40 protein-coding genes and 1 pseudogene are annotated in these 52,030 nt (G+C 74.5%); 18 read left to right on the top strand and 23 right to left on the bottom strand.

Translation table 11 applies throughout. The annotated features are described in order from the left end of the window. Positions 1–84 precede the first annotated feature (84 nt). Complete coding sequence (locus ACI8AX_RS18240; RefSeq protein ID WP_456551265.1) at positions 85–1,494, bottom strand: xylulokinase; 1,410 nt, start codon at positions 1,492–1,494, stop codon at positions 85–87. Positions 1,495–1,501: 7 nt separating this feature from the next. Continuing rightward, on the bottom strand, positions 1,502–2,692 hold the full coding sequence (xylA, locus tag ACI8AX_RS18235; RefSeq protein WP_456551264.1) for a xylose isomerase: 1,191 nt from the start codon (positions 2,690–2,692) through the stop codon (positions 1,502–1,504). Positions 2,693–2,764: 72 nt separating this feature from the next. Here xylA and ACI8AX_RS18230 point away from each other — a divergent pair, with 72 nt between their 5' ends. Further along, entirely contained in the window at positions 2,765–3,988 is a 1,224-nt protein-coding gene (locus ACI8AX_RS18230) for an ROK family protein (RefSeq protein WP_456551263.1), read from the top strand. Between the two features lie 64 nt (positions 3,989–4,052). Then, on the top strand, positions 4,053–5,099 hold the full coding sequence (locus ACI8AX_RS18225; RefSeq protein WP_456551262.1) for a LacI family DNA-binding transcriptional regulator: 1,047 nt from the start codon (positions 4,053–4,055) through the stop codon (positions 5,097–5,099). A 4-nt stretch (positions 5,100–5,103) separates the two neighbouring features. Here the strand turns inward: ACI8AX_RS18225 and ACI8AX_RS18220 are convergent, their stop codons facing one another. The 5 genes from ACI8AX_RS18220 to ACI8AX_RS18200 are packed head-to-tail and all read right to left on the bottom strand — an operon-like array spanning position 5,104 to position 11,293. After that, positions 5,104–7,287, bottom strand: a complete 2,184-nt coding sequence (locus ACI8AX_RS18220; RefSeq protein WP_456551261.1) for a glycoside hydrolase family 3 C-terminal domain-containing protein — start codon at positions 7,285–7,287, stop codon at positions 5,104–5,106. Continuing rightward, positions 7,274–8,485, bottom strand: a complete 1,212-nt coding sequence (gene larC, locus ACI8AX_RS18215; protein ID WP_456551260.1) for a nickel pincer cofactor biosynthesis protein LarC — start codon at positions 8,483–8,485, stop codon at positions 7,274–7,276. The genes ACI8AX_RS18220 and larC overlap by 14 nt, the downstream gene beginning before the upstream one ends. Further along, on the bottom strand, positions 8,482–9,186 hold the full coding sequence (larB, locus tag ACI8AX_RS18210; protein ID WP_456551259.1) for a nickel pincer cofactor biosynthesis protein LarB: 705 nt from the start codon (positions 9,184–9,186) through the stop codon (positions 8,482–8,484). The genes larC and larB overlap by 4 nt, the downstream gene beginning before the upstream one ends. Further along, complete coding sequence (locus tag ACI8AX_RS18205; RefSeq protein WP_456551258.1) at positions 9,183–10,004, bottom strand: ATPase; 822 nt, start codon at positions 10,002–10,004, stop codon at positions 9,183–9,185. The genes larB and ACI8AX_RS18205 overlap by 4 nt, the downstream gene beginning before the upstream one ends. Continuing rightward, positions 10,001–11,293, bottom strand: a complete 1,293-nt coding sequence (locus ACI8AX_RS18200) for a lactate racemase domain-containing protein (protein ID WP_456551257.1) — start codon at positions 11,291–11,293, stop codon at positions 10,001–10,003. Before ACI8AX_RS18200 ends, ACI8AX_RS18205 begins: the two co-directional genes overlap by 4 nt. A gap of 132 nt (positions 11,294–11,425) precedes the next feature. Between ACI8AX_RS18200 and uxaC the strand changes: the two genes are divergently transcribed. From uxaC to ACI8AX_RS18185, 3 genes are read left to right on the top strand one after another with little or no spacing between them, the layout of a single operon-like run. Next, positions 11,426–12,844 (top strand): glucuronate isomerase, encoded by a 1,419-nt coding sequence (uxaC, locus tag ACI8AX_RS18195; RefSeq protein WP_456551256.1) that lies wholly within the window; start codon positions 11,426–11,428, stop codon positions 12,842–12,844. Further along, positions 12,841–14,214 (top strand): mannitol dehydrogenase family protein, encoded by a 1,374-nt coding sequence (locus tag ACI8AX_RS18190; RefSeq protein ID WP_456551255.1) that lies wholly within the window; start codon positions 12,841–12,843, stop codon positions 14,212–14,214. The genes uxaC and ACI8AX_RS18190 overlap by 4 nt, the downstream gene beginning before the upstream one ends. Beyond that, complete coding sequence (locus ACI8AX_RS18185; protein WP_456551254.1) at positions 14,211–15,740, top strand: gluconokinase; 1,530 nt, start codon at positions 14,211–14,213, stop codon at positions 15,738–15,740. The genes ACI8AX_RS18190 and ACI8AX_RS18185 overlap by 4 nt, the downstream gene beginning before the upstream one ends. A gap of 46 nt (positions 15,741–15,786) precedes the next feature. Here ACI8AX_RS18185 and uidA (ACI8AX_RS18180) read toward each other — a convergent pair whose 3' ends face one another. Next, positions 15,787–17,580, bottom strand: a complete 1,794-nt coding sequence (gene uidA, locus ACI8AX_RS18180) for a beta-glucuronidase (protein WP_456551253.1) — start codon at positions 17,578–17,580, stop codon at positions 15,787–15,789. Between the two features lie 34 nt (positions 17,581–17,614). Beyond that, positions 17,615–18,850 carry a glycoside hydrolase family 1 protein gene (locus ACI8AX_RS18175; RefSeq protein ID WP_456551252.1) on the bottom strand — a complete coding sequence of 412 codons (1,236 nt, stop codon included), beginning with the start codon at positions 18,848–18,850 and terminating at the stop codon, positions 17,615–17,617. Positions 18,851–18,980: 130 nt separating this feature from the next. On the opposite strand from ACI8AX_RS18175, the gene ACI8AX_RS18170 reads away from it, so the two are divergent. The 4 genes and pseudogenes from ACI8AX_RS18170 to ACI8AX_RS18155 all read left to right on the top strand — a co-directional run bounded on the left by ACI8AX_RS18170 (position 18,981) and on the right by ACI8AX_RS18155 (position 22,095). After that, positions 18,981–19,595 (top strand): TetR/AcrR family transcriptional regulator, encoded by a 615-nt coding sequence (locus tag ACI8AX_RS18170; protein WP_456551251.1) that lies wholly within the window; start codon positions 18,981–18,983, stop codon positions 19,593–19,595. Continuing rightward, complete coding sequence (locus tag ACI8AX_RS18165; protein ID WP_456551250.1) at positions 19,592–20,581, top strand: Gfo/Idh/MocA family protein; 990 nt, start codon at positions 19,592–19,594, stop codon at positions 20,579–20,581. The genes ACI8AX_RS18170 and ACI8AX_RS18165 overlap by 4 nt, the downstream gene beginning before the upstream one ends. Beyond that, positions 20,578–21,389 (top strand): annotated as a pseudogene (locus ACI8AX_RS18160) (family 43 glycosylhydrolase); the annotation flags it as partial. The gene ACI8AX_RS18165 and the pseudogene ACI8AX_RS18160, both read left to right, overlap by 4 nt. Further along, positions 21,313–22,095 carry a beta-xylosidase family glycoside hydrolase gene (locus tag ACI8AX_RS18155; RefSeq protein WP_456551249.1) on the top strand — a complete coding sequence of 261 codons (783 nt, stop codon included), beginning with the start codon at positions 21,313–21,315 and terminating at the stop codon, positions 22,093–22,095. The pseudogene ACI8AX_RS18160 and the gene ACI8AX_RS18155, both read left to right, overlap by 77 nt. Positions 22,096–22,376: 281 nt before the next feature. Here the strand turns inward: ACI8AX_RS18155 and ACI8AX_RS18150 are convergent, their stop codons facing one another. The 6 genes from ACI8AX_RS18150 to uidA (ACI8AX_RS18125) form a co-directional block, all read right to left on the bottom strand. Further along, positions 22,377–23,852 carry a family 43 glycosylhydrolase gene (locus ACI8AX_RS18150; protein ID WP_456551248.1) on the bottom strand — a complete coding sequence of 492 codons (1,476 nt, stop codon included), beginning with the start codon at positions 23,850–23,852 and terminating at the stop codon, positions 22,377–22,379. Positions 23,853–23,856: 4 nt separating this feature from the next. Further along, positions 23,857–24,720: an ATP-binding cassette domain-containing protein gene (locus ACI8AX_RS18145; protein ID WP_456551247.1), complete on the bottom strand. Its 864-nt coding sequence runs from the start codon at positions 24,718–24,720 to the stop codon at positions 23,857–23,859. Then, positions 24,717–26,531, bottom strand: a complete 1,815-nt coding sequence (locus tag ACI8AX_RS18140) for a dipeptide/oligopeptide/nickel ABC transporter permease/ATP-binding protein (RefSeq protein WP_456551246.1) — start codon at positions 26,529–26,531, stop codon at positions 24,717–24,719. The genes ACI8AX_RS18145 and ACI8AX_RS18140 overlap by 4 nt, the downstream gene beginning before the upstream one ends. Beyond that, entirely contained in the window at positions 26,528–27,472 is a 945-nt protein-coding gene (locus ACI8AX_RS18135; protein WP_456551245.1) for an ABC transporter permease, read from the bottom strand. The genes ACI8AX_RS18140 and ACI8AX_RS18135 overlap by 4 nt, the downstream gene beginning before the upstream one ends. A 77-nt stretch (positions 27,473–27,549) precedes the next feature. Continuing rightward, on the bottom strand, positions 27,550–29,115 hold the full coding sequence (locus tag ACI8AX_RS18130) for an ABC transporter substrate-binding protein (protein ID WP_456551244.1): 1,566 nt from the start codon (positions 29,113–29,115) through the stop codon (positions 27,550–27,552). Positions 29,116–29,400: 285 nt separating this feature from the next. After that, positions 29,401–31,191: a beta-glucuronidase gene (gene uidA / locus ACI8AX_RS18125; protein ID WP_456551243.1), complete on the bottom strand. Its 1,791-nt coding sequence runs from the start codon at positions 31,189–31,191 to the stop codon at positions 29,401–29,403. Positions 31,192–31,387: 196 nt separating this feature from the next. Here uidA (ACI8AX_RS18125) and ACI8AX_RS18120 point away from each other — a divergent pair, with 196 nt between their 5' ends. Beyond that, a complete protein-coding gene (locus ACI8AX_RS18120) occupies positions 31,388–32,158 on the top strand; it encodes an SDR family NAD(P)-dependent oxidoreductase (protein WP_456551242.1) in 771 nt (256 codons plus the stop codon). Positions 32,159–32,180: 22 nt separating this feature from the next. Then, positions 32,181–35,483 (top strand): glycosyl hydrolase, encoded by a 3,303-nt coding sequence (locus ACI8AX_RS18115; protein WP_456551241.1) that lies wholly within the window; start codon positions 32,181–32,183, stop codon positions 35,481–35,483. A gap of 31 nt (positions 35,484–35,514) precedes the next feature. Here ACI8AX_RS18115 and ACI8AX_RS18110 read toward each other — a convergent pair whose 3' ends face one another. Continuing rightward, on the bottom strand, positions 35,515–36,522 hold the full coding sequence (locus ACI8AX_RS18110) for an SDR family NAD(P)-dependent oxidoreductase (protein WP_456551240.1): 1,008 nt from the start codon (positions 36,520–36,522) through the stop codon (positions 35,515–35,517). Positions 36,523–36,726: 204 nt separating this feature from the next. Continuing rightward, entirely contained in the window at positions 36,727–38,097 is a 1,371-nt protein-coding gene (locus ACI8AX_RS18105) for a cytochrome P450 (protein WP_456551239.1), read from the bottom strand. Between the two features lie 116 nt (positions 38,098–38,213). Here ACI8AX_RS18105 and ACI8AX_RS18100 point away from each other — a divergent pair, with 116 nt between their 5' ends. Next, complete coding sequence (locus ACI8AX_RS18100) at positions 38,214–39,686, top strand: aldehyde dehydrogenase family protein (RefSeq protein ID WP_456551238.1); 1,473 nt, start codon at positions 38,214–38,216, stop codon at positions 39,684–39,686. A gap of 66 nt (positions 39,687–39,752) precedes the next feature. Here the strand turns inward: ACI8AX_RS18100 and ACI8AX_RS18095 are convergent, their stop codons facing one another. After that, entirely contained in the window at positions 39,753–40,424 is a 672-nt protein-coding gene (locus ACI8AX_RS18095) for a TetR/AcrR family transcriptional regulator (protein WP_456551237.1), read from the bottom strand. 90 nt (positions 40,425–40,514) lie between these two features. Here ACI8AX_RS18095 and ACI8AX_RS18090 point away from each other — a divergent pair, with 90 nt between their 5' ends. The 3 genes from ACI8AX_RS18090 to ACI8AX_RS18080 all read left to right on the top strand — a co-directional run bounded on the left by ACI8AX_RS18090 (position 40,515) and on the right by ACI8AX_RS18080 (position 43,013). After that, positions 40,515–41,291, top strand: a complete 777-nt coding sequence (locus ACI8AX_RS18090; RefSeq protein WP_456551236.1) for a carboxymuconolactone decarboxylase family protein — start codon at positions 40,515–40,517, stop codon at positions 41,289–41,291. Positions 41,292–41,361: 70 nt separating this feature from the next. Beyond that, positions 41,362–42,189: a mycofactocin-coupled SDR family oxidoreductase gene (locus ACI8AX_RS18085; RefSeq protein ID WP_456551235.1), complete on the top strand. Its 828-nt coding sequence runs from the start codon at positions 41,362–41,364 to the stop codon at positions 42,187–42,189. A 2-nt stretch (positions 42,190–42,191) separates the two neighbouring features. After that, a complete protein-coding gene (locus ACI8AX_RS18080; protein WP_456551234.1) occupies positions 42,192–43,013 on the top strand; it encodes a mycofactocin-coupled SDR family oxidoreductase in 822 nt (273 codons plus the stop codon). A gap of 70 nt (positions 43,014–43,083) precedes the next feature. Here the strand turns inward: ACI8AX_RS18080 and ACI8AX_RS18075 are convergent, their stop codons facing one another. From ACI8AX_RS18075 to ACI8AX_RS18055, 5 genes are all read right to left on the bottom strand, one after another. Continuing rightward, on the bottom strand, positions 43,084–43,398 hold the full coding sequence (locus tag ACI8AX_RS18075; RefSeq protein WP_456551233.1) for an ArsR/SmtB family transcription factor: 315 nt from the start codon (positions 43,396–43,398) through the stop codon (positions 43,084–43,086). After that, positions 43,398–44,216: a mycofactocin-coupled SDR family oxidoreductase gene (locus ACI8AX_RS18070; protein WP_456551232.1), complete on the bottom strand. Its 819-nt coding sequence runs from the start codon at positions 44,214–44,216 to the stop codon at positions 43,398–43,400. The genes ACI8AX_RS18075 and ACI8AX_RS18070 overlap by 1 nt, the downstream gene beginning before the upstream one ends. A 138-nt stretch (positions 44,217–44,354) precedes the next feature. Next, a complete protein-coding gene (locus tag ACI8AX_RS18065) occupies positions 44,355–45,590 on the bottom strand; it encodes an ABC transporter substrate-binding protein (protein WP_456551231.1) in 1,236 nt (411 codons plus the stop codon). A gap of 245 nt (positions 45,591–45,835) precedes the next feature. Further along, complete coding sequence (locus tag ACI8AX_RS18060; RefSeq protein ID WP_456551230.1) at positions 45,836–47,215, bottom strand: cytochrome P450; 1,380 nt, start codon at positions 47,213–47,215, stop codon at positions 45,836–45,838. Next, positions 47,212–47,430 carry a ferredoxin gene (locus ACI8AX_RS18055; protein WP_456551229.1) on the bottom strand — a complete coding sequence of 73 codons (219 nt, stop codon included), beginning with the start codon at positions 47,428–47,430 and terminating at the stop codon, positions 47,212–47,214. The genes ACI8AX_RS18060 and ACI8AX_RS18055 overlap by 4 nt, the downstream gene beginning before the upstream one ends. 166 nt (positions 47,431–47,596) lie before the next feature. Here ACI8AX_RS18055 and ACI8AX_RS18050 point away from each other — a divergent pair, with 166 nt between their 5' ends. From ACI8AX_RS18050 to ACI8AX_RS18040, 3 genes are read left to right on the top strand one after another with little or no spacing between them, the layout of a single operon-like run. After that, positions 47,597–48,199 (top strand): TetR/AcrR family transcriptional regulator, encoded by a 603-nt coding sequence (locus ACI8AX_RS18050; protein ID WP_456551228.1) that lies wholly within the window; start codon positions 47,597–47,599, stop codon positions 48,197–48,199. A gap of 1 nt (position 48,200) precedes the next feature. Next, on the top strand, positions 48,201–49,937 hold the full coding sequence (locus tag ACI8AX_RS18045) for an ABC transporter ATP-binding protein (RefSeq protein ID WP_456551227.1): 1,737 nt from the start codon (positions 48,201–48,203) through the stop codon (positions 49,935–49,937). Then, positions 49,934–51,934 carry an ABC transporter ATP-binding protein gene (locus ACI8AX_RS18040; RefSeq protein WP_456551226.1) on the top strand — a complete coding sequence of 667 codons (2,001 nt, stop codon included), beginning with the start codon at positions 49,934–49,936 and terminating at the stop codon, positions 51,932–51,934. Before ACI8AX_RS18045 ends, ACI8AX_RS18040 begins: the two co-directional genes overlap by 4 nt. Positions 51,935–52,030 lie beyond the last annotated feature (96 nt).

Here is a 52,030-nt window from a genome sequence, read left to right as displayed (position 1 = left end):
CCGCCGCCCCCCCCCCCCCCCCCCCCCCCCCCCCCCCCCCCCCCCCCCCCCCCCCCCCCCCCCCCCCCCCCCCCCCCCCTCCGCTCAGGCCCGGTCGAGGGTGAGGTCGCGGGCCTCGGCGTAGCGGGCGCGGACGCCGGGCAGCGGGTCGGCCTCGTGCACCTCGGTGCCCGGCCGCGGCCAGTCCGGCGGCGCCTCCGCACCGGAGAGCACCCAGGCCGCCTGCCGCGCGGCCCCGTCGGCCACGTACTCCCCGGGCGGCGGCACGAGCACCGGCACGCCCAGGACGGCGGGGGCCAGCGCGCGCACCGCCGCCGACCGGGCGCCCCCGCCGACCAGCAGCACCCGGCGGACCGGCGTGCCCCCGGCGGCGACGGCGTCCAGCCCGTCGGCCAGCCCGCACAGCAGCCCCTCGACCGCGGCGCGGGCCAGGTGCGCCGGCTCCGCGGTGGTGAGGGTCAGCCCGTGCAGGGCGCCGGTGGAGGTGGGCCGGTCCGGCGTCCGCTCGCCCTCGAGGTAGGGCACGAGCACCAGCCCGCCCGAGCCGGCCGGGGCCGACAGCGCCAGCCGGGAGAGCTCCTCGTGGTCGACCCCGAGCAGCCGCGCGGTGGCGTCGAGGACGCGGGCGGCGTTGAGGGTGGCGATCAGCGGCAGGTAGTGGCCGGTGGCGTCGGCGAACCCGGCCACGGTGCCGGTCGGGTCGGCGACCGGGGTCGAGGACACCATCGACACGACCCCGGAGGTGCCGATCGAGACGACGACGTCGCCGGGCTCGGCGGCCAGCGCCAGCGCGGCGGCGGCGTTGTCCCCCGTGCCCGGGCCGAGCACCGCACCGGACGGCGTCGTGCCCGCGGCCTCGGCCGGGCCGAGCACCCGCGGCAGCACCGGCGTCCGCCAGAAGGCGCGCACCAGCAGGTCGGGGCGGTACTCGCCCGTCGCCGCCGACCAGTAGCCGGTGCCGGAGGCGTCGCCGCGGTCGGTCACGAGCGCCCCGAGCCCCGGAGAGCCCGCCAGCCGCCAGGTCAGCCAGTCGTGCGGCAGGCACACGGCCGCCGTCCGGTCGGCGTTGTCCGGCTCGTGCTCGGCCAGCCAGCGCAGCTTGGTCACCGTGAACGACGCCACCGGCACCAGGCCGACCGCCTCGGCCCACGCGCGACGGCCGATCTCCCCGCCGCCGAGCTCGGCGATCAGGTCGGTGGCGGCACGGGCGGAGCGGGTGTCGTTCCACAGCAGCGCCGGGCGCACCACCTCGCCGTCCTCGCCGAGGCAGACCATCCCGTGCTGCTGCCCGCCGACGGAGACGGCGGCGACGTCGTCCAGCCCGCCGGCGTCGGCGACGGCGACGTCGAGCGCCGCCGCCCACGCCGCGGGGTCGACCTCGGTGCCGTCGGGGTGCGGCGCGCGGCCCTCGCGGACCAGCCGGCCGGTGTCGGCGTCCCGGACGACGACCTTGCACGCCTGGGTCGAGGTGTCGACCCCCGCGACGAGCACCATCGGCGGGTCAGCGGGCGCCGAGGGCGTGCTCGACGGCCAGCTGCGACAGCCGCACCGCGCCGGCACCGCGGGCCGCGGCGGCGTCGACGTCGAAGTCCTCGAACGCCGACCGGTCGGCCAGCAGGTCCTCGTACGTCTCGCCCGCGGCCAGCGTCGGCTGCGCGAGCTCCGGCACCCGCGCCGCGGCCAGCGCCTCGGCGACCTCCGGGTCGGCGCGGAACGCCTGCGCGCGCTCCTTGAGCAGCAGGTAGGTGCGCATGTTGGCCGCGGCCGAGCGCCACACGCCGTCCATGTCCTCGGTGCGCAGCGGCTTGTAGTCGAAGTGCCGCGGGCCCTCGTAGCGCGGGCCGCCGGAGGGGAAGCCGTTCTCCAGCAGGTCCACCGTGGCGAACGCCGAGAGCAGGTCGCCGTGGCCGAACACCAGGTCCTGGTCGAACTTCGGGCCGTGCTGGCCGTTCAGGTCGAGGTGGAACAGCTTGCCCTGCCACAGCGCCTGGGCGATGCCGTGCGTGTAGTTGAGGTTGGCCATCTGCTCGTGCCCGACCTCGGGGTTGAGCCCCACCAGGTCGGCGTGCTGCAGCGTGGAGATGAAGCCCAGCGCGTGGCCGATGGTGGGCAGGAAGATGTCGCCGCGCGGCTCGTTGGGCTTGGGCTCGAGCGCGAACCGCAGCCCGTAGCCGCGGTCGATCGAGTACTGGGCGAGGGTGTCGATGCCCTCGCGGTAGCGGTCCAGCGCCGCGCCCAGGTCCTTGGCCACGTCGACCTCGGCGCCCTCGCGGCCGCCCCACAGCACGTAGGTCTGCGCCCCCAGCTCGGCGGCCAGGTCCATGTTCCGCATGACCTTGCGCATGGCGTACCGGCGGACGTCGCGGTCGTTGGCGGTGAGCGCGCCCTCCTTGAACACCGGGTGGGTGAACAGGTTGGTGGTCACCATCGGCACGACGAGGCCGGTCTCCTCCAGCGCCGCCCGGAACCGCTTGACGTGCTGCTCCCGCTCGCCGGCGTCGCTGCCGAACGGGATCAGGTCGTCGTCGTGGAAGGTCACGCCGTAGGCGCCCATGTCGGCCAGCCGGTGCACGGTCTCGACCGGGTCGACGGCCGCGCGGGTCGCGTCGCCGAACGGGTCGCGGGCCTGCCACCCGACCGTCCAGAGGCCGAAGGTGAACTTGTCCTCGCGGGTGGGCTGCGTCGCGCTCATGTGTGGTCCCCTCGGGTGGCACGGATTTGTCCGACCATAGAACAAAAGGGCGCCGGGCACTAGCCTGTCGGCGTGGTCGATCCGGGGACGGCTCAGGGCGCGGCGCAGGGCGCGCGGCAGGGTGCGCGGCAGTCGACCCTGCGCACCGGCAACCTCGGGCTGGTGCTGCGCACGGTCTGCGCCGCCGACGAGCCGCCGTCGCGCGCCGACGTCGCCGGTCTCACCGGGATGACCCGGGCGACCGCCGCCCGGCTGGCCGACGAGCTGGTCGCCGGCGGGCTGCTGGCCGAGGCCGAGCGCGGGGCCACCGGGCGGCGCGGCCGCCCGGCCACCCCGCTGCGTCCCGGCGGGCGGCTGGCCGCGCTCGGCCTGCAGGTGGACGCCGGCCAGCTCGCCGTCCGCGTCGTCGACCTGGCCGGCCGGGTCCTCGCCGAGCGGCTGGTGCCCGGCGACTGGGTCGACAGCGACCCGCGGACGACGCTCGAGCAGGTGGGCCGGCTGGCCGCCGGGGTCCTGCGCACGGTGCCGGAGGGCGTGCGGCTGGTCGGCGCGGGGCTGGCGCTGCCGGGCATCGTCGACGTCGACCGCGGCGTGCTGCTGCGCGCCCCCAACCTCGGCTGGCGCGACGTCCGGCCGGCCGACGTCCTCGCCGCGCACCTGCCCGCCGAGCTGGACCCCGTCCTCGGCAACGAGGCCGACCTCGCCGCCCGCACCGTCGCCGAGTCGGCTCCCGGCCGGGCCGGGGCGCACCGCGACCTCCTGTACGTGTCCGGGCAGATCGGCGTCGGCGGCGCGGTCGTGCTGGACGGGCGGGTGATGGGCGGCAGCGCCGGCTGGGCGGGCGAGGTCGGGCACGTGTGCGTCGACCCCGACGGCCCCGCCTGCCCGTGCGGCTCGACCGGCTGCCTGGAGCGCTTCGCCGGACGCTCCGCCGTCCTGGCCGCCGCCGGGCTGCCCGCCGACGGAGACCCCGGCGAGCTCCTGGCCCGCGCGGCCGACGGCGACGCGGCGGCAGCCGGCGCGCTGGCCGGCGCGCGCCGCGGTCTCGCGGTCGCGCTGGCAGGGGTGCTCAACGTGCTCGACGTCCCCACGGTCGTCCTGGGCGGGTTCCTCGGCGGCCTCGGCGAGGGGTTCCGCCGCGAGCTGGAGGACGAGCTGGCCGCCCGGGTGCTGTCCGCCCGGTGGCGCCGTCCGCGGGTGGAGGCGGCCGGCGGCGACGCCGCGCCCGCCGCCACCGGGGCCGCGCTGCGGGCGCTCTCCGGGGTGCTGGCCGACCCGGCGCGCTGGCTGGCCTGACCAGGGCCCCCCGTCCGGGCGAGGTGCGGCCGGGAGGGGCCGCCCAGCGGCCTAGCATCGCGCCATGACCGACGGCGAGCGCGACCGGCCGTCGGTCACCATCTACGACGTCGCCCGCGTCGCCGAGGTGGCCCCCTCGACCGTCTCCCGCGCCTTCTCGCGGCCCGGGCGGGTCAACTCAGAGACGGCCGCCCGGATCCGCCGGGTGGCCGACGAGCTCGGCTACCGCACCGCGCCCCCGGCCCGGGCCGTGGCGTCGTCCCGGACCCGCCTGCTGGCGCTGGTCGTGTCCGACGTCGCCAACCCCTTCTACGCCGAGGTCATCCACGGCGCGCAGGCCGCGGCGACCGCGGCCGGCTACACGCTGCTGCTCATCGACGCGCAGGAGTCCGAGCGGCTGGAGCGGGCGACCCTCGAGCGGGCGCTGCCCTCCGTCGACGGGGTCCTGCTCGCCGGCACCCGGATGTCGGACTCGGCCATCCGGATGCTGTCCAAGCAGAAGCCGGTGATCGTGCTCAACCGGACCATCGTCGACGTCCCCTCCGTCGTGCCCGACAACGCGCGCGGGATCCGGCTGGCCGTCGAGCACCTGGCCGAGCTGGGCCACCGGTCGGTGACCTACGTGTCGGGTCCGGAGGCGTCGTGGGCCGACGGCGCCCGCTGGCGGGCGGTGCTGGAGGCGACGGCCGGGCTGTCGATGCGGGCCCGCCGCTCCGGCCCCTTCGCCCCCGACCTGGCCGGCGGCGTCCGCGCCGCGGAGGAGTTCGGCGAGCGCTACCCGTCGGCGGTCATCGCCTACAACGACCAGGTGGCGATCGGCCTGATCCGCGGGCTCACCGCGCGCGGGCTGCGGGTGCCGCGGGACGTCAGCGTCGTGGGCTTCGACAACATCCCGGTCGCCGACCTGATCACGCCCGGGCTCACCACCGTGGCCGCGCCGCTCTACACCGAGGGGGCGACGGCGACCCGCCACCTGCTCACGCTCGTGGCCAGCGGCCAGCGCGGCACCAGCCTGTCGGCGGTGCTGCCGGTGAAGCTCGTCGTCCGCGGGTCCACCGGCCGGCGCGGCCGCCGCCGCAACGTCCCGGCGGCCGCGCCGGCCGAGGCCTGACCCGCTAGGCGTCCTCCGCCGTCCGCGCGCCGCCGAAGGCGCGCAGCCGGCCCAGCGGGATCGACCCGAGCATCCGCGCCATGTCCATGCCGAGCACCTCCCCGTCCCCCGCCTGGCCGAACGCCCCGAGCATCGGGGCGATCGAGGCCGCGGCCTCCGGGTCGGCCATCAGCTCACCGAGCGTCGTCTCGTCGGTGACCGGCAGCCGGACCTCCTCCCCGGCGACCGCCACGGTCGCGGTGGCGCGCAGGTCCCGGCTGGAGACGCCGGCCCAGACCGCGTACTCCCCCGGCTCGAGCACCCACCGCTGCGCCTTCGGGTGCCAGTGCTCCAGGTCCGCGCGGCGCAGCAGCACCGTCACCTCGCGGCTCTCCCCGGGCTCCAGCGTCACGCCGGCGAAGCCCTTGAGCTCGCGGACCGGGCGCTGCACGGCGGAGCCGGGGACCCCGACGTAGAATTGCACGACCTCCCGGCCGGCCCGGTCGCCGGTGTTGGTCACGGTGACGGTGGCGGTGACCCCCTCGTCGGCGGCGGTGAGCCGGAGACCGCCCACCTCGAACGTCGTGTACGAGAGCCCGTGGCCGAACGGGAAGGTCACGTCGATCCCGCGGGCGTCGTACCAGCGGTGACCGACGAACAGGCCCTCGCTGTAGCGGTGCCGGGAGAAGCCGCCGGGGAAGTCGAGGTAGGCCGGCACGTCCTGCAGCCGCTGCGGCACGGTCTCGGCGAGCTTGCCGGAGGGGTTGACGGCGCCGGTGAGGACGTCGGCCAGCGCCGCGCCGCCCCCCTGCCCGAGCAGGCCGCCGTCGACGACCGCCGGCACCAGGTCCACGACGGGCGCGAGCCGGACCACGCCGCCGTGGGACAGCACCAGGACGGTCCGCGGCTGCGCCGCGGCCACCTCCCGGACGAGCTGCAGCTGGTCGGCGGGCAGCTCGACGTCCTCGCGGTCGAAGCCCTCGGACTCCTGCTTCGCGGCGAGCCCGACGAAGAGGACGGCGACGTCGGAGGCGCGGGCGGTCTCCACGGCCTCGGCGCGCAGCGCGTCGGCGTCGCCGGAGCCGTCGGTGGTGAAGCCCCGGGCGTACGCGACCTCGCCCAGCCGCGCGCGCAGCTCCTCCAGCGGGACGTCGACCCGGGTCGGGTTCACGTGGGAGCTGCCGCCGCCCTGGTAGCGCGGCTGCTCGGCGAACTCGCCGACCACGGCCACGGACCGCTGCGGGCCCAGCGGGAGGACCGCGTCCTCGTTCCTCAGCAGCACCACGCAGCGGGCGGCGGCCCGGCGGGCCAACTCGTGGTGGGCGTCGGCGTCGAACGTCGCCTCCGGACGGCGCCCGGCGGCCACCCGCGCGGCGAGGTCGGCCACGGCCCGCCCGGCCCGCTGCAGCGCGGCATGGTCCAGCCGGCCGTCGGCGACGGCGGCCACCAGGGCGGCGTCGCCGTCGTGGTCCGGGCCGGGCATGGTCAGGTCCAGCCCCGCCGCCACGGCCGCGACGCGGTCGGACACCGCGCCCCAGTCGCTGACCACCACCCCGTCGAAGCCCCACTCGCTGCGCAGCACGTCGGTGAGCAGCCACCGGTCCTCGGTGGCGTACACGCCGTTGACCTTGTTGTAGGCGGCCATGACCGTCCACGGCCGCGCCTGCTCGACGACCCGCTGGAAGGCGCGCAGGTACACCTCGCGCAGCGGCCGCTCGTCGACGTCGGAGCTGGCCCGCATGCGGTCGTGCTCGGCCTCGTTGCCGGCGAAGTGCTTGAGGGAGGTGCCCACGCCCTCGCCCTGGACGCCGCGCACCCACGCGGCCGCCAGGGTGCCGGTGAGCACCGGGTCCTCCGACAGGTACTCGAAGTTCCGGCCGCCGCGCGGATCCCGCTTGATGTTGACCCCGGGCCCGAGCAGCACGCCGACGCCCTGCGCCTGGCACTCGCGCCCGAGCGCCGCGCCGACCTCCCCGGCGAGCTCCGGGTCCCACGACTGGGCCAGCCCGACGGCGGGCGGGAAGCAGGTCGCCGGCTCGCTGGCGGCCAGCCCGAGGTGGTCGGGCGACCCGGCCTGGCGGCGGACGCCGTGCGGGCCGTCGGTCAGCCAGAACGATGCGGTGTCGCCGACGGCCGTCGTCGTCCAGAACGAGGCGCCGCTGCTCAGCGCGGCGGCGTCGGCCGGGGCGATCGGGTCAGGCGTGGTCATCGTCGTCCTCCGGGGGATCGGCGGTGGTCAGGTGCTCGGCGAGGCCGAGTGCCCGGGCGAGCACCTGCTTGGCGGGGCGGCCGAGGGCGGCCGCGGCGCGGGCGACGTCGTCCCACTCGGGCATGGCGTTGAGCACGCGGCCCTCCGGCGTCAGGCCCAGCTTGACGGCCACCGGTTGGCCGTCGACGTCGACGGTCCGGAACGCCCGGGCCAGCGCGTGCCGCCGGGTGGGGGTCTCGCGCACGCCGAGGGTGGTGGTCTCGGCGAACAGGACGGCGCGGACAGCGTCGGCGGCGGCGGGCCCGGTGAGCGCGGTGACGACGTGGCCGGGGCGGCCCTTCTTCACCAGGACCGGCGTGAGCCAGGCGTCGCGCGCGCCCGCGGCCAGGAGGGCGGCGATCACCGCCGGCCACACTCGCGGGTCGAGGTCGTCGACGGTGGCCTCGACGAGCAGCAGGTCCTCGGCCGGGGCGGCGCCGAGGAGCTCGCCGACCACGAGGCGGGCCGCGTTCGGCCGGTGCGCGGGGTCGCGGCCGCCGGCGCCGACGCCGGTCCGCTCGGGGCGCATCGGCGGCATCGTCCCGAAGCCGCTGGCCAGCGTGGTGGCCAGCGCGACGCCGGTGGGCGTGGCGAGCTCCTCGTCGTCCGGCCCGCCCGACGCCGGCGCCCCGGCGGCCGCGAGCAGCGCCAGCACGGCCGGGCCGGGGACGGGGATCCGGCCGTGCGCGGTCCGCGCCGAGCCGCCGCCGAGCGCGACCGGCGAGACGACCAGCCGGTCGAGACCCAGCGCGGCCACCCCGGCGCACACCCCGACCACGTCGGCGACCGCGTCGAGCGCGCCGACCTCGTGGAAGTGCACCTCCTCCGGCCGCACCCCGTGCACCCCGGCCTCGGCCTGCGCCAGCGCCCGGAACACCGCCGACGACGACGTCCGCAGCGGCCCGGGCAGCCGGTCGAGCAGCAGCCGGACGTCGGCCCACGTGCGGTGCGGCTGGCCGGCCTCGGGCGCGTCGACGTGCACCCGCACCGCGCGCAGGCCGCCGCGGCGCACCTCCTCCGCGCGCAGCGTCACCGGCACGTCGAGCGGCGCGAGGGCCGCCCGGAGGTCGTCGAGGGCGACGCCGGCGTCGACCAGCGCGCCCAGCAGCATGTCGCCGGAGACGCCGTTTGAGAGGTCGAGCCAGCCGACCCGGCTCACGCTCGGTCCCCCCGGGCGTCGGCCAGCCCGCGGGCGATCCGCGCGGCGGCGACGCCCGCGCCGAACCCGTTGTCGATGTTGCAGACGACGACGCCCGGCGCGCAGGAGTTGAGCATCCCCAGCAGCGCCGACAGCCCGGAGAAGCTCGCGCCGTAGCCGACGCTGGTCGGCACCGCGATCACGGGCGTGCCGACCAGCCCGCCGACGACGCTGGGCAGCGCCCCCTCCATGCCGGCGACGACCACGAGCGCGTCGGCTGCGGCGAGCACCGGCCGGGCGTCGAGCACCCGGTGCAGCCCGGCCACCCCGACGTCGGTCACCCGGACGACCCCGACCCCCGAGGCGCGCAGCGTGAGGGCGGCCTCGGCGGCCACCGGCTCGTCGGACGTGCCTGCGGTGACCACGGCGACGGTGCCGCGCGGTGGAGGCAGCTCGCCGACCGCGACCGTGGAGCGGTCGACGGTCGCGTCGGGCCACCGGTCCCGCAGGGCTCCCACCGTCCCCGGGGTCGCGCGGGTCACCAGCGCCGGCCGGCCGGGGGCGGTCTCGCGGAGGGTGGCGACCACCGCGACGACCTCCTCGGTGGTCTTGCCGGCGCCGTACACGACCTCGGGGTCGCCGGTGCGCGCCAGGCGGTCGGTGTCGACGCGGGCGAAGCCGAGGTCGACGTACCCGTGGTCGGCGTGCGCGGGGTCGGTCACCGGGCGACCGGGGTGAGCTCGAAGGCGCGGCCGGGCCGGTAGGCCTGCTCGTCGAGCTCGGCACGCCGCAGCGACGGGTCGATGGTGCGCATGCCCGACAGCACCGCGCTGACCACGGCGGCGTCGACCCGGTGCCGGTCGGACTCGCCCACCTCGATCCGCACCTCGTCGTCGCGCACGCGGCAGCGCACCACGCGGACGCCGGTGTGCCGGGTGACCAGCGCCTCCCCCACCTCGACCGCCCGCAGCCGCAGCGGCGTCACCGCCGTGCCGGTGTACAGCCGGCTGGCCAGGCACGGCGAGGCCGGCAGGTCCGCCCACCCGAGGCCGAGGCGGGCCGCGATCGCCCGGATGCCGGCCTTGCCGATGCCGGCCTCCACGTAGGGGTGGCGGACGCCGTGCTCGGCGGCGGCACGCAGCCCGGGCCGGTACTCCCCCAGGTCGTCGGTGTTGGCGCCCGACACCAGCACGTGCGTGCCGTCCACCGCCGCAACCACGCCGGACATCGCGTCGTACAGGTGCGTCTTGCAGACGTAGCAGCGGTCCCGGGGGTTGGCGAGGTAGCGCGGGTCGTCGAACTCGCGCGAGCGGACCATGCGCAGCGCCCACCCCTCGGCGGAGGCCGCCTCCAGCACCCGTGCCGTGGCCGCCGCCGGCACCGCCGGGGTGACGCTGTGCACCACGAGCGTGCCGGCCGGGTCGGCGCGGTGCGCGACGGTGGCCAGCAGCAGGCTGTCGACCCCGCCGCTGCAGGCGACCGCCCGCCGCGGCAGCTGCGCCAGGACCTCCTCCAGCCGCCGCAGCGGCGCCGCGGTCACCGGGCGGCCAGCCGGAACAGCACCTCGCCGGCCTCGGGCACCAGCAGGGTGTCCGGGTCGGCCGCGGCGGCCGCGAGGTCGACCGCCGCCGGGTCGAGGTGCTCCAGGTTCGCCGCACGGACGACGTCCTCCGGGATGCCGGTGGCGAGGGTGACCCGCACCCGTGGCCGCTCGACGCCCGTGGCGGCGTCGTAGGTGCCGGCGCCGCGCAGGTGGGTGGAGTGCGCGAGCACGCCCCAGTGCAGGTGGGAGAAGCGGTCCCACTGCTGCACGAAGTAGTCGCGGCAGTGGTAGCCGATCTGCTCGATCTCGGGGTGCATCTCCGAGATCCGGGTGATGTGCGGGGCGTAGATCAGCACCTCGCCGCCGTCGGCCACGACCGGCTCGACCTTGTAGAAGCCCTTGGCCGCGGTCCACATGTCGTCGTACTTCTCCGGGACGACGGAGACGACCCGGCGCACCGGCGCGTCGAGGTAGCGCACGTGGGTCCGGGCGGAGACGTCCGCGGCGGCGGCCCAGGCGGCCTGCGGGTCGCCGAAGGCGACCGAGTGCAGGGCGCCGCTGCCCGACTGCGCCACCACGCAGGCGGCCAGCCGCTGCGCCGGGACCATCGCCGCGGCCTCGTCGATGAGCGCGCGCACCGGCGTGGTGCCGCGGGTGCCGATGATCTCCGCGCTGCTGATCAGCGCACCGAGCCAGTGGGAGAGGTCGATGATCTCCTGGCCCGCGACGCCCGGGAAGAAGTACTTGTTGCCGCCGGAGAAGCCCACGACCTCGTGCGGGAACACCGGCCCGACCACGAGCGCGACGTCGTGCTCCACGACGGCCCGGTTGAGCCGCACGTCCACGCTCTCGCTCAGCCGCCCATCCGACAGCTCGGCCACCCGCTCCGCGGGGATGGTCCCGAGCGACACGAAGGTGTCCGGGTCGGCCCACTCGTGGTTGAGCACCGTCGTGCCGGGATAGCGGGCGGCGAGGTCGCCGGCGGGGTACCCGAGGTGGCGGGCGAGCTGCGCCTCGCTCATCGGCGCGTGGGTGCCGAGCGCGATGAGCACGGTCAGCCGGCTCACCCGGCCGGTCAGCGCGCCGTGCACCGCCGACAGCAGCAGCGGCAGCGGGCAGCTGCGGGTGGCGTCGGGCACCACCACGCAGACGCTGCGCCCCTCGAGGTCCTCGGCGGCCAGGCAGTCGGCCAGGAAGCCGGCCACCCGCGCGTCGTCGAGGACGCCGTCCGGGCCGCCGACCGTGCTGACGGCGGCCGTGCGGGGGTGGAGGGACACCTGGGTCATGGCCGCACCATGCGCCGCGGGATGTGACGCGGGCAACCGCCGGGGCCCAACTGCGGAGCCGGTCGGGTGCCCGGGCGGCAACTCGTGGCAACCCGTTCCGGCCGACGGAGCGCGCTCCAGAGCATGGTCGCCATGCCCGCCCCCGACGCCCTCGACCGGCACCCGGACCGGCTGCTGCCCGCCGAGCCCGGCGTCCGTGCGGTCGCCCGCCGGTTGTACGACGCGGTGCGCGGGCTGCCGATCCTGTCGCCGCACGGGCACGTGGACCCGCGGATCCTGGCCGACGACGTCCCCTTCCCCGACCCCGCGGCGCTGTTCGTGACGCCGGACCACTACGTGACGCGGCTGCTGCACGCCAGCGGGATCCCGCTGGCCGAGCTGGGGGTGGGCCGCGGCCCGCTCAGCGAGCCGCAGGCGCGGGCGGTGTGGCGGCGGCTGTGCGAGCACTGGCCGGTGCTGGCCGGCACCCCCACCCGCTACTGGCTGGAGGCCGAGCTCGCCGAGGTGTTCGACGTGGGCGTCCGGCCATCCCCCGGTACCGCCGACGCGATCTACGACCAGGTCGCCGAGCGGCTGGCCAAGGACGCCTACCGTCCCCGGGCGCTGTTCGAGCGCTTCGGCATCGAGGTGCTCGCCACCACCGACGACCCGTGCGACGACCTGTCCGCGCACGCCCAGCTGGCCGCCGACCCCGGGTTCGGCGGCCGGGTGGTCCCGACCTTCCGGCCCGACCGCTACCTGGAGGCGGCGGCCCCCGGCTGGGCCGCGGCGGTGACCCGGCTCGGCGAGGTCAGCGGCGCGGACACGGGCAGCTTCGTCGGCTGGGTGGAGGCGATGGAGCGGCGCCGGGCGCACTTCCGTGCGCACGGGACGACCTCGGCCGACCACAGCCACGAGGACGTCGGCACCGCGCCGCTGGAGCCGGCCGAGGCCGAGCGCGTGTACCGGGCCGCGCTGGCCGGGACGGCGTCCGTAACCGAGTGCGTCGCCCTGCGCCGGCACATGCTGCTGGAGATGGCGCGGATGTCGTGCGACGACGGCCTGGTCATGACGATCCACCCCGGCGTCCGCCGCAACCACCACCGGCCCACGTTCGACGCGTACGGCCCCGACACCGGGCACGACATCCCGCTGCGCGTGGAGTACACCGACGCGCTGCGCCCGCTGCTGGAGCGCTTCGGCACCCACCCGTCGCTGCACCTGGTGCTGTTCACCCTGGACGAGACGGTGTTCTCCCGGGAGCTGGGCCCGCTGGCCGGCTTCTACCCGTCGGTGTACGTCGGCGCCCCGTGGTGGTTCCTCGACGCGCCCGACGCCGTCCGCCGGTTCCGCGGCGCGGTCACCGAGTCGGCCGGTTTCCGGCGGACGTCGGGCTTCATCGACGACACCCGCGCCTTCTGCTCCATCCCCGCCCGGCACGACATGTCCCGGCGGCTGGACAGCGGCTACCTGGCCCGCCTGGTCACCGAGCACGTGGTGCCCGAGGACGAGGCGCTGGAGATCGCCGTCGACCTGGTCGACCGGCGGCCGCGCGAGGTCTTCAAGCTGTGACCGGGGCACCGCTGCGCCGCGGTCCGGGCGCGGCGCCCCCGGTGCGGGCCGTGCACCTCGGGCTGGGCGCCTTCTCCCGCGCGCACCAGGCCTGGTACACCGACCGCGCGGCCGACGGCGACCCCTGGGGCATCGCCGCCTTCACCGGGCGGCGACCGGACCTCGCCGAGGCGTTGAGCGCGCAGGACGGCCTGTACACGCTGGTCACCCGCTCCGCCGACGGGGACCGGTTCGACGTCGTCGGCTCACTGGTCCGGGCGCACGCGGCCGCTGACACCACCGCCTGGCTGACCCTGCTCGCCGACCCGGCGGTGCGGGTGCTGACCACCACCGTCACCGAGGCCGGCTACCACCGCCGCCCCGGCGGCGGGCTCGACGCGGACGCCCCCGCGGTGGCCCGGGACGTCGCCGCGCTGCGGGCGGACCCGCGGGCGGCAGTGGGGACCGTGCCGGCGCGGATCGTGGCGGGCCTGCTGGCGCGTCGCGCGGCCGACGCCGGGCCGCTGACGCTCGTGCCCTGCGACAACCTGCCCGACAACGGCGCCGCGCTCGCCGAGGTCGTCCGCGACTGCGCCGAGGCCGTCGACCCGACGCTGACCGGCTGGATCGCCGGCCGGGTCTCCACCGCCACGACGATGGTCGACCGGATCACCCCCGAGCCCACCGCGGAGGACCGGGCCACCGTCCTGGCCGCCACCGGCGTCGACGACCGGGCTCCGGTGGTCACCGAGCCGTTCAGCGAGTGGGTCGTGGCCGGGGACTTCCCCGGCGGCCGGCCCGCGTGGGAGCGCGCCGGCGCCGTCCTCACCGGCGACGTGACGCCGTTCGAGCAGCGCAAGCTCTGGCTGCTCAACGGCGGGCACTCGCTGCTGGCCTACACCGGCGGGCTGCGCGGCCGGGCGACGGTGGCCGAGGCCGTGGCCGACGACTCCTGCCGGGCGCTGCTGCAGGAGTGGTGGGGGCTCTGCACGCCCCACCTCGCGGTGCCGGCGCCCGAGGCGGAGGCCTACGGCGCCGCCCTGCTGGAGCGGTTCGCCAACCCGCGGATGCGGCACGCGCTGGCGCAGATCGCCACGGACGGCTCGCAGAAGCTCCCGGTCCGGCTGCTGCCGGTGCTGCGCCTGGAGCGAGCCGCGGGGCGCCTTCCCCAGCCCGTCGTGACCGTGCTGGCGGCGTGGTTGCTGCACCTGCGCGGGGTCGGGCTCCCGGTGCGGGACGTCCGCGCCGACGACCTGGGCCGGCTGGCGGCCGGCGAGCGCGCCGGGGCGGTGCCGCGGGTGCTGTCCGCGCTGGACCCGGCGCTGGCCGACGACCGCGAGCTGGTGTCCGCCGTCCGGAACCGGGCGGCGGACCTGTCGGGCCGGCGGTGACCACCCCTCCGCCGGGGGACGTGGTCATCGGCCTGGACGTCGGCACGACCGCGGCCAAGGCCGTCGCCTTCTCCCCCGGGACCTCCTGGCGGGCCACCGCGCTGCGCGAGTACCCGCTGTCCGAGCCGCGGCCGGGCTGGCAGGTGCAGGACCCCGACGCGGTCGTGGCCGCCACGGTCGAGGCGCTGCGCGAGTGCCTGGCCGCGACGGCGGGGGCGCCGGTCACCGCCGTCTCGGTCGGCACCGCGATGCACGGCCTCCTGGCCCTCGACCGGGACAGCCGCCCGGTGACGCCGCTGCTCACCTGGGCGGACTCCCGCGCCGCCGGCGAGGCCCGGTGGCTGCGGTCGTCCGGCCTGGCCGCGGAGCTGCACCGGGTGACCGGCACCCCGGCGCACCCCATGTCGCCGCTGACCAAGCTCATGTGGTTCGCCGCCAACGACGAGCGGACCTGCGCCGAGGCGCGCTGGTGGGTCGGGCTCAAGGAGTACGTGCTCCTGGCGCTCACCGACTTCCTCGTCACGGAGCTGTCGTCGGCGTCGGGCACCGGCATGCTCGACCTCGTCGCCGGCGACTGGTACGACGGCGCGCTGGAGCTGGCCGCGGTGAACCGGGGGCAGCTGCCGGAGGTGCTGCCGACCACGGCCATCCTCAGCTCCTCCCCCGCCCTGGCCGACCGCACCGGCCTGCGCGCCGGGACACCCGTGGTGGCCGGCGCCGCCGACGGCCCGCTCGGCAACCTCGGCACCGGCGCCATGGAGCGCGGGACGGCCGGGCTCAACCTGGGCACCAGCGGCGCCGTGCGGACCGTCGTCGACCGGCCGGCGACCGATCCGTTCGGGCGGCTGTTCTGCTACGCCCTGACCGCCGACCACTGGGTCGTCGGCGGCGCGATCAGCAACGGCGCGCACGTCGTCCGGTGGGCGGCCGACGCCCTGGCGCCGGACCTGGCGGGCGGGGCGGGGGACGCCGACGAGGCGCTGCTGGCGCTCGCCGGGAGCGTTCCGCCCGGCAGCGACGGGCTGGTCATGCTCCCGTACCTGGTCGCCGAGCGGGCGCCGCTGTGGGACCCCGACGTCCCCGGCGCCTACCTCGGGCTGCGCCGCGGGCACACCCGCGCCCACCTCGTCCGGGCCGCGGTCGAGGGGGTGGCGGCACAGCTCGCTGCCGTCGTCGACGTCCTCGACACCGTCGCGCCGGTCGGCCAGGTGCGGGCCACCGGCGGGGCTTTCCGGGCCCCGCTGTGGCGGACGTCGGTCGCCGCCGCGCTCGGCCGGCCGCTGCACGTCGGGTCCGACGCGGAGGGCGGCGCGCTCGGGGCGGCGGCCCTCGCCGTCCACGCCCTCGGCCACAGCGCGCGCCTCGAGGACGCGCCCGCGGTGCTCGTCCCCGCGGTCGACGAGGATCCGCCGGTGGTGCCCGGCGACGCGGAGGTGGCGGCCGCGACCCGGCTCCGGGGCCGGCTCGCCGGGCTGGTCGAGGCCCTGGGCGTGGCGGCCGCGGCCCTGCCGCCCGCCCACCGCTGAGGTCCTCTCCGCTGGGCCGCCGCGATCGCGGCGGCCCGGCGGGGGTTCACTTCTGCGTGCCGGGCTTGCGTCCCTCCAGCCCGCGCCACCGGCGGCGCAGCGCGTGCGCGGCGGCCTTGGGCTTGCGGTCGCGGGTGAACACGCCCTTCCGGTTCCCCTCGACCCGGTGGATGCCGTTGGAGGTCATGAAGTCGGCGAAGTTCCAGACGTGCTCGCCGACGAAGCCCTCGATGCCGTCGAAGACCCGGTGGTAGGTGTCGAGGATGTTCTCCTGGTACTCCTCGGTCCACGGGGCGTCCCACACGGAGTGCGCACCGGGCATGGTGTCGGCGCCGTACTCGCTCATCATGACGGGCTTGCCGAACGTGTCGACCCAGGCCCGCATCTCCATGTCGAGGTAGTGCTCGGCCGTGGCCAGGTCGCCGGAGAAGACGTACCAGCCGTAGTAGCGGTTGATGCTCAGCACGTCGAACAGGTCGGCGATCTTGTCGTTGCCCGGGTTGGCGAACATGACCACCGAGTAGGTGACCGGCCGGGTGGCGTCCAGCTCCCGGGTCAGCCGGACCAGCGGCTCGAAGTACTCGCGGGCGCCGTCCTCGTTGGACGACGGCTCGTTGGCGATGGACCACATCACGACACTCGGGTGGTTCTTGTCCCGGGCGACCAGCTCGCGCAGGTGCTGGGCGTGCGCCTCGCGGGTCTCGTCGCCGAACGTCGTCGGCGAGAACGTCGGCTCCGGCGGGATGCCGGTGAGGCCGCCCTGGACCGCGAGGTTCAGCCCCACGGCGGCGGTCTCGTCGATGACGACGATGCCGTGCCGGTCGGCGAACTCCAGCACCTCCTCGGCGTACGGGTAGTGCGAGGTGCGGAAGGAGTTCGCGCCGGTCCACTCCATCAGCTGGAAGTCGTGCACGAGGTAGGCGTCGTCGTGCCCCTTCCCGCGCACCGGGGTGTCCTCGTGCTTGCCAAAGCCGGTGAAGTAGAACGGCTCGCCGTTGATCAGGAACTGCGTGCCCCGCACCTCGACGGTGCGGACGCCGAACGGCTCGGTGTAGCTGTCGACGACCGTGTCGCCGTCCAGCAGCTCGACGACGAGGTCGTAGAGGTAGGCGGCGCCCGGCCGCCACAGCGTGACGTCGTCGATGCGCAGGCTGCCCTCGGCACCCGTCGCCGTCGCCACCTCGGCCCCCGTGGCGTCCAGCGCGCGCACCCGCACGTCGGCCGGGACGCTGGTGCGCACGGTGTAGCCGACCGTGCCGGCTGCGCCGTCGACGCCGGTGACGATGGTGACGTCCTCGACGTGCGTCGCCGGGCGGCTGTACAGCCAGACCGACCGGGCGAGGCCGGCGTAGTTGTAGAAGTCGTGCAGGTAGGTCTGCTTGCGCCGGCCGGCGTGGTCGACCGTGATGCTCCCCGGCGGGATCGTCACGTTCGTGAGCTCGTTGCTAACCCCGACGGTCAGCCGGAACTCCGCCCCCGCGCGGACGGCGTCGGTGATGTCCGCCTCGAACGGCGTGTAGCCCCCAGAGTGCTCGGCCACCAGCCGGTCGTCGACGTAGACGCGCCCGGCGTGCGTGGCGGCGTCGAAGCGCAGCAGCACCCGCTCGCCGGTCCAGCCGCGCGGTACGCGCACGGTGCGCTGGTACCAGGCCCAGCCGACGTGGTCGCGGATCGACTGGTCGGTGAACAGGTCGTTGTAGCTGGCCGGCACCGGCGCCTCGAGCGGGGTGTCGAGGACGCCGGTCCACGGCTCCTCCTGCACCCGGCCGGCGATGCCGAAGCGCCACAGGCCGTCGAGGTTGATCAGCTCGCGGGTGGGGGTGGGACGGGGCTTGAGCACGGGAGGTCTCCTGCTTGCGGTGAGGGGTGGGCGGTCAGTCGGGCAGGCCGTTGCGGCGGGCGACCTCGCCGAGCCAGGCGAGGCTGGGCTTCGGCTTCCGCTCGAAGGTCTCCCGGTCGACCGCGATGAGCCCGAACGTGGGCTCCCAGTGGCCCCACTCGTAGTTGTCGAGCGCGGTCCAGTGCAGGTAGCCGCGGACGTCGATCCCGTCCTCGACGGCGGCCACCAGGCCGCGCAGCGCCTCGCCCGTGTAGGCGATCCGCCGCTCGTCGTCCCCGGTGGCGATGCCGTTCTCGGTGACGATGACCGGCACGCCGCCGGTCACCTCCCACGTGTGCCGGATCGCGGTGCCGAGGGAGTCGGGGCGGTAGGCGGTGCCCACGAGGGTGTTGTCCGGGTGCGGCGGGTGCGGGACCAGCCCGTTCTCGTCCACGCCCTGGCTCGAGTACGACTGCACGCCGATGAAGTCGTCGCCCCGAGCGGCCTCTAGGTAGAGGTCCTCGCGGATGTAGCGCACCTCCTCGAGCTTCTTCTCGCCACCGGGCACGGCGTAGTACGCGCCGTTGGCCACGGTCCAGCCCACCCCGGCGTCAGTGCGCTCGCGGACGACCTCGCGGGCGGCCGCGTGGACCTGGGCCAGCCGCCGGCCGATCTCAGGGTCCGGCGGCGGCAGCACCGAGGGCCTGCCCGTGTTCTGCGGCTGGGCGTCCGCTGCGGCGTCCCCCTCGACGGTGGGGCTCTGCCACTCCGACAGGTCGCCGGACATGAACGCCCGCATCGCGGTGATCATCATCGCGAGCATGTTGGGCTCGTTGAGCGTGGCGACCCACGGGACGTCGCCCAGGATCGTGGTGGCCTCGCGGACGTAGGCGGTGAAGCGGTCGATCGCCTGCTCCCCCAGCCAGCCGCCCTCGTCGGCGAACCAGCGCGGCAGGGTGAAGTGGTTGAGCGTCACCACCGGTGTCAGGCCCAGCTCGAGCGCCGTGTCGATCATCCGGCGGTAGTGCGCCAACTCCGCGCGCGAGAAGGCGCCGGGGATCGGCTCGATGCGGGCCCACTCGATGCCGAACCGGTAGGAGTTGAGCCCCGCCTCCGCCAGCAGCGTCATGTCCTCGCGGTAGCGGTGGTAGCTGTCGACGGCGTCGCCGCTGCGCTCCATGCCGGGCATGAAGCCCTCGCGGGCCCACCAGTCGCTGTTGACGTTGTTGCCCTCGATCTGGTGCGGGGCAGTGGCGGCCCCCCAGAGGAAGCCGGGCCGGAGTGCGGTCATGGGAGAGGAGTCCTCGATCTCGGAGCGGAGAGGGAGTCCGACGCCGGGCCGCTGGCCCGCGTGGTCCGCATCACGCTAACATGAAACCCGAACTCCGATACGGGATTCAGTCGGGAGGGTCCGCTTGTCCATGCCATCGGCCCGCGGGCCCTACGCGAAGTCCGCGGAGATCCGCCGCCGGATCGTCGAGGCGTGCGCCGACGCCCTCGGCGAGACCGGCTACTACGGCGTGACCATGAAGGACGTCGCGCGGCGTGCCGGGACCAGCTACACCGGCCTGCTGCACCACTACAGCCGCAAGGAGGACCTGCTCGTCGCCGTCCTCCAGCTGCACGCCGACGAGGCCACGGAGCACCTGCGGTCGGCCGCGGCCCTGGACCCGGCGCAGCACCCCCTGGAGGCCCTGCGCGGCATGCTCGCCGTCCTCGACCGCAACGAGCGGCAGCCCGACCTGGTCGAGCTCCACACGCTGCTGTCGGCCGAGGCGACCTCCCCCGACCACCCCGCGCACGGCTACTACGTGGAGCGCTCGCGCGCCTTCCGCCGGTTCTTCCGCGACATCTTCGCCGGGCTCGCCGAGCGCGGCCTGCTCTCGTCCTCGACCGACCCGGAGACCCTCGCGACCATGACCGTGTCCCTGATCAACGGCGTGCAGACGCAGTGGCTGCTCGACCGGGAGGCCGTGAGCATGCCGGCAGCCATCCGCGCCTTCCTGGGCGGCCTCGTGCCGGAGCTGGGCCGGTGACCGTCTCCTTCGGCGTCCTCGGCGCCGCCAAGATCGTGAAGGGCGGCCTGCTCGACCCGGCCGCCGCGCTCGACGGCGTGGAGGTCGTCGCGATCGCCGCCCGGGACGTCGGCCGGGCCGCGGAGTATGCCGCCGAGCACGGGATCCCCCGAGTGCTCGACTCCTACGACGCCCTCCTCGGGGACCCCGCCGTGGACGCCGTCTACGTGCCGACCCCGGCCGCCCTGCACGGTCACTGGACCCGGCGGGCGATCGAGGCCGGCAAGCACGTGCTCTGCGAGAAGCCCTTCACCGCCAACGCCGACGAGGCGGAGGAGATCGCCGGGCTGGCCGAGGGCAGCGGGCTGGTGGTCATGGAGGCCATGCACTCGCGCTTCTCCCCGCGCTGGGCGCGGATGGCGGAGATCGTGCGCTCAGGTGCGCTCGGCGAGGTCCGGACGGCGGAGGCCCGGTTCATCACCCCGCACGCCGACCGTGCCGGCGACATCCGCTGGCAGCTCCCGCTCGGCGGCGGTGCGCTCATGGACCTCGGCGTCTACCCGGTGACGCTGCTGCGCCACCTGTTCGGGGAGCCGGAGGTGCGATCGGCGGTGGCCGAGGACATCGACGGGGTCGACGCCGCTATGACCGCCGACCTGGTCTTCGCCGGCGGGGTCAAGGGGCGGGTCGTCGCGAGCATGGCCGAGGGCGCCGACTGGGGCGCCGACCTGCGGGTCACCGGGACGGCGGGCACGCTCGCCGTCCGCATGCCCTACCACCCCTACCTGTACGGCGAGCTCGTGCTCACCACCGACGCCGGCACCGAGACCGAGGGCCCCGAGGAGCGGACCACCTACTCGTACATGCTCGAGGCGTTCCGGGACGCCGTGGCCGACGGCGCCCCGGTGGTCACCGGCGCGCGGGAGGCGACGGCGACCATGCGCGGCATCGACGCGATCTACCGCGCCGCGGGCATGCAGCCCCGGCAGCCCCTCACCCCGGCGTGACCGGGGCCGAGCCGGTGAGCCCGTCGAGCGGCTACCGCAACCCCGTCCTGCCCGGCTTCCACCCCGACCCCAGCGGGTGCCGGGTGGGCGACGAGTACTTCCTCGTCACCTCGAGCTTCACATGGTTCCCGGGCATCCCGCTGTTCCGCTAGACGAACCTGGTGGACTGGCACCCGATCGGGCACGTCCTCGACCGGCCCTCGCAGCTGGACCTGGGCGCCACCCGGGGATGGGCCTCTATGGGCGTCTACGCACCCACCATCCGCCACCACGACGGCCGCTTCTTCGTCGTCGCGCAGGTCGTGCTGACCACCGGGAGCCAGACGGTGTTCGTGACAGCCGAGGACGCGGCCGGGCCCTGGAGCGACCCGGTGCGGATCGACCACGACGGCGGCGACCCGGACCTGGCCTGGGACGCCGACGGCAACTGCTGGGTCCACGTCGCGGTCTTCGACCACGTCGAGCGGTTCCGGATCGACGACACCACCGGCGAGATCCTCTCGGCGCCCGAGCGCACCTGGTCGGGTTCGGGCGGCCAGTACCCGGAGGCGCTGCACGCGTTCCAGCGGGACGGCACCTGGTACCTGCTGCTCGCCGAGGGCGGGACCCGCCACGGGCACGCCGTCTCCGTCGCCCGGGGCCCCTCTCCGGCCGGGCCGTGGAGGGCTGCCCGGCCAACCCGGTCCTCACCCACCGCGGCACCGGCCGGCCGATCCAAAACGTCGGGCACGGTGACCTCGTCGAGGCGACGGACGGCAGCTGGTGGCTGGTGGTCCTCGGGGTGCGGCCGCGCGGGATCTCCCCTTCCTTCCACGTGCTGGGTCGGGAGACCTTCCTGGCCCCGGTCGAGTGGGTCGACGGCTGGCCCGTCGTCGCGCCCCTCGAACCGGAGGTGTCCACGCGACCGCCGGGCGACCCCAAACCCGGTCGAGTGGACCGGTCGCGACGACTTCGACGGCGACGGGCCCGACCCCCGCTGGACCGCGGTCCGCCGCTCCCCCGCGGAGTTCGCCTCCACCACCGAGCGTCCGGGCTGGCTGACGCTGCACGGCACCGAGGCCACCCTCGACGCCGATCACCCGGTGCTGCTCGGGCGCCGCCAGCAGCACCACCTCTGCCGCGCCCGCACCCTCGTCGACCGCGGCACCGCCGGCGAGGCCGGCCTGACCGTCTACCACGACGAGCTGTCCCACTACCGCGTCGCCGTCGTCGGCGACCGGGTCGTGGCCACCGGCCGCACCGGCCCATTCTGCACCGAGTTCGGCGCCGCACCCGCCCCCGACGGACCCGTCGTCCTGCGCGTCGAGACGGCGAAGGGCTTCCACGGCCCCGACACCGTCGTCCTCGGGTTCGAGGAGGGTGCTGGCGCGTTCAGGGTGCTGGCGGAGCTCGACGGCCGCTACCTCTCCACCGAGGTCACCGGCGGGTTCGTCGGCAGGGTCCTGGGCCTGTACGCCGTCGGTGGCGACGCTGCCTTCGACTGGTTCGACTACCAGGACACCGAGGACCGCTGACGGGCCACGGCGCACGTGAGCCGCGGGAGGGCGGCGGCCCCAATGCCCACGAGCGTGTCGGGTGACCGGCCGGCGACCACCGTGCCGGCCGGTCACCCGGGCGGAGCCGAGGCTTGATCGACACGACCTCGGCCCACTCGCTCACCGGCGGTGGCCACGGCCGCCACCGGCAGCAGACCCGGGGTGGCGACCGTCGGAGACCGATCGCGGCCTCCCGTCTGCCCACGTCGTACCTGCGGTGGCCGTCGGGGAATGGCGCCGGACCAGTTCCCGCACGCGCTCTAGGCCGGGTCGGCGACCGAGCCCGTGTACGCGAACCGGGTGAGCAGCGCATCGCTGCCTAGCGCCTCGACGCCGACGACCCGGCCGGTGAAGCCGCCGGCCACCTCCGTGGAGAGGTAGCGGCCGTCGACCGAGGTGAGCACCCGCAGGTCGCCGCCCTCGAGCAGCCCGAGCTCGAGTCGGTCGGGGCCCTTGCGGAAGCCCGCCTGCCCGTCGGTACCGACCGCACGGATGGCCAGCGCCGCACCGAGCGGCACACCGTCCTCCCGCGCCAACACCTGGTCCAGCGGCCCGATGACCACCCGGACCGCGACCTGGCCGCCGACCCGTTCGAGCCCGGCCCAGTGGTGGTCGTCGAGGCGGACGACGAGCGCGACGTCCCCGTGCGGGACGGTGGCCGTGGCGGTCCACTCCGCGTCCCGGCACCGGACAGCGAGCAACCGGGCGGCCTCGCGGTCGGCCGGGGCCCGGCCGGGCAGCAGGTGTGCCCCGCCGCCCTCGGCCGCCTGCACGAAGCTCCGCGGCTGGACGCCCGGGGCGATCCACCGCGGGTGCAGGGCCGGTCCGCCGAAGGTGTCGGCGAAGGACGTCTCCGCCGGCGGCACGGCGAAGCGGTCCTCCACCACCACCGGCCAGTCGTCGACCCAGTCCACGCCGACGAGGAAGGTCTCGCGGCCGTTGACGTGGTACTTCGGGAAGCTTCCGCGCGGGCGCACGCCGAGGTGCACCATCGCCCAGCCGCCGTCGGCGAGCTCGACGAGGTCGGCGTGGCCGGTGCTCTGCACCGGGGAGCCGGTGCTGCGGTGCGACAGGACGGGGTTGGCCGGGCAGCTCTCGAAGGGACCGGTGGGCGAGGCCGACCGGGCGACCGAGACGGCGTGGCCGGGGCCGGTGCCGCCCTCGGCCACGACGAGGTACCACCACGGGCCACGCCGGTACAGGTGCGGGCCCTCGGGGTGCGCCAGGCCGGTGCCCTCCCACAGCGGGCGGGGCGGCGAGGACAGCTCGCCGGTGAGCGGGTCGACGGTCGCCTGCGCGATGCCGCCGAACGGGTCGGAGTACGTGAGGTAGCAGGTCCCGTCGTCGTCCCACGCCAGGTCGGGGTCCACGCCGAGGACGCCGCCGGTGTACACCGGGTCGCTCCACGGCCCACCCGGGTGCTCGGCGTGCACGATCAAGTGCCCCCGCCCGATGTCGCCGATGTTCGTCGTGGTTAGGAAGAACCGGCCGTCGTGGTGGCGGAGGGTCGGCGCGTAGACCCCGCCGTCTGCCCCGGCCTGCCCGGGGCGGACACGCAGCTGCTCGGGCCGGTCGAGGACGTTGCCGACCTGGTCCCAGCGGACCAGGTCGTGGCTGGTGAACAGCGGGACGCCCGGCGCGTACTCGAAGCTCGAGGTGACGAGGAAGAAGTCCTCCCCCACCCGGCAGATGGAGGGGTCCGGGTGGAAGCCGGGGAGGATCGGGACGTCGCCCACGCGGTCAGGCCACCCCCGCCGGGACGCCCGCCTGCTCGGCCTCCTGGCGCGTCCGGCGCTGCCGCTCCTCGCGGCGGGCCCGCTGGGCGACCGGGTCGGAGACCGGCGCGGCCAGCAGCAGCTTCTGCGTGTAGGGGTGCTCGGGGGTCGAGGTCACCCGGTTGGCCGGGCCCGTCTCCACCACGTCCCCTCGGTAGAGCACGCTCACCCGGTGGCTGACGTGCCGCACCACGGCGAGGTCGTGGGAGATGAACACGTACGCGACGCCGGTGCGCTGCTGGATCTCGATGAACAGCTCCAGCACCCGCGCCTGGGTGGAGAGGTCCAGCGCCGACACCGGCTCGTCGCAGACGATGAGCCGCGGTCCGGGGGCGAGCGCCCGGGCGATGGCGATCCGCTGGCGCTGGCCGCCGCTGAACTCGCGGGGCAGCCGGTGCACGGCATCCGAGGGCAGCCCGACCTGGTCCAGCAGGGTGCGCACCCGGGAACGGGCGTCTTTGGCGGTCGCGCCGTGCATCACGAGGGGCTCGCTGAGGATGTCCCCGATCTCCATCGCCGGGTTCAGCGACGTGTAGGGGTCCTGGAAGACCACCTGGATGTCGCGGGCGAGGGTCCGGCGCGCCTTGGCCGAGGCGTGCGTGATGTCCTGGCCGCCGAAGGAGATCGTGCCGCCGCTGGGCTCGACGAGCCCGAGGACGGCGCGGCCGATCGTCGTCTTCCCCGAGCCGGACTCGCCGACGACGCCGAGGCACTCGCCTGAGGCGACGCTGAGGTCGACGCCGTGCAGGACCTCGACCGGTTTCGCGCGGAACCCGCGGCCGGGGAAGGCGACCCGCAGGTCGCGCACGTCGAGCAGGGGGGCGGTCATCGCACGTCCTTCCCGATCGGGACGGCGACGGCTCCGGGACCGTCGGTCCGGACCGTCTCCTCGTCGAGGATGGCTCCCAGCAGCATCTGGGTGTACGGGTGCTGCGGGGACCGAAAGATCTCGGTCGACCTGCCGGTCTCGACGACGCGCCCCTCCTGCATGACCGCGATGCGGTCGCAGATGTCGGCGACCACGCCGAAGTTGTGCGTCACCAGCAGCACGGCCATGCCGAGCTCGGCCTGCAGGTCTCGCAGCAGGTCGAGGATCTCCGCCTGCACCGTCACGTCGAGCGCGGTGGTCGGCTCATCCGCGATGAGCACCGCAGGCCGGCTGGCCACCGCGCCGGCGATGAGCACCCGCTGCGCCATGCCGCCGGAGATCTGGTGCGGGTGGGAGCGGAAGGTGCGCTGCGGGTCGGGGATGCCGACCCGCGCCAGCAGCGCGAGCACCCGTTCCCGCGCCTCGGCTCGTGAGACGCCGGAGGAGGCGCGGAGCCCCTCCACCAGCTGCGCCCCGACCGTCGACGAGGGGTCGAGGTTCGACATGGGCTCCTGCGGCACGTAGGCGATCGACCGGCCGCGCAGGGCGCGCAAGTCGTTCTCGCGCAGACCCAGCACCTCCCGGCCGGCCAGCCGGATGGAACCGCGGGTGATCACCGCCTCGGGTGGCAGCACGCCCAGGGTCGCGAACGCCGTCTGCGTCTTGCCCGACCCGGACTCACCGACCAGGCCCAGCGTCTCCCCCGCGGTCAGCCGCAGGGACACGCCGTCGACCACCTCGTGCAGCCCGCCGGACGCCGTGGGGTAGGCGATGGCCAGGTCCTCGACGACCAGGACGGCGTCGTCGTCCCGGCTCGTCCCGGGGACGGGCGGCGCCGCCCCCCGCCTGTCCACCTTCGGTGCGGCGATCTTCGCCGGCTTGGGACGGGCGCCCTGCAGCGCATCCCGGAGCGAGTTGCCGAAGAGCACCAGGACCGCGGTCAGGAGCCCCAGCGCGAGGCTGGGCCACAAGAACTGCACGGGGTCGGAGTACAGGTTCTGGAAGCCCGCGGAGATCATCGCGCCGAAGCTCGGCACGTCGGTGGTCCCGACGCCGAGGAAGGCCAGGCCCGACTGGACGGCGATCGCCGTGCCGAACATGAAGGCGGCGGCGATGACGACCGGCCCGCGAACCGCCAGCAGGACGTGCCGGCCGAGGATGCGCCTCGTCGTGAGGCCCGAGACGCGGGCGGCATCGACGTAGAGCTCGTTCTTCACGCCGAGCACCTGGTTGCGGACGATCCGGTAGATGCCGGGCGCCAGGAGGAAGCCGAAGACGAGCATGGTGATGCGGAAGTCGCCCTTGGTCACCGGCATCAGGATGATCAGCAGCAGCAGGCCGGGGAAGGTCTGCACGAGGGCGAAGACCCACTCGGTGGTGGACCGCAGCCGGGGGCCGAAGTAGCCGCCGATCAGGCCGAAGGTGACACCCACCAGCAGGGCGACACCGGCTCCGATGAGCCCGGAGACCATCGCGGTGTTGATCGAGTGCAGGAGCCGCGACAGGATGTCGCGACCGCTGGTGTCCGCCCCGAGGGGGTAGCCGTCGGTCCCGACCGGCGCGTTGTAGGACTGCAGCGACGCCTCGTTCGGGCCGTGCGAGGGGATCACGTCGGCGAGCAGGCCGAGCACCACGAAGGTCAGGAAGATGCCCCCGGTGATGATCGCCTGCGGATCGCGGAGCAGCCGGCGCCACGGGGACCGGCGGCTCGCGGCAACGGCCGGCGACGGGGCCGTCCCCACCTCCGTGTCGAGGACTCCGATCTCGGTCACAGGACCCTCGCCTTCGGGTTGAGCCAGCCGTTGATGAGGTCGGTGACCAGGTTCACGGTGATCAGCAGGATCACGCCGAAGGCCGTAATGCCCATGATCACGGGGATGTCTCCCTGCAGCGACGAGGCGAACGCGAACTGGCCGTAGCCGGGGAGCGCGAACACGTTCTCGATGATCAGTGCGCCGCCGAGCATCGTGAGGAACTCCAGGGACAGCACCGTCAGTGCCGGGCCCGCGGCGTTGCGGAGCACGTGTCGGAGCAGGATCGGCCGGATGCCGATGCCGCGGGTGCGCAGCGTCCGGACGTAGTCCTTGTGCAGTTCGTCGACCATCGCTCCGCGGATCTGGGCCGTCAGGTTGGCGATGCCGCCCACGACGAGGGCGATGACCGGGATCGTGATGCTCTTCAGCCACCCGACCGGGTCGTCCGACAGCCGGGTGTACCCGGTGGCCGGCAGCCAGCCCAGCTGCACGGACAGGAGGTACACGAGTCCGATCGCGATGAGCAGCGACGGGACGAGGTGACCGATCAGCGACACGCTCTGCACGACCCGGTCCACCACCCCGCCGCGGTATGCGGCGAGGACACCCAGCACCACGCTGATCACCAGGCTGATGCCCAGGGCGACGAGGACGACCGACAGCGTCACGGCGAGCCGGGACGTGACGGCGTCCGCGACCGGCTGGCTGGTGAAGTACGACACGCCGAAGTCGCCACGGACGACGTCGCCGAGCCAGTCGAGGTACTGGATCACGAGCGGCCGGTCGAGCCCCAGCTCGGCCTTGGCCTGGGCGACCGCCTCCGGCGTGGAGCCCGCCGGGCCGAGCTTGTTGGCCACGATGTCGTCGAAGGACGGGCTCAGCAGCAGGAAGGTGATGAAGGTGACCAGGACCGCGAGAACCAGCCCGGTGGCCAGGCGCCGCAGCACGTAGAGGGTCATCGCAGGTCTCTCCGACGGGGACGGGTGGGGAGGGCGTCCCGGGCGGCCGCTCGCCGGCCGCCGCCCGGGACCAGGTCCTACTGGGGGACGCCGAACGCCCGAATGGTGCTGAAGGGGTTGCCGATGTACTCGACGCCCGGAGCGGTGGCCCACTTGGTGGTGACGAAGGCGATGGGCGCGTCCAGCGCCTGCTCCACGGCGATCGTGCCGATCTCCTGGTAGATCTCCGACTGCTGGTCCACGTCGCTCGTGGCCGCGGCCTCCGCCAGCAGCGCCTCGATCTCGGGGAACTCGTTGCCGAACGGGTTGATGGTCGAGCTGGACGTGTAGTGGCCCTGTACCTGGCGTGCCGCCGGGTCCAGGCCCTCGAACCAGAACGCCACCGGGTACCTCCCCGACTGCACCGACGCCAGGTTGCTCTGCGGCGGCTGCGGCTCCCACGTGAGGTCGATCCCGATGTCGCCGAACGCCTGGGTGAGGGCGGGCTCGAACGACTGCGAGAAGACCGTGCTGGGCAGGGTCAGCGAGAACCCGTCGGCGTAGCCGGCCTCAGCCATCAGCTCGTTCGCGGCGTCGACGTCGTACTCGTAGGTGCCCTCGAGGTCCTCGACGTACGCCGGTCCGTCCGGGCTGAAGAACTGCTCGGTGGGCAGGCCGTTGCCCTGCAGCAGCGCCTGGATGAACCCCTCCCGGTCCAGGGCCATGTTGATCGCCTGACGCACCCGCACGTCGGCCAGCGCCGGCGCGATCTCCCCCTCCCGGTCGAGCAGCAGGAGGCTGGCGCTGGCGGTGGGGATCAGGTCGGTGACGGCGTACCCGGCTCCTTGGATCTGCGCCTCCTGGTCGGGGTTGACCCGCCCGGCCTGGAGCTCGCCGGCCAGCAGCGCGTTGAACTGCGCGGTCGGGTCCTGGATCACCCGCACGGTGATCGTCTGGAAGGGATAGTCGTCGACGTTCCAGTAGTCGTCGCGCCGCTGCAGCACGTAGGTGCTCCCCGCGGACGTGGCCGAGTCGTCGAGCTCGTAGGGGCCCGAGCCCACCGGGTCCAGGGCGGTGGCCGGGTCGTCGAAGGTGGCCGGGTCGCCGATGACGCCCGCCCCGAAGGCCAGGGCGGTGAGCAGCGCCGCGTCGGGCTCGACCAGGTTGATGACGACGGTGCGCTCGTCCGGTGCCTCGACCGAGTCCACGAACTGGAGCCTGGCCTGCAGGGGACCCGGCGTGACCCGGGTGCGCTCGAGCGTCGCGCGCACCGCCTCGGCGTTGACCGGGGCGCCGCTGCTGAACGTCATGCCCTCCTGCAGCGTGAGCGTCAGGGTGCGCTGGTCGTCGGAGTACTCCCAGCTCTCGGCGGCGTTGGGCTGCACGTTCCCGTCGGCGTCGACGAACAGCAGGGTGTCGTAGAGCGAGCCCCAGACGTAGGCCTGCTGCCCCTCCTGCAGCTGCGCCGGGTCCAGGGAGGCGGGCTGCGCGCCGATGGCGAGGGCCAGCTCGGCGTCAGTGGCCCCCGCGCCGCCGCCGCTCGAGGAGCCGCCCGACGAGTCGGACCCCCCGGTGCAGGCCGCGGTCGAGAGGATCGCCGTGGCGCCCAGCACCGCGGTGATGCGCCGCATCGCCGTCCGGCGACGCGTGGACTGGGTGAGCAATGGACCACTCCCTCGTGATGCCCGGATGAGCCCGACCGTTTCGGGGTCCGTCCCGGATCGAATCGATTCAAGCCGCCTTCTCGACGGCGTCGCGCTCGACGCAGGTGTCCGGCGGACGAGGACGAGACAAGCAGCCGGGCAACCGCCGGAGAATCGGTTGCCACGAGTTGCCGCCGATGTAGTGCCGGTCACAGACCGGACCTGCGGACGGTGTCCTCCCAGCCCCCGTCGAGCGTCGACGGTACGTCGGGAACGGGCGGGCGACCGGGGCGGGTGGACCCGGGATCAGGCCCGCCACGGACCCGGTCCGCGCCACCGGCGCCGCAGTGCGGCGGCCGCCGCCTTGGGCCGGCGGTCGCGGGTGAACACGCCCTTCTTGTTGCCGTCGACGCGGAAGACGCCGGACTGGGTGGCGAAGTCGGCGAAGTTCCACACGTGCTCGCCGACGACCGCGTCGATCTCGTCGAAGACCCGGTGGTAGGTCTCCAGGAGGTCCACCTGGTACTCCTCGCTCCACGGCAGCGGGAGCACCGAGTGCAGGCCGGCGGCGGTGTCGGCGCCGTACTCCGTCATGAGGATCGGCTTGCCCTTCCCCGCCCACGCCTGCAGCTCCGCGCGCAGGAGGCGCTCCGCGGCCGCCAGGTCGCCGGTCTGGTCGTACCAGCCGTAGTAGCGGTTGAGCATGACAACGTCGGCGAACCCGCCCACCAGGTCCCGGTCCGGCGGCGCCAGCTTCATGTTGGCGTAGCCGACCGGCCGGGTCGGGTCGAGCTCCCGGGTCAACGCGAACAGCGGCTCGAAGTACGCCGCGGCCGCGTCGGTGTTCGCCTCCGGCTCGTTGGCGATGCTCCACAGCACGACGCAGGGGTGGTTCTTGTCGCGGGCCACCAGCTCCCGGATCGCCTGGGCGTGGGCCTCCCGGGAGACATCGTCGACCGCGTCCGGAGAGAAGGTCGGCCGGGCCTGCCCGCCCATGCGCCCGGCGATCACCCCGAGGTTCTGCCCGACCGCGGCGGTCTCGTCGATAACGACGATGCCGCGCCGGTCGGCGTAGTCGAGCACCTCCTCGGCGTAGGGGTAGTGCGCGGTCCGGAACGAGTTGGCGCCGATCCACTCCATGAGGGCGAAGTCGTGCACCAGGAAGACGTCGTCGTGTCCTTTGCCCCGGACCGGGAGGTCCTCGTGCTTGCCGAACCCGGTGAAGTGGAAGGGGTCCCCGTTGATGAGGAACCGGGTCCCGTCCACCGCCACGGTGCGGATGCCGACCGCGAGCCGGTAGGTGTCGGCGACCTCGCCTCCCCCGTCGACCAGCTGGACGTCGAGGTCGTAGAGGTGCCCCTCCCCCGGCCGCCACGGGTGCACGTCGGCCACCGTCAGGATCCCGTCGGCGCCCGACGCGCGGGCCACCTCGACCCCGCCGTCGGAGAGCACGGCGCGCACCTCGAGCCCGTCGGCGGCCACGGTCTCGACCCGGTAGTCGACGGTGCCGGTGGGACCCTCGAGCCCGGTGACCACGGTGACGTCGCTGACGTGCGGCACCGGCGTGCTGTAGAGCCGCACCGACCGGTGGAGGCCGGCGTAGTTGAAGAAGTCGTGGAAGTAGATCTGCTTCCGGTCGCCGCCCTCGCCCATCAGCACACCCGGCGGGATGGTCTGCCAGGTCAGCTCGTTGTTCACCACCGCGGTGATCCTGACCTCGGTGCCCGGCCGGACGTGCGCGGTGACGTCGGCCTCGAACGGCGTGTAGCCGCCCTCGTGGCGGGCCACCTCGACGTCGTCGACCCACACGACGGCGCGGTGGGTGGCGGCGTCGAACCGGAGCACGACGCGCTGCCCGGCCCAGCCGCGGGGGACCCGTGCCGTCGTCTGGTACCAGGCGTCGCCCACGTGGTCCCGGATGGCGACGTCGGCGAAGACGTCGTTGTAGCTCGCGGGGACGGGGACCTCCAGCGAGCCGTCGGGCAGCCCGCGCCACCATCCCGCGTCCCGTCCCTCCCCGGCCGGGTCTACGGCGAACCGCCACAGCCCGTCGAGTGTCTTGCTCTCCCGCGTGGGGCCGTCCTGGGGTCGCAGCACTGCGTCGCTCCTCGTGGTCACCGGATGGATCAGGCAGTCGCCCATGCCCGCGTGGGAGGCGGCAACTCGTTGCCGCGAGTTGCCGGGGCCCGCCGACCTGCATGGCAACTCGTGGCAACCGGTCGCCGGGGGCCCCCGCCGGGACGAGGGTCCCTGCGGGCGTCACCCGGGCGCCGGCCGGACCAGGGAGCTGCCCGTGAAGGACCTCGACGTCGCCGCCGTCGTCACCGGTGGGGCCTCCGGCCTCGGCGAGGCCACCGTCCGGGCGCTGGCCGCCCGCGGGACGGCGGTCACCGTCGCCGACCTCGACGAGGCCCGCGGGAGCGCGCTCGCCGCCGAGCTCGGCGGCGCCACCACGTTCGTCCGCACCGACGTCACCGACGAGGAGTCGGTGCGGGCCGCGGTCGAGGAGGCCACCGGCAAGGGGCGGCCGCTGCGCATCGCGGTCAACTCGGCCGGCATCGCGAGCGCCGAGGGCACGCTGCACCCGGACGGCTCCCCGCACGGCCTCGACCTGTGGACCCGGACGCTCGCGGTCAACCTGACCGGCACCTTCAACGTGCTGCGGCTGGCCTCGGCGGCGATGGCCGCCACCGAGCCGGGGGCGGACGGCGAGCGCGGGATCGTCCTCAACGTCGCCTCGATCGCGGCTTACGACGGGTCGATGGGCCAGCTCGCCTACGCAGCGTCCAAGGGCGGCGTCACCGCGCTGACCCTCCCGGCCGCGCGCGACCTCGCCGGGGTCGGCGTGCGCGTCTGCACGATCGCGCCCGGCCTGGTCGAGACGCCGATCATGGGCGACGCCCCGTCGGAGGCCGTGCAGCACCTGGCGCGGAACATCCTCTTCCCGCACCGGATCGGCCGCGCCGCGGAGTTCGCCCACCTGGCGCTGGCGGTCATCGAGAACACCTACCTGAACGGCGAGGTGATCCGCCTCGACGGCGGGTCCCGCATGCCGCCGCGCTGAACCACTCCCCAGGAGCGCTCCGATGGCGGACTCCCCGCACCCCTCCCGTCCCCCGCTGACCCAGGAGCGCTTCGCCCAGCCGCCCACCGAGGTGCGGCCGCTGTACCGCTGGTGGCTGCCGCTGGCGTACACCGACGACCACGTGCTGCGCGAGCAGCTCCGGCAGCTGGCCGACGCCGGCGCCGGGGGCGTCGAGGTCGCGCCGTTCGTGGTGGCCGGCGCCGGGCACCAGGACAACGCCTTCCTCGCCGAGTACGGCTGGGGCACCCCACGGTGGGCACGCAGGCTGGAGGTGATCACCGCGACGGCCGCCGAGCTCGGGCTGGCCGTCGACCTGAACCTCGGGCCGCACTACCCGCCCACGGTGCCGACGCTGAACAGCTTCAACCAGCCCGAGGCCGAGCAGCAGCTGCTGTTCGGCTGGGAGACGGTCGCGCCGGGGACCACCCGCACCGGCCCCCTCCCGGCGCCCACCGTGGAACCGCCGTCCGTCGCCACCGAGCTGTGCGCGCCCGCGTCGCCCGGCGACAGCACCCTGGTGGTGCGGACCGTCGGCGGGTTCGCCGCGGGCGACACGGTGACCGTCGGCGAGGGGCCCGGCGCCGAGCGGGTCACGGTCACCGGGCTCGGCGACCGCACCGTGGAGCCCACCGAGCTGGCCGTCTCCCCCCTCGCCTCTGCCCACTCCCCCGGCGAGCCGGTGGTCGACGTCGCCCGCACGACCCGGGTCCGCACGCTGGTCGCCCGGCGCGCCGCGCCTCCCCCCGCGGACGGCGACGGGCCGGTGGTCCTCGACCCCGCCTCGGTGCAGGACGTCACCGACCGGGTCGTGGACGGCGCGCTCGAGCACCAGTTCCCCGGGGACGACGGCCTGCCCTGGGTGGTGATCGACGTGCTGCACACCGCCTCGGGTCTCGTCGCCCAGCGCAACGGCTTCACCGCCACGCAGCCCAACTACGTGGTCGACCACTGGAGCGAGGCCGGCGTCCGCATCCAGTTGGACTTCTGGGACGCGCACGTGCTCACCGAGGCGGTGCGGGCGGACCTGCGCCGGATCGGGCGCGGCGCCGTCTTCGAGGACTCCCTCGAGCTCGGCGAGACGCAGAAGTGGACCTGGGACCTGCTCGAGCAGTTCACCGCACGGCGTGGCTACGACCCCACGCCGCTCCTCCCGGCCCTGCTCGGGACCGGGATCCACGGCACCGCGCTGCCCGCGTTCGAGCTGCCCGGCGTCGGCCCCCGGGTGCGGGAGGACTACCGGCGGACCCTCAGCGACCTCTACGTCGAGCGTTACGTGACGCCGATGCAGGCCTGGGCGGAGGGCCACGGCCTGCAGTTCCGCGCGCAGGTCTACGGCCCGCCCCTGGCCTCGGGCGTCGCCGCGGCCGCGGCCGGCATCCCCGAGGGCGAGTCGCTGGACTTCGGCAGCCCCAACCCGTTCGGCGCCGAGCAGGACCACCGGGTCCTCGCCGCCGGCGCCCATCTCGGCGGCCGGCCCGTCGTGTCCGCGGAACTCGCCGCGAACTTCTTCGGCGCCTACCGGTCGACCGTGGCCGGCCCCAACGTCCCGGGCGGCTGGGCCGAGGGCGGGGACGGGTCGGGCCCGGGCGGCAAGTACGCGCAGGGCCTGCTCGACAGCGTGCACAAGGCGTTCGCCGGCGGGGTCAACCAGGTGGTGTGGCACGGGTTCCCCTACCGCGACGCACCGGAGGCCGAGGAGGGCTCGAACGGCCGCGGCGGCTCCTGGCCGGGCTACCACCCGTGGGACATCTTCGGCGTCCTCAACGCCGGGGAGTACTTCGGCCCCCGGCTGCCCAGCTGGCCGGACAAGCGGGGCGTGAACGACCACCTGGCGCGCACCCAGCTGGTGCTGCGCCAGGGGCGGGCCGTCGTGGACCTCGGGGTCTGGTACGAGGACCTCGGGCTGGCCGGGCAGGCCGTCAGCGACCAGCAGGAGCCGCGGCACATGCTCGGCACCGACTCGGCGACCTCCTGCGCCGGCTACACCTACGAGTACGTGGCGCCGGCCTTCCTGCACGGCGCGCTGGTGGACGCCGACGGCGGGCTCTTCGCCGACCGCTCGGCCCACCGCGCGCTCGTGCTCAACGAGCAGCGGACGGTCTCCCTGCGCGACGTCGAGCAGCTGCTGTCGCTGGCCGGGCAGGGGCTGCGGGTCTTCCTCGTCGGAGAGCCACCCAGCGGCAGCACCGGCCTCGAGGCCGGAGACCCCGACGGCGCCCGGCTGCGCGCCGTCGTCGCGGAGCTGCTCGACCGGCCGACGGTCACGTGGGTCGCCACCGAGGCCGGGCTCCCCGCCGCGCTCGCGGCCGCCGGCATCCGGCCGCGGGTGTGCCCCCACGAGCCGACGCCGGTGCTCGGCCTGCTCCGCAGAGAGGCCGACGGGGTCACCTACGACTTCGTCTACAACCGGTCGGCCGGGGTGTACGAGGGGGAGCTGACCCTGATCGGGGACGGCGTCCCGTACCTCCTGGACACCTGGACCGGGCGGATCACGCCCGCCGGGCGGTACGTGCGTGACGGCGACCGGGTGACGCTGCCCGTGCGGATCGCCCCGTACGGCACGGTGGTCGTCGCCCTGGCCGGCGAGGCGGCCGGGTTCGGTCCGCCTCCGGAGGTCCACGCCGTGGCCGCCGACGCCGAGATCCTCGTGGACGACGCCGGCCGGCTGGTCGCCCGCCACGACCGGGACGGCACCTGGGTGGTCGAGCTCGCCGACGGCCGACGGGTCCGCGTCGAGGTGGCCGGCCTCGCGCCGCCGCGCCGCCTCACCGACTGGACGCTCCAGGCCCAGAGCTGGACGCCCGGCGACGAGCAGTGGACCAGCCGGAAGACCGATGTCGACCCGTTCCCGCTCACGGCCGGCGACGACGGGCGGCTGCCCTCCTGGCGGGAGATCGCCGACCCGGTCGACCTGACCACGGCCTCGGGCATCGGCACCTACACGGCCCGGTGCGACCTGCCGGCCGCCTGGCAGGACGACGACGGGGCGTACCTCGACCTGGGCGACGTCGTGGACACGGTGCAGGTGTGGGTCAACGGCACCCCGGTGACCGTCGACCAGTCCGACCGCGGCCGGATCGACCTCGGCCGGCTGCTCGTGCCGGGCGCGAACACGCTCACGGTCCGTGTCGCGACCACCATGTTCAACGCCGTCCGCGCCACCGGGAACGGCAACTACTCGACCCCCGGCTGGCAGCGGACCGGCCTCATCGGCCCGGTTGTGGTGTCGCCGTACCGCGACACGCGGATCGGCCAGCGGTTCCTCCACTCCGGCGTCAGGCGGACGCCCCCCAGCGCGGGGTGACCGCCTCGTAGGGACCGCCGCGGGGACGTCCTCAGAACTCCCGGCGGCGTGCCACGGACCGGTGGTCGCGCAGCAGCGTGCGCGGCACCTCCGCCACGAGCTCGTCCACCGTCCACGCGGCGCCGTCCTTGTGGATCCGGCTGACGTGCTCGGGCTCGGAGTACAACGCGACGGTGCCGCCGGCGGTGACCGAGAAGACCGCCCCGCTGACCTCGGCAGCGTGCTCGGAGGCCAGGTAGGCGAGGAAGGTGAGGTCCTCAGCGGGCCCGTGGGCCTGCTCGGACTCGCGCATGCGGTCGGAGGCCATCATCGCGGCTGAACGCTCCTCGCCGAGCATCGTCTTCAGCGTCGCCTTGAAGCCCAGGTGCCCCGGAGAGGCCGCCTGGGGGCAGTACGCGTTGACGGTGATCCCGTGCTCGGCCAGTTCCTTGGCCGTGGACTTCGTCAGCGCCACGACTGCGGCGTTCGCCGCGCTGTACGGACCCAGCGAGGCGATGCCGGTCCAGGCGTCCGACGCGGCGTTGAGGATCCGCCCGGACCCCTGCCGGATCATGTGCGGCACCGCGTGCCGCATGCAGTGGAAGGTGCCGTCGACCTTGGCGGCGAACTGGTACCGCCAGTCGTCGGGGGTGACGTCGGCGAACGGCCCGAAACCGAGGCCGGCCGCGTTGTTCACGAGGACGTCGATGCGCCCGAAGCCGTCGACCGCCGTCCGGATGACCTCGGCGGCCTGGCCCGGGTCGGAGACGTCGCCGTAGCAGGCCAGGGCCTCGCCGCCCTCCGCGACGATGGCCGCGGCCGTGGAGTCCGCGTCGCCGACCAGTTCGGCCGCCTCGGTCGCCAGCTCACCGTCCAGCTCCGGGGCCGCGCCACCGAGCGCGGACGCCCGGAACTCCACACGGGTCGACCCGCCGCGGGGCCGCAGGTCGTTCGTGACCACCCGGGCGCCTTCGCGGGCCAGCAGCACGGCGATGCCTCGCCCGACCCCCTGTCCCGAGCCGGTGACGACGGCGACCTTCCCTGCGAGCTGCCCGGACACTGGTGGTTCCTCTCGTGCCGTTGTGGTGGTCGCGGGCGACCGTGCGGTCCGCTCCCTGTGGAGCTGACCCCGCGGTTCCGGCGACCGGGACGTCCCCGCCCGTCGGCCGACCCTCGACCGAGCGGACCATCCCGGCAACGGCTTGCCGGTTGTTGCCGCGCCGCCTGACGGGGCTCGACGACGCCCCGGCCCCGCCACCGCGTGTCAGCTGTCCGAGCGGGTCCGGTCCCGGCGGGAGGTGACCGGCTCGGCCAGCCGCTGCTCGTCCACCACGCGCTGCAACCGGGCGATCGTCTCGTCCAGCCCCGGCCCCAGCGGCCGGCCCGGCGCGAAGGTCGCGGGCAGGTGGCGCATGCCGTTGTTCATGCCGATCGTCTCGTAGTGGACCGTCCCGGCCGGGTCGCACACGTAGTCCGGCATCCGGTCCAGGACCGCCTTCAGCATGGTCTTGTACGTGGCCCGCGCGACGTTGGACCCGATGCAGCGGTGCACGCCCAGGCCGAAGCTGGCGTGCCGGTTGCCCTTGCGGTCGAGCTTGATCTCGTGCGGGTCCTCGAACACCGAGGCGTCCCGGTTGGCCATGGCGAACGACAGCCACAGCCGCTCCCCCTCGCGGAACTGCACGCCGTCGATCTCGGCGTCCTGCGCGATGGTCCGGCCGTCGCCCTGCAGCGGGCTGAAGAACCGCAGGAACTCCTCGGTGGCGGTGTCCCGCAGCTCGTCCCACTCGCGGATGAGCCGCTCGCGCTGGTCCGGGTGCTGCGACAACCACTCCAGCGACTTGCCCGTGAGCGCCGTCGTGGTGTCGAAGCCGCCGCCGATGAGCAGCAGGACCGCCGAGAGCACCTCGAGGTCGTCGGGGCTGTGCCCGCCGATGTCGGCGGTGATCAGGGCGTCGACCAGACCGGGCCGCGGGTTCGCCCGGATCTCGCCGATGCGGCCGAACAGGGAGATCCCCATCTGCATGGTGATCTCCTGGACCCGGGCCATGTCCGGGTCGTCGGGATGCGTGTACACCTGCGCGTGGATGGGCTCGGCGTAGAGGACCCAGTCGGTCAGCGGCAGGCCCAGCATGGCCATGGTCAGCACCGCGGGGACGATGTTCGCCAGGTCGTCGACGAGGTCGATCCGCCCGCTCTCGATGCGCTCGTCGAGGCAGGCGCGGGTGATCTCGTCGAGCACCGGCTGCCAGCGGGCGACCGCCGCCGGGGACAGGTACGGGTTGAGCGCGTTGCGGTAGTAGCGCTGCTCGGGGGGGTCCATCTCCAGGAAGCCGGCGATGGTCTCGTGCCCCTCGCGGGGGGACGGCGGGATCTGCACGCCCCAGTAGCCGCGCCGCTCGCCCTTGATGTCGTTGTCGTTGGACAGCACGTCGGACCGCCGGGCGACGTCCATGAGCTCCTGGTTGCCGCTGACGAACCAGTAGCCGCCGTGCGTGTCGTTCCAGGCGATCGGCTTGGTGGCGTGGAACTCCTCGGCCAGCCGGACGAAGTCGGTGCGGTAGACCGGGCCGTGCCGGTCCAGCTCGATGCGGGGCGCCCGCTCGCGTGCGGTGCGTGCCTGGTCGGTGTCCACGGCCGGCCTCCAGAGTCGGTCGTACGGCGTCGGGTCTTCCCGTCGTTGAGTCAGCTGTCTTAGTCTAGTCACGACTGTGACACGGTGCACAGATCCACGACGGAGGTTTCGAGTTCATGACAGCGACGGCGACACCCACGATCGATACGGCGCCCGCACTGCTCATCGGGGAGGAGCGCCTCGCGGAGGCCTCCGGCGGCACGTACGACCACGTCTTCCCGGGTACGGGCGAGGTCAACGCGACCATCCCGATGGCCGGCCCGGAGGAGATCGACCGGGCGGTGCGCGCCGCGGCCGCGGCGCAGCGCGAGTGGGCGGCGCTACCGGTCGACCGGCGTCGCGACCTGCTGATCGCGCTGGCCCGCGCGATCGACGCCGACACCGAGAACCTCGCCCGGCTCAACGTCCACGACTACGCCGTGCCGATCATGATGGCGCCCGGCCAGGTCGGGCTGCTGTCCCGGTTCTTCGACTACTACGCCGGCTGGGTCGACAAGGTGACCGGCCAGACCGCGCCGGTCATGGGCTCGCGCGACGTCAACATGATCACCCGCGAGCCGTACGGGGTCATCGGCGTGATCGTCCCGTGGAACGGACCGCTCGTCGGGATCGCGATGGCCGTCGCCCCGGCGCTGGCCGCGGGCAACGCCGTCGTCGTCAAGCCCCCGGAGCTCGCCCCGCTGGCGCCGATCCGCTTCGGCGAGATCTGCCGCGAGGTCGGCCTGCCGGCCGGGCTGGTGAACGTGGTCCCCGGCGGCCCGGAGGCCGGCGACGCGCTGGTCCGGCACCGCGGCATCGGCAAGCTGCACTTCACCGGCAGCGGCGCCACCGCGAAGAAGATCGCCGTCGCGGCCGCAGAGACGCTCAAGCCGCTGTCCTTCGAGCTCGGCGGCAAGTCGGCCAACGTCGTGTTCGCCGACGCCGACCTCGACCGCGCGGCGATGATCGCCGCCTTCATGGGCCCGGTCACCCAGTCCGGCCAGAGCTGCGCCTGCGGCAGCCGGATCCTCGTCGAGCGCAGCATCTACGCCGAGTTCCAGGAGCGCCTGGTCGCCGGCGTCGCGCACGTGCCCATCGGCGACCCGTTCGACCCGGGCACGGTCATGGGCCCGGTCGTGAGCGCGGCCGCCGCCGACCGCATCACCGGCACCATCGACGAGGCCGTCCGCACCGGCACCGGGCGCCTGCTCACCGGGGGCAGGCGACTCGGCGGCGACCTGGCCTCGGGCTACTACATCGAGCCCACCGTCTTCGCCGACGTCCCCAACACCAGCCCGCTGGCCCGCATCGAGACCTTCGGTCCCGTCGTGTCGGTCATGCCGTTCGACACCGAGGACGAGGCCGTCGCCCTGGCCAACGACTCGGACTTCGGGCTCGTCGCGTACGCGCACACGTCCGACTTCGAGCGCGCGCACCGCGTGGCCGGCCGGCTGGAGTCCGGCTCGGTGTGGATCAACGCCTTCAGCGACATCCAGCCCAGCGGCCCCTACGGCGGCTACAAGGAGAGCGGCTACGGCCGCCTCGGCGGCATCGAGGGCCTGCACGAGTTCTCCCAGGTGAAGAACACCCGGATCACCCTCGGGAACTGATGGAACGGCCCCCCTGCAGGGGCCCGCCGCGAGCTCGCGAGCGGTGGGTGGCAGGGGGGTCCTTCTTCAGATGCCCACCGCCCAGACGACGTCGGCGGCACCCGCCGACTCGAGCGCGGCCAGGGTGCGCTCGGACGCCGGCGCCTGCAGGAACCCGACCAGCCCGTCGACCAGGCTCTCCAGCTCCAGCGCGAAGGGCAGGACCGGCGCACCCTCCGCGCGGGCGCGCTCGCGGTCGGCGGCCGTGTGCACCACGAGGTTGCTCGCCCGGGAGATGCGGTGGCCGCGCAGCGGGTCGGCGAGGTGCGGCAGCAGCGAGCGCAGGTGCTCGAAGTAGGCGCGCGAGTTGCCCGCGTAGGGCTCCGGCAGCCCCTCGAAGACGTCGGAGCGCCCGTACTGGTGCAGCACGGTGAGGAAGCCGGCGTAGTGGCTGCCGTCGAGCTCGCTCTGCTCCAGCATCGCGCGGGCCTGGCACTCCACCCACGCGCGGAGGTCGCCGGGCGGGGCCTGCTCGATGAGCATCGCCCGCCGCGCGTGCAACCGCGGGAGCCGGTACTCGAAGATCGCGCGGACCAGCTGGTCCTTGGAACCGAAGTGGTACTGGACGGCGCTGTTGTTCGCGTTGCCGGCCGCCACCCCGATCTGCCGCAGGGAGACGCCGTCCAGCCCGTGCCGGGCGAACAGCCGCTCCCCCACCCGGACCAGCTGCTCCTGCGTCGAGGGGACCACTCCTGTCATGCGGGCATGGAACCACGCTGGACACCGTCAAGACAGATGCCTTAGGTTTCGCACGAGTTGCGCGGATCACATTCGACGAGACGAGGGCCGATGACCACCACCACTGCCGACGACGTCTACCGCGAGGTCATGACGGTCGACCCGCCCGCAACGGCCGATCCCGCCGACCGGGCGCGCCGTGAGTCGCTCTTCGGCGACCTGTGGTCCTCGCCGGCCCTGGGACGGCGCGAGCGGCGGTGGGTGACGCTGGTCTGCGTCGGCTTCGACACCGACCAGCAGGCCATGGACGACCACGTCTACGCGGCCCTGAACAGCGGCGACGTCTCGCTCGAGGAGATGCTCGAGTTCATCCTCCACTTCGCCGTGTACTGCGGCTGGCCCAAGGCCTCTCGCGTCGAGGGCGTCGTCCGCGAGCAGTGGGCCCGCATCCGGCAGGAGCGCGGCGAGGAGGTCGTCGACTGGCCGCTGCTGGCCAACGAGACCCTCGGCGAGAACGACTGGGAGAAGCGGCTCCAGCGCGGCGAGCAGGAGTTCCGCGACGTCAACCTGGTCCCGGCGCCGGCCCGGAACACGCCCTACCAGCAGGCGGGGATCCTCAACTTCGTCTTCGGCCACCTGTGGCAGCGCCCCGGGCTGTCCCGCCGTGACCGGCGGTTCATCACGGTGCCGTGCGTGGGCGTCTCCGAGGCCCCCATGCCGATCCTGAGCCACGCCGGCTCCGCGGTGCACTCCGGCGACGTCTCCCCGGCGGAGATGGACGAGATCGTCCGCCACTTCACCGCCTACGCCGGCCCGGTCAAGGGCGAGCAGCTGCGCAGGGCCGTCGAGGACGACCTGCTCGGCCAGATGCTCGCCGCCGGCCGCTGATCCCTCCGCAGGACCCCTACCCCGCACCGACGACCCGACGGGTGGACCCCGTCGGGAGAGGAGAACCGCCATGCCCGGACTCGAAGGACGCGTCGCCTTCATCACCGGAGCCGCCCGCGGCCAGGGGCGCGCGCACGCCGTCCGCCTGGCCCAGGAGGGCTGCGACATCATCGCGGTCGACATCTGCGCCGACATCCCGACGATGACCTACCCCAACGCCTCCGAGGCCGACCTGGCCGAGACCGTCCGCCTGGTCGAGAAGGAGGACCGGCGGATCGTCGCCCGCAAGGCCGACGTCCGCGACTATTCCGGGCTCAAGGCCGCCTTCGACGAGGGGCTCGCCGAGTTCGGGCGGGTCGACATCGTCGTCGCCAACGCCGGCATCATCCGGCTCGGTGACGAGGAGGACCTGCTCGCCGAGTGGCAGGACGTCATCGACACGAACCTCACCGGCGTCTACCACGCGATCCGCGTGGCGCTGCCCGCCATGCGCGAGGCCGGCCGCGGCGGCTCGATCGTGATCACCAGCTCGACCGCGGGGCTCAAGTCCTCCCCCGCCGACCAGGCCAGCGGCCTGGCCTACATGGCGTCCAAGCGCGGGCTCGTCGGGCTCGCGCAGTCGCTCGCTGGCCACCTCGCGCCCGAGTGGATCCGCGTGAACACCATCCACCCCACCGGCGTGATGAGCGGCATGACCATGAACGAGGCCATGGCCAAGCAGTTCGAGCAGGCCGCGGCCAGCGGGGACAACATGATCGCGGGCATGCAGAACGCGCTGCCGATCGAGATGCTGCAGCCGGAGGACATCGCCAACGCCGTGGCGTTCCTCGTCTCCGACCAGGCGAAGTTCATCACCGGCATCGCCTGGCCGCTCGACGCCGGGTTCACGGTCCGATGACCGTGGCGGGAGCTGCCGCGTCCGGCCGCGTGGCCGGCAAGCGGGTCCTGGTCACCGGCGCCGCCCGCGGGATGGGCCGCAGCCACGCCCTGCGGCTGGCGGAGGAGGGTGCGGACGTCGTCCTCGTCGACCTCTGCCGCCCCGTGCCGGAGCTGGAGTACCCACTGGCGACCGAGGACGACCTGGCCGAGACCGCCCGGCTGGTCGGCGAGCTCGGCCGCCGGGCCGTGCCGAAGGTCGTCGACGTCCGCGACGCGGCCGCCCTCAAGGCGGCCGTCGACGAGGGGGTCGAGGAGCTGGGCGGCCTGGACGCGTCGGTGGCCAACGCCGGCGTCATCACGGCCGGCACCTGGGACACGACCACGCCGGAGGACTGGCGCGCCGTCCTTGACGTCAACCTCATCGGCACCTGGAACACCTGCGCCGCCGCGATCCCGCACCTCATCGCGGCGGGCGGGGGCAGCCTGGTGAACATCAGCTCCGCCGCGGGGATCAAGGGCAGCCCGCTGACGACGCCCTACACCGCGTCCAAGCACGGCGTCGTGGGGCTGAGCCTGGCGCTGGCCAACGAGCTCGCGGTGCACAGCATCCGGGTCAACACGGTGCACCCGACCGGCGTGGCGACCGGCATGGCCCCGATGTCGCTGTTCGGCCTGCTCACCGAGGGCCGGACCGACCTCGGCCCGATCTACGAGAACGCGCTCCCCGTGCCGATGGTGGAGGCGCGCGACATCAGCAACGCCGTCCTGCACCTGGTGTCCGACGACGCCCGGTACGTGACCGGCACGCAGCTGAAGGTGGACGCGGGCGTCACCATCCGCTGAGCGGCACGACGACGGCGCCACCGGCGGGGAGGTCCCGCCGGTGGCGCCGTCTCGTCGTACCGGACGCCGGTCAGGCCGGGTCGGCCGCCAGGGCGCCGAGCTCGCACCAGACGTGCGACACCGCCGCCGGGCGCAGCGCGTAGGAGAGGGTGCGCCCTCGCCGCCGCGCGTCGATCAACCCGGCGTCGGCGAGGATCCGCGCGTGGTAGTTGACCGCCGGCTTCGACAGCCCGAGCGTGCGCCGGATGGCGGCGACCTCCACCTCGTCCCGCCCGACGAGCAGGCACAGCAGGTGGCGCCGGACCGGGTGCGCCATGGCGCTGAGCGCGTCCGGCACGGTGGCCGGGCGCCCGACGGGCAGGGACCGGGTGGGCGGTGCGGTCATCAGCCGATGCGGTTCACGAAGCCGGCGTCGACCGGGAGGTTCGTGCCCGTGATGTAGCGGCCCTCGTCGGAGCACAGGAACGCCACGGCGTTGCTCACGTCGGCCGGCTCGATCATGTCGACCGGCAGGGCGTTGCGCAGGTGCACGCCCTTGTCGACCTGGGTCGCGAGGAACGCCTGCATCGCCTCGTTGGTGGCCATGAGGGTGTTCACCGCCGTCGGGTGGACCACGTTGACGCGGATGCTCTGGTCGGCGAGGTCGTTGGCCAGGCCGCGCATGATGCCGACGACGCCGTGCTTGGCGACGCCGTAGGCGCCACCGCCCATGCCGCGCAGCCCCGCGGTGGAGCCGGTGAGCACGATGGCCCCGCCCCGGCCGCCGGCGACGATGTGCGGGATCGCCACCTGGGTGGTGTTCCAGACGCCGGTGAGGTTGACCCCGATCCCCTCGTCCCAGGCCTGCTGCTCCTCCTCCGGGGTGGTGAGCCGGAACAGGCCGGGGCTGATGCCGGCGTTGGCCACCACGAAGTCGAGCCGGCCGAACTGCGCCACGCCCTCGTCGACGACCGCCTGCAGGGCCGCCCGGTCGCGGGTGTCGGCGACCCGGGCGACGATCCGCCGGTCCAGCGCCTCGACCTGCCGGACGGTCTCGGCGAGGTCCTCCTCCGTCGCCATCGGGTAGGCCACGGTGGCGAAGTCGGCGCACACGTCGACGCCGATGACGTCGGCGCCCTCCTGCGCGAGGCGGACGGCGTGGCTGCGGCCCTGGCCGCGGCCGATGCCGGTGATGAAGGCGACCCTGCCCTCGAGTCGTGCCACGGGGACCTCCTGGGTGGGGCGGCCGCTCCGGGCGGCCGCGCTGGTGGACGGGCCGGGGCGGCACGGCGGCGCCCTCCCACGGCCCGGACCCGGCGCCCGCCAGTGGGAGCGGGCGCCGGGCGTCTGGGGGCCTGCTGCTCAGCCGTCGACCGGCTCGCCGCAGAACGGGTCGGCGCCCTCGACCGGCACGAAGGCGTCGCCCTCGAGGGTCAGGTAGTAGGAGCACTGCTCGTCGTAGTCGACCGTCGTCTGCGGGATCGGGCGGGGGTAGAGGCCGCCGGCGTCCCAGGCGTCGTCGCCCTGCAGGGCGGCGATGACCTCCTCGCGCGTGGCGTCGCAACCGGCCTGCTCCAGGCCGTGCAGGAGGAGGTCGGCGCCGAACCAGCCCTGGCTCTCGTAGAAGCCCGGGATCCCCGACTCGTTGTCGGTGTACTCGGTCAGCGCCCGGCTGAGCTCCTGGGTCGCCGGGGTGTCGAGCTCGACGGGGGTGAACGACGTGCCGAAGGTGACGCCCTGCCCGGCCTGGACCGCGGGCTCCGACTGGAGGAGGTCGGCCCCGTACCCGGTCGGCGAGTAGAAGATCTCGACCGGGTAGTCGGCCTGCTTGAGGCCGCCGACGATCGCCAGGGACGTGTCGAAGTTCAGCGTCGTGTACACCGCGTCGGCGCCGGAGTCGATGATGCCCAGCACGATGGCCCCGACGTCGGTGCTGCCGAAGGGCACGCTGTCGTTGACGTAGGCGCGCTCCAGGCCGGCGGCCTCCATCGACTGCAGGCCGTTCTCGAGCCCGGCCTGCGAGCTCGGGCTGTTGACGGCGATCCCGGCGACCTTCGTGGCGCCCTGGCTCTTGAAGAACTCGCCTGCCTGGTCGTAGACCACCTCGTAGTTCGGCACGGGTGCGCTGTTGAACAGGTTGTCGTCCGTGGCGCTCCACTCCTGGGCGCCGTCCCAGGCGCCTCCGAAGACGGGGGTGTCGGCGGCCTGCGTGGTCATGTACGGCGCCGCGCCGTAGAAGAAGGCGCTCACGGTGATCACGCCGAAGACGTCGTCCTGCTCGACGAGCTTCTGCACCCCCGACAGCGCGCCCTGCGCACTCGTGGTGTCGTCGGCCTCGACGATCTCGAAGTCGAGGTCGCCGGCGCAGCCCTCCCCCGCGTCCTCGTACGCAGCGAAGCGGGCCTCGGCCCCGCGGACCGAGTCCTGCGCCGCGGCGGCCCCGGGCCCGCTCAGCGAGGTGAGCAGGCCGACCGGGATGGTGCCCGACGCCCCCTCCCCGCCGCCGGTGCCGCCGCCGGTGCCGCCGCCCTCCTCGTCGTCGCTGCCGCACGCCGACACCACGAGGGCGACCGCACACGCCGTGCTCACGATCGCCATGCCCCTGCTGCGCATACCCACTCCAGGTCCGGTCGAGGATCCGGCCGGGTCGGACGCGTCCCGGTCGGCGGTCACCGCGAGGTGCGGGCAGCCGTGGGACGCAGGCGCGACAAGACGCATGCACCCGTCGTAAGACAGCTGCCTTCCAAGCGGTCAGGACGCTAGCGCGTGACCTGCACCACGATCAAGACCCCTGTCTTAACCCTGTCCCGTCCTCGCCATCGGTGGCGGGCCCGGGACGGCGGTCACCCCGTCGCGGGACGCCCCCTGCGCGCGGTGACCGGCTCGGCGAGCCCCTGCTCGTCGATGACCCGCTGCAGCCCGGCGATCGTCTCCGCCACGCCGGGCCCGAGCCGCTTCCCGGGCGTGAAGGTGGCCGGCAGGAAGCGCATGCCGTTGATCACCTGGGTGGTCTCGTAGTGCACCGTGCCGGCCGGGTCGCAGACGTAGTCCGGCATCCGGTCCAGCACGGCCTTCAGCATCGTCTTGAACGTCGCCCGCGCGACGTTGGAGCCGATGCACCGGTGGATGCCGAGGCCGAAGCTGGAGTGCCGGTTGCCGGTGCGGTCCAGCCTGATCGAGTTCGCGTCCTCGAACACGGTCTCGTCGCGGTTGGCCATGGCCCAGGAGATCCACAGCCGGTCGCCCGCGCGGAGCAGGGCGCCGTCGATCTCCTCGTCCCTGGTCACCGTGCGCCCGTCGCCCTGGGCCGGGGTGTAGAAGCGCAGGAACTCCTCGGTCGCGCTGTCGCGCAGCGTCTCCCACTCGCGGATCAACCGCTCGCGCTGGTCGGGGTGCTCGCCGAGCCACTCGAGGGCGTGCGCTGTGAGCGCCGTGGTGGTGTCGAAGCCGCCGCCGATGAGCAGGCCCACCACACCGACGACCTCGAGGTCGTCGGCCCGCTGGCCGTCACCGAGGTCGGCGTCGATCACGGCCTGCAGCAGGCCGGGCCGCGGGTCGGTCCGTGCGCGCTGGATGTGCTCGAACGTGCGCATGCCCATCTGCACGTTCAGCTCCTGGACCCGGGGCCAGTCCGGGGAGTCGATCGGCGTGTAGACGGCCGCGTGCGACGGCTCGTTGTAGACCTCCCAGTCCTCGAGCGGCAGGCCGAGCAGACCCATGGTCAGCACCGCCGGGACGACGTTGGCCAGGTCCTCGACGAAGTCCATCGAGCCGGACTCGATCCTCTCGTCGATCGCGGCGCGGGTGATCTCGTCCATCACCGGCTGCCAGCGGGCGACGGCCGCCGGGGAGAGGTAGGCGTTGAGGGCGTTGCGGTGGTACCGCTGCCGCGGCGGGTCCATCTCCAGGAAGCCACCGATGACGCCGCCGCGGGCGGCCGGGTTCATGGCGGGGATGCCGATCCCGCCGTAGCGGATCGCGTCGTTGGACAGGACGTCGGCGCGACGGGCGACGTCGAAGACCTCCTGTGCGCCGTTGACGAACCAGTAGCCGCCGTGGGTGTCGTTCCAGGCGATCCGGGGGCCGGCGTGCAGCTTCCGCGCCCACTCCTCGAAGTGCAGCCGCAGGTCGGGGCTGTACCGGTTCAGCTCGATCCGCCGGGCCGCCTTGTCCTCCTCGGGCGTCCGGGCCGCCGGCTGCGTCGTCCGTTCGTCGACGCTCACCGCACGGCCCCGGCCGGCTCGTCGCTCAGGACCAGGATGGCCTGCTCGGGGCAGGAACGGACGGCCTCCCGCGCGCGCTCCTCCGCCCCGGCGGGGACCTCCTCGGAGATCGCGGAGGCGTGCCCGTCCTCCTCGCTCAGCACGAACAGGTCGGGCGCCGACATGGCGCACAGCGTGTGCCCCTGGCAGATCTCACCGTCGACCCGGATCCTCATGCGGCGGACTCCTCCGCTCGGGGCCACGACCTGCCCACCCGCGCCGGTCGCGACCTGAGACGTGGATCACACCGGGTGGCCGCTGGCGAGCGTAGCGACGGGCACAAGGGGGACACGGCGGCGCGACGCTGGCAATGATGAGCATTCACTCATTAGGCTGCGTCCCGTGGCATCTCCCCCCAGCGCGCCGCCCCGGGTCCGGGCAGCCCGCCTCTCCCCCGACGAGCGCCGCGCGGCCCTGCTGGACGGCGTCATCCCCCTCCTCCAGGCGCACGGGCGCGCCATCTCGACGCGTCAGATCGCCGAGGCCTGCGGGGTCGCCGAGGGCACGATCTTCCGGGCGTTCGGCACCAAGGAGGCGCTGATCGAGGCCGCCATCGAGCGGTACTTCGAGCCGCAGCGCTTCGCCGAGGCCCTGGCCGCGGTGCCCCGCACCCTGCCGGTCGAGGAGAAGCTGCGCGCCGTCCTCCTGGCCGTGCAGGACCGCCTCCGCGGCGTCGTCGGCATCCTGGCCGCCGTCGGGGACCAGCCGGGCCCGGAGATCACCGTCGACCGCGAGGACCGCCGGTGGCTGGAGCCCCTCGCCGACCTGCTGGCACCCGACGCCGACCGGCTCTCGGTGCCCGCCGAGACGGTGGGCCAGTTCCTGCTGCTGGTCGCCCTGGGCACCACCCTGCCGCACCTCGCCGGCACGTTCGCCGGCCTGACCGCCGACGACCTCGTCCGGCTCGTCACGCACGGGGTGCTGACCGGCGAGGGCGGGGCCTGACGTGCTGATCGCGCTCCTGCGCCGGTTCCTGCGCCCCTCCCGCGGCCTGCTCGCCGGGGTCGTCGCCTTCCAGGCGGTCCAGGCGGTGGCCAACCTGTACCTGCCGAGCATCAACGCCGACATCATCGACGACGGCGTCGTCCCGGGGGACATCGGCCGGGTGCTCACCCTCGGCGGCGTGATGCTCGGCGTCACCGTGCTGCAGATCGCCGCGGCGGTGGCGGCCACGTGGTTCGGCGCCCGGACGGCGATGCTGCTCGGCCGCGACGTCCGGCTGGCGCTGTTCCGCCGCGTCGGGTCGTTCTCCAGCCGCGAGATGGCGACCTTCGGGGCGCCGTCGCTGATCACCCGCTCGACCAACGACGTCCAGCAGGTGCAGATGCTCGTGCTGATGGCCTGCACGATGCTCGTGCCGACCCCGATCCTGGCGATCGGCGGCGTGGTCTTCGCCGTCCGCGAGGACCCGGGCCTGTCCTGGGTGATCGCCGTCGCGGTCCCGGTGATGCTCGCCGCCGTCCTGCTGGTCACCTCGCGCATGCGGCCGCACTTCGAGCGGCTCCAGGTGCGGATCGACACCGTCAACCGGGTGCTGCGCGAGCAGCTGACCGGCATCCGGGTGATCCGGGCCTTCGTCCGTGAGCCGCAGGAGACCGCGCGCTTCGCCGAGGCCAACGCCGCGGTGACCGACTCGGCGCTGCGCGCCGGGCGGCTGTTCGCCGGCATCTTCCCGCTGGTCACGCTCGTCCTGAACGTCACCAGCGTCGCCGTGGTGTGGTTCGGCGCGGCCCGCGTACAGGACGGCGACCTGCAGGTCGGCTCGCTGATCGCCTTCCTGAGCTACCTGGTGCAGATCCTGACCGCGGTCATGCTGGCCTCGCTGCTGGCGCTGATGCTCCCCCGGGCCGCCGTCTCCGCCGGCCGGATCACCGAGGTGCTCGACACCGAGCCGACCGTCCTGCCGCCGGCGAGCCCGATCGTCCCGGCCGAGCCGACCGGCACCGTCGAGCTGCGCGGCGCGACCTTCGCCTACCCGGGCGCCGAGCGGCCCGTGCTCCGCGACGTCTCCTTCACCGCGGAGCCGGGGCGGACGACGGCCATCGTGGGCAGCACCGGCGCGGGGAAGACGACGCTGGTCGGGCTGGTCCCCCGGCTGGTCGACGTGACCGCGGGCGCGGTCCTGGTCGACGGCGTCGACGTCCGCGACCTCGCCCCGGTCCACCTGTGGTCGCGGGTCGGGCTGGTGGAGCAGAAGGCGTTCCTGTTCAGCGGGACGGTGGCCTCCAACCTGCGCTACGGCCGGCCCGACGCCCCGGACGAGGACCTGTGGGCGGCGCTCGAGATCGCGCAGGCGGCGGACTTCGTCCGGGCGCTGCCGGAACAGCTGGAGGCGCCGGTGACCCAGGGCGGCACGAACCTCTCCGGCGGGCAGCGCCAGCGGCTCAGCATCGCCCGGGCGCTGGTGGCCCGGCCGCAGGTGTACCTGTTCGACGACGCCTTCTCCGCCCTCGACACCGCCACCGACGCCCGGCTACGGGCGGCGCTGGCCCGCGAGGTCGCCGGCGCGACGGTGGTCGTGGTCGCCCAGCGGATCGCGACCATCGTCGACGCCGACCTGATCGTCGTCCTGGACGACGGCGGCGTGGTCGGCCGCGGCACCCACGCCGAGCTGCTGGAGACCTGCCCCGAGTACGCCGAGATCGTGACCAGCCAGGCCCTGCCCGAGGAGCAGCCGGCATGAGCGCACCCCGACCCGCGCCCGCGGCCGCCCGGCCGGCACCCGGCGGCCGGCCCGGCGGCGGACCGTTCGGCTCCGGTGCCCCGGTGGAGAAGCCCAAGGCGTTCCTCCCCTCGGCCCGGCGGCTGCTCGGCCGGCTGCGGCCGGAGCGGCTGTGGGTGGCGCTCGTGCTCACCCTCGCCGTGGGCAGCGTCGTCCTCATGGTCATCGGACCCAAGGTGCTCGGCCGGGCCACCGACATCGTGTTCCAGGGCGCCCTCACCCGGGACCTGCCGGCGGGGATCGGCAAGGAGGAGGCGATCGCCGCTCTGGAGGCCCGCGGGGAGGAGACCACCGCCGACCTGCTCCGGCCGGTCGACTTCCGTCCCGGCGACGGGATCGACACCGGCGCGCTGGCGCGCGTGCTGCTGCTGGTCCTGGCGATCTACGTGACCGCCTCCCTGCTGTCCCTGGCCCAGGCCCACGTGCTCAACGGGGTCACCCAGCGGACGGTCTCCCGGCTGCGGGCCGACGCCGAGGCGAAGATCCACCGGCTGCCGCTGAGCTACTTCGACCGGCGGCCGCGGGGCGAGCTGCTGAGCCGGGTCACCAACGACATCGACAACGTCTCCCAGGCCCTGCAGCAGACGATCAACCAGGCCGTCACGTCGGTGCTGACCGTGGTCGGCATCGTCGCGGTCATGTTCGTCATCTCGCCGCTGCTCGCGGTGGTCGCCCTGGTGGCGGTGCCGCTGAGCCTGCTCGCCGCCCGGCTGGTCGCGCGGCGGTCGCAGCCGATGTTCCGCGAGCAGTGGCAGCGCACCGGCTCGCTCAACGGGCAGATCGAGGAGGCGTTCAGCGGGCACTCCCTCGTCAAGGTCTTCGGCCGGCAGGAGGAGGTCGAGGCGCGGTTCACCGCGGAGAACGAGCGGCTGTTCCGCGCCGGCTTCGGCGCCCAGTTCGTCAGCGGGATCCTCATGCCGGTGACCATGTTCCTGGGCAACCTCGTCTACGTCGGCATCGCCGTCGTCGGCGGGCTGCTGATGCTCAACGGGTCGCTGTCGCTGGGCGACCTGCAGGCGTTCATCCAGTACTCCCGGCAGTACACCCAGCCGCTGAGCCAGCTCGGCTCGATCGCCGCGGTGGCGCAGTCCGGGGTGGCCAGCGCCGAACGGGTCTTCGACCTGCTCGACGCCGAGGAGGAGTCGGCCGAGCCGGTGGGCCCGCCGTCGTCCGGCCCGACCCGCGGGCGGCTGGAGTTCGAGTCGGTGTCGTTCGGCTACTCACCGGGGGAGCCGCTGATCCGGGACCTCTCGCTGGCCGTCGAGCCGGGCCAGACGGTCGCGATCGTGGGCCCGACCGGTGCCGGCAAGACCACGCTGGTGAACCTGATCGAGCGGTTCTACGAGCTCGACGGCGGCCGGATCACCCTCGACGGCGTCGACGTCGCCATGATGAGCCGGGCCGACCTGCGCTCGCGGATGGGCATGGTCCTGCAGGACACCTGGCTGTTCTCCGGCACGATCCGCGACAACATCGCCTACGGCCGGCCCGGCGCCACCGACGAGGAGGTCCGGGACGCCGCGCGGGCGGCGCTGGTCGACCACTTCGTGCACACGCTGCCCGACGGCTACGACACGCTGATCGGTGACGACGGCGGCGCGCTCAGCGTCGGCCAGAAGCAGCTGATCACCATCGCCCGGGCGTTCCTCGCCCGCCCCGCCGTCCTCATCCTCGACGAGGCCACCAGCTCGGTCGACACCCGCACCGAGCTGCTGGTGCAGCGGGCGATGAGCGCGCTGCGCGAGGGCCGCACCAGCTTCGTGATCGCCCACCGGCTGTCGACCATCCGCGACGCCGACCTGATCCTGGTCATGGAGGCCGGCGCGATCGTGGAGCAGGGCACGCACGAGGAGCTCCTGGCGCGGGGCGGGGCCTACGCCCGCCTGCACGAGGCGCAGTTCGCCGGCCCTCCCGTGGACCCGGACGCGGCGGAGGTCCAGCCCACCCCCGCCGGCTGAACGGAGTGGGGGGGGGGGGGGGGGGGGGGGGGGGGGGGGGGGGGGGGCCGGGGGGGGGGGGGGGGGGGGGGGGGGGGGGGGGGGGGGGGGGGGCGG

The sequence above is a fragment of the Blastococcus sp. SYSU D00813 genome, from assembly GCF_054050735.1.
Note: the sequence above shows the minus strand (reverse complement) of the source record. Positions and strands in the feature narration are given on the sequence as shown.

What these genes read in the sequence shown, in the direction of transcription:
- ACI8AX_RS18240 (WP_456551265.1), bottom strand. Translation starts at nt 1,494, where the DNA reads ATGGTGCTCGTCGCGGGGGTCGACACCTCGACCCAGGCGTGCAAGGTC.
- xylA (WP_456551264.1), bottom strand. Translation starts at nt 2,692, where the DNA reads ATGAGCGCGACGCAGCCCACCCGCGAGGACAAGTTCACCTTCGGCCTC.
- ACI8AX_RS18225 (WP_456551262.1), top strand. Translation starts at nt 4,053, where the DNA reads ATGACCGACGGCGAGCGCGACCGGCCGTCGGTCACCATCTACGACGTC.
- ACI8AX_RS18220 (WP_456551261.1), bottom strand. Translation starts at nt 7,287, where the DNA reads ATGACCACGCCTGACCCGATCGCCCCGGCCGACGCCGCCGCGCTGAGC.
- ACI8AX_RS18200 (WP_456551257.1), bottom strand. Translation starts at nt 11,293, where the DNA reads ATGACCCAGGTGTCCCTCCACCCCCGCACGGCCGCCGTCAGCACGGTC.
- uxaC (WP_456551256.1), top strand. Translation starts at nt 11,426, where the DNA reads ATGCCCGCCCCCGACGCCCTCGACCGGCACCCGGACCGGCTGCTGCCC.
- ACI8AX_RS18175 (WP_456551252.1), bottom strand. Translation starts at nt 18,850, where the DNA reads ATGACCGCACTCCGGCCCGGCTTCCTCTGGGGGGCCGCCACTGCCCCG.
- ACI8AX_RS18170 (WP_456551251.1), top strand. Translation starts at nt 18,981, where the DNA reads ATGCCATCGGCCCGCGGGCCCTACGCGAAGTCCGCGGAGATCCGCCGC.
- ACI8AX_RS18145 (WP_456551247.1), bottom strand. Translation starts at nt 24,720, where the DNA reads ATGACCGCCCCCCTGCTCGACGTGCGCGACCTGCGGGTCGCCTTCCCC.
- ACI8AX_RS18135 (WP_456551245.1), bottom strand. Translation starts at nt 27,472, where the DNA reads ATGACCCTCTACGTGCTGCGGCGCCTGGCCACCGGGCTGGTTCTCGCG.
- ACI8AX_RS18115 (WP_456551241.1), top strand. Translation starts at nt 32,181, where the DNA reads ATGGCGGACTCCCCGCACCCCTCCCGTCCCCCGCTGACCCAGGAGCGC.
- ACI8AX_RS18100 (WP_456551238.1), top strand. Translation starts at nt 38,214, where the DNA reads ATGACAGCGACGGCGACACCCACGATCGATACGGCGCCCGCACTGCTC.
- ACI8AX_RS18095 (WP_456551237.1), bottom strand. Translation starts at nt 40,424, where the DNA reads ATGACAGGAGTGGTCCCCTCGACGCAGGAGCAGCTGGTCCGGGTGGGG.
- ACI8AX_RS18090 (WP_456551236.1), top strand. Translation starts at nt 40,515, where the DNA reads ATGACCACCACCACTGCCGACGACGTCTACCGCGAGGTCATGACGGTC.
- ACI8AX_RS18085 (WP_456551235.1), top strand. Translation starts at nt 41,362, where the DNA reads ATGCCCGGACTCGAAGGACGCGTCGCCTTCATCACCGGAGCCGCCCGC.
- ACI8AX_RS18075 (WP_456551233.1), bottom strand. Translation starts at nt 43,398, where the DNA reads ATGACCGCACCGCCCACCCGGTCCCTGCCCGTCGGGCGCCCGGCCACC.
- ACI8AX_RS18065 (WP_456551231.1), bottom strand. Translation starts at nt 45,590, where the DNA reads ATGGCGATCGTGAGCACGGCGTGTGCGGTCGCCCTCGTGGTGTCGGCG.
- ACI8AX_RS18055 (WP_456551229.1), bottom strand. Translation starts at nt 47,430, where the DNA reads ATGAGGATCCGGGTCGACGGTGAGATCTGCCAGGGGCACACGCTGTGC.
- ACI8AX_RS18040 (WP_456551226.1), top strand. Translation starts at nt 49,934, where the DNA reads ATGAGCGCACCCCGACCCGCGCCCGCGGCCGCCCGGCCGGCACCCGGC.